The following is a 57,671-nucleotide window of genomic DNA, read 5'->3' as shown; positions in this document are numbered from 1 at the left end:
AGCTTACAGATACCGGTGCACTAATTCGCCAATGGGTTGAAGAAGCACCTTTTCCAGAAGAACTTCAAAACTCAATAGTTGCTAGTTATGAACTATTAACAGAGCAGTATGGATCAGCAGCGACTTTTGCAGTTCGTTCATCAGCTACTGCAGAGGACTTGCCAGAGGCTTCTTTTGCTGGCCAACAAGAAACCTATCTAAATGTATGCGGTATTGAGGATATCTTATTCTCAATTAAAAAAGTATATGCATCTTTATATAATGATAGGGCTATTTCTTATAGGGTTCACCAGGGTTTTGCACATGAAATGGTTTCTCTTTCAGCTGGAATTCAGCAAATGGTTAGAAGTGATATTGGTTCAAGTGGTGTTATGTTTACTCTTGATACTGAGTCTGGTTTTAATGATGTAGTATTTATTACTTCTGCCTATGGTTTAGGAGAAACTGTTGTTCAAGGCTCTGTTAATCCTGATGAATTTTATGTTCATAAAGCTACTCTTAAATCTAAAAAACCTGCAATCTTATCTAGAAGCCTTGGCTCTAAGTCTATAAAAATGGTTTATGCAGATTCCAAATCAAATTCTACAGTCAATACTATCGCTGTAGATAAAGAAGAATCTCTAAAGTTTAGTCTAAATGATAGCCAAATTGAAGAACTTGCCCAATATGCTATCAAGATTGAAGAACATTATGGACGAGCAATGGATATAGAGTGGGCTCTGGATGGCTCTGATGGAAAAATCTATATTGTCCAGGCTAGGCCTGAAACAGTTAAAAGTCGACAAAATTCTCAGCAAATTGAGCGTTATAAACTTACTGAAACCTCTCAAATTCTTATAGAAGGTAGGGCAATAGGTCAGAAAATTGGTGCTGGTAAAACTAGAATAATTAATGATTTATCTGAAATGAGTCTTGTCAACAAAGGTGATGTCCTGGTTACTGATATGACAGATCCTGATTGGGAGCCAGTAATGAAGTTAGCTTCGGCGATAATAACTAATCGAGGTGGTAGAACATGTCATGCTGCGATTATTGCTAGAGAACTTGGTGTTCCTGCTATCGTAGGAACGGGTAATGCAACTGAAGCTCTTAAAAGTATTGATGTTGTTACCGCTTCTTGTGCTGAAGGTGATACTGGCGTTGTCTATAATGGTGCCTTGGAATTTGAACATACATTTTCTGAGGTTAGTGCTCTACCTGAAATACCTGTAAAAATTATGATGAATGTTGGTAATCCATCAAGAGCTTATGATTTTGCTAGTATTCCTAATGCAGGAGTTGGTCTAGCAAGACTTGAGTTTATTATTAACAATACTATTGGAATTCATCCTAAAGCATTGCTAGAGTTAGATGATTTACCAAAAGAACTCAAAGATAATATTTTAAAACGCACCTCTTGCTATAAATCCCCAGTTGATTTTTATGTCGAAAAACTAACTGAAGGTATTTCAACTATTGCCGCTAGTTTTTCTCATTCCCCAGTTATTATTAGAATGTCTGATTTCAAATCTAATGAGTATTCTAACCTTTTTGCTGGAGATATTTACGAACCAGTAGAGGAGAATCCCATGATTGGATTTCGAGGGGCATCTCGATATATTTCTTCTGAGTTTAGAGAATGCTTTGAGCTGGAGTGTAGAGCAATAAAAAAAGTTAGAAATGAAATGGGATTTTATAATGTTGAAATCATGATTCCTTTTGTACGGACTACTAAAGAGGCTTCAAAAGTTATAGAAATTCTTAAAGAGAATGGATTAGAAAGAGGCAAAGATGGGCTCAGAATTATAATGATGTGTGAGCTTCCATCAAATGCAATTATTGCTGATGATTTCTTAGAGTATTTTGATGGTTTTTCTATTGGTTCAAATGATCTTACTCAGCTTACACTTGGAATGGATAGAGATTCTGGCTTAATTGCAGATGGCTTTGATGAAAGAAATGATGCTGTTAAAACAATGATCACTTTGGCAATTGATGCATGTCATCGTCAAGGAAAGTATATTGGAATTTGTGGCCAGGGGCCTTCTGATCATATTGATTTTGCTGAGTGGCTACTTCAACAAAAAATCTCTAGTATTTCATTAAATCCTGATACAGTAGTTGAGACTTGGAATAAGCTTGGTGAACTCTAACAATAATAAATATTAATATGAGAACAGTTTTCTTTATTTCAGATAGAACTGGTATTACAGCTGAAGCATTGGGAAATAGTTTACTTACTCAATTCCCTGAAATAGAATTTAAACGCATCAATCTAGCATTTATTGATAATCTTAAAAAAGCTAAAGAGGCTGCCAAACTTATACAAAAAGCATCTGAAAATGATGGTTTACCAGCTCTGATTTTTAGCACCCAAGTATCAAATGAATATCGAGAATTACTTGAAAATAGTGGTGGTATCATTTTTGATTTCTTTGAAACTTTTATTTCAAAGTTGGAAAATACTCTTGCTACTAAATCTTCTCATGAAATGGGATTATCACATGGAGTTGGAAACAAAAATACTTACTCAGGAAGAATTGATAGTATAAATTTTGCACTAAATAATGATGATGGGCTTAATACAAAAAACTATGAGAATGCCGATATTATTCTAACGGGAGTATCTCGATCTGGAAAAACACCAACATGTTTATTCTTAGCTCTTCAGTATGGCATTTATGCTGCTAATTATCCCTTGATAGAAGAAGATCTTAGTTCTGTTAAACTTCCGAGTATCTTGCAAAAATGTAAGCACAAGCTTTATGGATTAAGTATTAATCCAGTTCGCCTGCAAAATATACGTGATGAACGTCGATCAAATAGTAACTATGCATCAATTGATCAATGTCGAAAAGAGGTCAGAAGAGCTGAAGATATGTTTATTCAAAATGATATTGCATTTATTGATACCAGTCATATTTCAATTGAAGAGATTGCAGGACGTATCCTTCAAAAAAGTAAGCTAGAAAGACGATATTAATTTTTGAAAAACTAAAAGCCTTCGAGAAATCTTCTAAGAAGCCTTCAATACATCAACTGCAACAATCTTGTATTCTGGACACTTTGTTTCCTCATCTGTAACGCCACTAGTAACTTCATTAATTAGCACTTCAGGAAAATGGAAAGTAGTCCTAACTACACCTTTTTTAACTCTATCTGTAACCTCTACATCGAGAGTAACCTCTCCACGGTCTGACTTCAAAGTTGCTCGATCACCAGAGGTGAGATCTTTTGCTTTGGCGTCCTTAGGATTTAGCATAATGACATCCTTAGTTAATATTTTAACGTTTGATGTTCGCCTAGTCATAGTTGCACAGTTATAGTGTTGCAGTTCACGGCTAGTTGTAAGAATAAAGGGGTATTCGTTCTTATGTTTAGTTAGCTCTTCACTTTCTTTCCAATCGTGATAATGAAACTTACCCTTACCTCTCTTGAACTCTCCAATATGAAGTATCTGAGTATCTTCACCTTTTTTATTTACAGGCCACTGCAATCCCATCGGACTAGCTCTCAAACCTTCCCACGTTACACCCTCGAAAAATGATACTACTTTAGATATTTCATTCAAAACAGTCTTAGCATCAAAATCAGGTTGATCAAGGCCTAATTTACGCATCATCTCAACAATTATTTGACCATCTGTTTTTGTTCCTGGAAGAGGATTTACTGCAGCATTAACCTGCTGTATTCGTCTCTCAGTATTCGTAAAGGTACCACTCTTTTCAAGAAAAGTTGTTCCTGGGAGAACTACATCTGCCATCTTAGCAGTTTCACTCATGAAGATTTCTTGAACAACAAGGAGATCAAGTCCTTGCATTGCCTTGACAACATGGTGTGTATTTGGATCTGTCTGAACAACATCCTCTGCAAAAATCCATAAAGCTTTAAGAGTCCCATCGACAGCACCGTCAAACATTTCAGGAATTTTTCTTCCAGGTGTCGTTGGTGTTGGAAGCCCAAGCTTATCTTCATAAAAATCTTGCACTTCTTTTTGATCCATCCATAAGTAACCTGGACCATGATGTGGCTGACAACCCATATCTGCTGCACCTTGAACATTATTTTGACCACGAAGTGGATTAACTCCAACGCCTGGTCGACCAAGATTTCCTGTCATCATTGCTAAATTAGAAATCAGCATAACAGTCTTTGTTCCTTGAGAATGCTCTGTAACTCCTAAGCCATGAAATTCCATAGCATTTTTTGCGGATCCATAAGCAAGAGCTGCAGCTTTTACATCTTCTCTATCTAAGCCACTTATCTCAGCCATTGCGTCAACATCCAGCTCTTTTATTTGTTCTATAAAATCCTCACCACCTTCACAACGTTCTTTAATAAACTCATGATCAACAAGTCCGGCCTCAACGATGAAGTACTGGAACATATTTAATACAGCAACATTAGTTCCTGGCTTAAGTTGCAAGTGATGATCAGCCATACGAGCCAGTTCTGTTCGAACTGGATCAATGACAATAAGTGTTGCCCCAGACATAGCTTGCTGTTTAATTTTCGCACCTGTTACAGGATGAGCAGAAGTTGGATTTGCACCAATAACCATCATTAAGTCAGCTAAAGGAATATCAGCAGTTGAGTTAGTTCCAGCTCCAGTTCCAAAACTCTGCTGCATACCCCAAGCAGTAGGAGAATGACAAACACGAGCACAACAATCAATATTATTTGTTCCAACTAATTGTCTAATCATCTTCTGAAACATGTAATTTTCTTCGTTTGTACATCTTGCAGAGGAAATACCAGCAATTGCATCTGGACCATGATCTTTCTTAATTGATTCAAATTTATCTTTAATAAAGTCTAGAGCTTCATCCCAAGAACAAGGTGTAAGCTCGCCATTTTTTCTGATAAGTGGAGAAGTCAGTCTGTCTTCATGATTATAGAATTTAAATGCATAGCGACCTTTTAAACAAGTATGTCCAGCATTTACACCATCTTGCGGTGCACGGATTGATAAAACCTCATCATTCTTTACCGCTACCTCCAAGTTACAGCCTACACCACAGTATGAACAGGTAGTTCTAACAGTTTTATCAGCCTCAACTGATTTGGATTGGAACACATCAGAGATTGCAGATGTTGGACAAGTTTGAGCACAAGCTCCACATGAAACACATGAAGAATCGCCAAATAACATATCATTATCAGTGGTAATTCTAGACTCAAAACCACGACCAGTCATAGTTAAGGTAAACTGACCTTGAACCTCATCACAAGCACGAACGCATCTTGAGCAGTTAATACATTTAGAAAGGTCCATGCGCATATAGGCATGTGATAAATCTTTTTCACGATCGATATGATTATCTCCTTTTGCATATCGTATTTTCCTAACACCAACACTAGCTGCTACATCTTGGAGTTGGCAATTGCCGTTTACTTCACATGTAAGACACTCAGGTGGGTGATCACTTAATACTAACTCTACAATGTTCTTACGAAGTTTTTTAACACTATCAGAATTTGTAAAAATACGCATACCTGGACTAATTGGAGTATGGCATGATGCAACTGTTCTTTTTGGCCCATCTTCGGACTGTTGAACTTCAACTGAACAAACTCGACAAGCACCGTATGGCTGCAAATTATCATCATTACAGAGTGTCGGAATAATCTTATCTCCTAAGGCCTTATCAGTAAATGCTAATATTGAACTTGAGTCATCAAAAGGGAACTCAACATTATCAATAAATACGCCTTGTGGCTTGTCTGCCATACTATTTCTCCATCAAAGGTTTAAACTCGTCAGAACAATATTCGAGTAAATTTTTAATTGCAAGGGGAAGTCCTCCACCTAAAGCACATAGCGAGCCAACTTCCATTGTTTGTAATAAATCATGAATAAGTTCTTCCGAAAACTTAATATCTTCCTCAAGTGCAGATTCTAACATTTCTTTGCCTCGAGTTGACCCTAATCGACATGGAAAGCACTTACCGCATGATTCATGAGCAGTGAATGCGAATAGATGTTTTGCGTATTCTACAGCCGAGAATGACTTAGGAATACACACAAAACTTGCATGCCCAAGAAGAAATCCTTTTTCAGAAAAATCTTCAAAGTCTAGTGTTAAGGTCTTCAGTATATTTACTGGAACAATCCCTCCCAATGGACCACCAATCTGAATAGCCTTAATATCATCATTAAATCCACCACCAATTTCATCAATAATATAACTTACTGGAGTACCTAAATCTACTTCATAAAGACCAGGATTATTGAAATAACCATCTAAAGAGACTAATTTAGTTCCTAAGGATCTGCCATTTCCAATATTCTTGTAGGACTCACTACCAAGTTTAAATATTGCTGCAACTGCCGCTAAGCTTTCAACATTATTAACTACAGTTGGTTTCTTGTATAAACCCTCAACTACAGGAAATGGAGGACGAACATCTACCTCAGCACGACGACCCTCAATGGAAGCTATTAACGCAGTTTCTTCTCCACAAATATATGCCCCTTGACCTTCAACAACATTCATATCAAAGTCAAAACCAGTTCCTAATATATTGTCACCCAAAAGGTTTAGTTCCCGTAATTTTTCTAAAGAATCATTTGTAATAGTAATTGATTCAGGATACTCACCCCTAATATATAAAAAACCCTGCCTTGAGCCAATAATATAGGCACAGATTACCATTCCAAATAAAACTTTTAATGGCTGCTCTTCTAAAAGATATCTATCTGAAAAAGCCCCAGGATCGCCTTCATCAGCATTACACACTACATATTTAGCAGAAGCCTCCTGAGCCTGACAAAACTCCCACTTCATTCCTGTAGGAAAGCCAGCACCGCCTCTGCCGCGTAGGCCAGAATCTTTTAATGAAGCAATCAAATCCTCTTTTTTTGTTTCAAAACATGTTTGAAGTAAGTCTTTAAAGTGATCATAGGTAGAAAGAACATCTTCTTCAACCAAAAAAGGTGTCTTTGAAAACGACTTCATTTCATAAGCTTGACTGGTATGTTTTCCAGCAATAATCTGATCTAATTTGTTTATATCATCGCCAGAATAGTTTTCACCATTATAGAAAAAAGCACTATTTTCATAACACCTTCCAAGGCAAATCATTTCCCCAACATTACCTTCACCAAATTTATTGTTTAGCTTATCTGAAACATCATCTTGGGTTCCCCTGCACATACAAGCACTTCCAGTACAAACGTAGGCTTTCTTACTTTTGAAATCTTCACTGAGAAAGTCATAGAAACTCTTGGCACTATGAACAGTAGAAACGCCCAAATTATATTCAGCCGCAAGCACGGAATCACTAGCCTCATTGGGACTAACTGAAATCTTTCCAAACAAGCTATTCTTATCGTCCTTTTTTCCAGACAATAAACTAATATTTCTAGACATTTACCCTCCTAAATGCTTTCTACTTAATGCGCCAAGCGCCAGTGTATATATTATATTTATTTTTTTTGATAAAACCTACTAATGTAATATCAAATTTTCTTGCTAAATCTAGTGCTAGTGAGGTTGGTGCTCCAATACCCACTATCATTCCTACCCTAGACATTAATGCTTTTTGGATAATATCAAAACCCAGACGACCTGAGCACATTATAAATTGCTCAAGAGGGTTCAACATATCATTACACCTTACATAACCAATTAATTTATCAAGCGCATTATGCCTTCCTACATCCTCAGCTAAATGAAAAACCTCTCCACTCATACCTACTAATGCACTTGCATGGACTCCACCAGTGTTTGCAAACTGTTCCTGTCTCTCTCTTAATAAATTTGGTAACTCCGTAATCAGCGCTCTATCAACCAATGGACCTTTTTTATCAATATCTGGCTCATAAGCAATTTCAATAGCATTTAAAGTTCCTTTTCCACAAACGCCACAACTTGAATTAACCATAAAATGCCGCTGCAGATTTTTTAGATCCAATTGATTACCTTTTTTTAGAGTAACAATTAAAGAGTTATTTACATCATATTTTCCTTTATTCTCACCATTTACTTCAATCTTATCAATTGCTTCCTTATCCTGAATAATTCCCTCAGAAAACAGGAGACCACTAACCAAAGATTCATCATCGCCAGGAGTTCTCATTGTTACCATAAGTGGCTCTAGTATCCATTCACGCCCCTTGTAATATCGAATAGCTATTTCAAGTGGCTCTTCAATTGCGATACAATCACTAGATTCTAGAAGGTTCAAATCTTCCACCTTATGAATCTCATAGTTAACTGTTTCGATAACTGACATATTTTAAAAAAGTCCTTGTACTAAGCCATTCTCATCCAACTTAATTTTATCTGCAGCAGGAACTCTTGGCAATCCAGGCATGGTCATAATTGCACCACATACAACAACTACAAATTCAGCGCCCGCCGAAAGCCTTACTTCTCTGATTGACATAGAGTGGCCAGAAGGTGCGCCTAATAATTGAGGATCCGTTGAAAAACTGTATTGAGTTTTAGCGATACAAACTGGAAGATGGCCGAAGCCATTATCTTGATACCAATTAAGTTGATCCCGAACTGTCTTATCCGCTAGAACTTCATCAGCGTGATAGAGGTTTTTGGCTACTGTTTCAACTTTTTCTAAAAGTGGCATCTCATCATCATACAACGTTTTAAATTGAGAAGCGCCTGAGTCAGCAAGTTTAACAACTTTCTCTGCAAGATCAATAGCGCCATCACCACCGTGTTCCCAGTGACTTGTAACACTTACTTCAACATTGAATTCTTCACAATAGTCTCTAATGACCTGGAATTCTGCATCAGTATCAGTAACAAATTTATTTATACCAACAACAAGTGGTACACCAAATTGACTAAGATTGCGAATGTGTCTGCCCAGGTTTATACAGCCTGCAGCAAGCGCTTTGGTATTTTCCTTATTTAAGTCAGCTTTGGCGACACCTCCTTGATGTTTAAGGGCTCGAACAGTGGCTACCAAAACAACTGCATCAGGAGCAAGGCCTGCTTTGCGACATTTAATATCAAAGAATTTTTCAGCACCTAAGTCAGCACCAAAACCAGCTTCTGTAACCACATAGTCTGATAGTTTAAGAGCAGTTTTAGTTGCAATTACAGAGTTACAACCATGGGCGATATTTGCAAAAGGTCCGCCATGAATTAAGGCAGGATTACCCTCTAAAGTTTGAACCAGATTGGGTCTAAAAGCATCTTTGAGGAGAACTGTCATTGCTTGGTGGGCATTGATTTGTTTTGCTCGAACTGGCGTCTTATCTCGAGTATAAGCAATAATGATATTGCCAAGTCTTTCCTCCAGCTCTTTCAAATCTTGAGATAAGCAAAATATAGCCATTACCTCTGAAGCAACTGTTATGTCGAATCCATCCTCACGAGGGTAGCCATTTGTGGAGCCACCAAGTGAGGAGGTAATTGTACGAAGTGACCTATCATTCATATCGACCACTCTTCGAAATGTAACTTTTCTACTATCAATATTAGTAGAATTGCCCCAATAAATATGATTATCAATCATCGCAGATAGCAGACTATGGGCAGATGTAATAGCATGAAAATCACCAGTGAAATGTAGATTAATGTCTTCCATTGGAATAACCTGAGCAAAACCGCCACCAGCAGCTCCACCCTTCATACCAAAACATGGCCCTAAACTTGGCTCACGCAAACAAACTGTAGTCTGCCTACCAATCTTATTCAGCCCATCAGTTAGCCCAACAGAGGTAGTTGTTTTACCTTCCCCAGCTGGCGTAGGAGTAACTGCAGTTACTAAAATAAGCTTTCCATCACTATTCTTTTGAACACCATCAATAGCATTCCAAGAGATCTTGGCCTTATCGTGACCAAAAGGAACTAAATCATCCTTATTAATTTTAAGCTTAGCTCCTATTTCATTGATATGCTCACCCGTAACACCTCTAGCAATATCAATATCTGTCTTATACTCACTCATTTTTTCTCCTAAATATGCATAAAATTATAAAAAGTGAATAGGTTTTCAACACTTGAAAACTGTTTATTCAAGTGGAGAAAAAACTATCAAATTCAATCTATAAATTATAGTCGGCAACATTATCTAACAAATTCAATTAAATATTGATAATTAAATTCGTTAAATCTTGAATTATACTAAATACCAAATTTAGTTTTTTTTAGATATTAGAATCTTCAAAACTATCTTTACGATCTTTGATATAAGCCAATAAAGCCTCATCTACAGCTGGATCAAGTGGAGGAAGCTCATATTCTGAAAGCATTTTTTTATATATTTCATTTGCAATCATTGCTGTATCCTTTGAGCCATCCTGAACCCATTTTTCAAAACTATTATCATCAAGAACATCTGACATGTAAAAAGCAGTCTTGAAATTCTTCTTAGTATGCTCACAGCCTAAAAAATGCTTAGGTGTATCGTCTGGAAAACTGCCAATTTCACGAATCGCGTCCATTGCTTGGCCATTTTCAGTCATATCAATGCCTTCTGCAGAAACTCTCATCATCCCTGCTTGATCAGCATCCATTATGAATTTCTCATAACTCATACAGAGCCCACCTTCTAACCATCCAGCAGTATGTAGATTAAAATTAACACTTGCATTTAAGGTTGCTTGCATAGTATTAGCAGCCTCATAGCCTGCTTGAGCATCAGGCATCTTTGCACCATTAAAACCACCACCACTTCTAAATGGAACACCCAATCTTCTTGCTAGTGCTCCAGAAATATTCATCATGTGTGCTGCCTCAGGGGTTCCAAATGTAGGAGCACCCGATTTCATAGACATTGCAGTTACAAAATTACCATAAATAACTGGTGTACCAGGCCTTAGAATTTGGGCAAATGCCATACCCGCCATACCCTCTGCAAGACTCTGCGCTGCAACACCTACAGCAGTTGTTGGTGCCATAGCGCCTGCTACAATAAAAGGCGTTACAATTGTTGCCTGGTTATTTCGTGCATACACTTTAAGGGCACCAAGCATTGTGGCATCAAATGACATTGGAGAGCTAGCATTAATCAAACTGATTAATACGCAATTTTTATCAACAAATTCATCACCAAATACTATTTTAACCATATCAACTGTATCCTGAGCTCTTTCAGCTGCTGTAACAGACCCCATGAAAGCTTTATCTGAGTATTTGATATGACTATAAACCATATCAAAATGGCGCTTATTTACTGGAATATCTACTGGTTCACAAATAGTTCCACCAGAATGATGGATATTATCTGACATATAAGCAAGTTTTATAAAATTCCTAAAGTCTTCTATAGTTGCATAACGTCGTCCCTCATCAAGATCATGAACAAATGGCGGGCCATAAGCAGGGACTAAAACCATATTGTCACCCCCAATTTCAACGTTTCTCTCAGGATTACGAGCATATTGAGTAAACTGTCTTGGGGCATTGTCTTGAATTAGTTTACGGCACATTCCTTTTGGAAATCTAACTCTCTCTCCATCAATACTAGCACCAGCTTTTTCAAGTATATCAAGAGCTTCTTGGTCTTCAGAAAAAATAATACCAATCTCTTCTAATATCGTATCGGCATTTTCTTCAATAATACTAAGATCTTCATCACTTAGAATACTATAGTGTGGTATTTTTCGTTTAATGTAAGCTGGCGCTTTAGGAACACCCTGCGCTTCAGATCCATCAGCTGATCCACCCCTACGTCTTCTTCTTTCTCTTGCCATTAAACTTCTCCTTAATAAACCTAAGACACTCTTTTTCGGCGTCTAACTTTTTTGGTTTCTTGTTGTTTGATAGGTGACACACTAAACTTCATAGCATCAACAAAATACTCTTGAAATTTTGGTTCAGTTGCAGTCTCAATTTTTACAACTTTATCAACTGCATCAATTATTATTTTACGTTTATTTACATCTAATAATGCTGCACTTGCTCCAACACCAGCAGCATTACCAACAGAAATAATTTTTTCTGCAGTTGAAGTTGGAATAATATCCAAAAGAGCGACATACCTAGCATCTAAATGAGCACCAAAAGCTCCAGCTAACAATACTTTATCAAACTCATTGCACTTTAGATAATCCATTAAGATTGATACGCCTGCAGACAAAGCGGCCTTTGCTAATTGAATGGAACGAATATCTACTTGCTCGACATAAATTGATTTCTCACCTTGATCAACTAATAAAAAGCGAGAGGTATTGCCTTTTTTTGAAAAAAGTTCTGGAGCAATTGATTCTACAAAAAGCCCAGTTTGATCAATAATCCCTGCCTCAGCAAAAGCAACAATTGCCTCTATAATCCCACTTCCACATATACCAACAGCATGCATTTTAAGCATTTCATAATCTGGCTCATCTGACCAAGCATCACAACCGATCACCTTAAATCTAACCTTTAGAGTATCTTTATCTATTCTTACTCGTTCGATAGCTCCATAAGTTGCTCTAACTCCTGAACTAATTTCAGCTCCTTCAAAAGCTGGACCTGTTGGAGAAGAGGTAGCATACACCTGACCTTCTTTTGCGAGCATAATTTCTGCATTTGTACCAATATCAACCAACAAAGTTGTTTCGGAATGCATTGTATCCATTTGACTAAGGTAAGCTGCAGCAGTATCTGCCCCAACATGCCCTGCAATAAGGGGTAAAAATGATAATCTAGTTTTAGGATGTAAATCAAAATCTAAATCTTTTGCATCAACATCAAGCCAGCTGCGTATTGATAATGTGAATGGAGCTTGACCAAGTTCAACAGGTGAAATACCAAAAAATATATGATGCATAATTGGGTTACCAACCAAAACAACCTCTAATAGTTTATCCCACTCAATTTCTAGATTTTCACAAGCCTCATGGAGCATCTCAGTGATTTTGGTTCTTACAGCAGTAGTTAGTTTTTCATCACCCCCCTTATTCATCATGACATAAGAAACTCTGCTCATTAAATCCTCACCAAAACGAATTTGTGGATTCATTGAGGAAGATTCAAATACTAATTCACCATCTTTTAAATCATATACATAGAGAGCTAAAGTTGTAGAGCCAATATCTATTGCACCACCAAATACCTTGTGATTCCCTGGAGGATAGGCCGCAACAATTTGATTTTTATCCCGAACGGCAACTGTGAGACTTCCCTTTGTTTCATGAATAAGTGGCTGCAGTCCCCTCAATAGATTAAAGTCAATTGTTGCATTAATACCCTGTTTTTCAAGCTGAGCCAATAGGTTTTCAGAGGCTGAAGGATTTTCATCTAGCGTTGATTCTTCAAGAGTGCAATCTATAAGAGTTATTGAGCTTGAAATAGAGTAATCTTGTTTCGAATTTTTTTTGCTTATATAAGCTTTGTGCTCTTGACTATCTTCAGGTACGTCAATTACTAAGTCACCTTGAATACATGTTTGGCAAGCTAATCGCTTACCTTTATAACTTGGATTATCAATGATTAATTGCCTTTCAAGACTCGTGATACCACTAACATTTTCAGGCTTGCAATCAACTCCAAATTTAGGGTGTGAGCCTTCTGAAACTTCAATCCAGCATTGATGGCACTGACCATAACCACCACACAATGAACGAATAGCAACGCCAGCATCTTGGGCAACTTGCAACAAAGTATCTCCAGCTTCGCCTTTATATTGGCGACCTGACGGGGTAAAACAAACTTGCTGGACATCTTCCATAATACTACTCCGAACTCCCTACCATATCATCATAGCCTTCACTTTGAGGCTCATCAGAGTTAATATTATAATAACATCCTTTTTCATCAGTAAATATATGGTGGCAGGTACCCAGTTCTTTAGAATCTTCGATACTTCCTGCTGTAACGCTTATAGTAGGCTTATTATCATTTTGCCAAAACATATTCGCTCCACAATTATCACAAAAACCGTGCCTTGAACCTTCATGAGTATAAAACCATTTTATCTTACCCTTGATTTTAATATTCTCTCTACTTACTTGAGATGCAGCCATGAAGTGTCCTGTCATCTTTCGACACTGCACACAATGGCAATATGATATGTCATTCAAATCAAAAGCTATATAAGAAGTCAATCCACAAACACAAGATCCCTTATACTCAATGCCAGACATAAGCTATGCGCGTCTTCTTCTGCGCCTTTCCTCTTTGGGATTACTTCCTTCGGCTGCAGGCTCTCTATAGGAACTTATCCAAGTAGTACATCCATCATCAACGCCAGTAAGCACATCTCCAGCTCGAATTGCTTGGACCAATTCTGGATGCAATGGATTTACAATAGCAGAAGTCATTCCTGCTGCAATAAGCATAGGTAAAAAAGCATTATTAATACCGTTTCGTTGCGGTAATCCAAAACTAACATTTGATGCTCCACAGGTTGTATTAACTTTTAACTCATTACGAAGTTTTCTTACAAGCTCAAAAACTTGGTTACCAGCTTGAGAAATCGCTCCAATTGGCATAACCAAAGGATCTACAACAACATCTTGTGGCTTGATGCCATAATCCGCAGCATGCTCAACGATTTTTTTTGCAACCTTAAATCTCTCATTAGGATCCTCACTAATTCCAGTTTCATCGTTGGAAATTGCTACAACAGCAGCATCATACTTTTTCACTAATGGCAGTACCCTTTCTAAAACTTCAGTTTCACCCGTGACAGAATTCACTAGCGCTCTTCCCTGATATGCAGCAAGTCCAGATGCAAGGGCCTCTATAATTGAAGAGTCGATTGAAATTGGCACATCAACGACTTCTTGAACTCGCCTTATAGATTCAGCTAATATCGCTGGCTCATCTGCTAAAGGGATTCCTGCATTAATATCTAACATTTGTGCACCAGCAGCAACTTGGGCAATAGCATCTGCTATAACTCTTGAATAATCGCCTTCTTTCATTTCTGCAGCCAAAATTTTTCTTCCAGTTGGATTTATTCTCTCACCAATCATTACGAAAGGATGGCCAAAACCAATTGTTACCTCTTTAGTTGCAGATGATAATGTTGTTGTTGCCAATTTACTTACTCCTATTGTTAATTATTTTTTGCATTATTAATCCAAGTCGCATTGGTATTTATTCCACCTAAAGGAAAAAAGTGAATATTAGTTATATTAAAGCTTGGATTTGTTTTTTTATGTAGCGCTAAAGTTTCTAAAAAGTCATTTGGTTCAAACGGTAATAATAATTTTTTTATATCTTTTGCTCTTTTTTGGAGAACTCTTAAAGAAGGGCCAACTCCACAAGCAATTGAAAACTTTATTAAAGTTTGCAGTTTTGCAGGTCCAGCTACTCCAATGTGTATAGGAATATTAATGCCATTTTCGATCAGCGAATTCGCCCACTGAATTACTGGATCTGCCTCAAAACAAAACTGTGTTGTTATTGCTAGATCAATATCAGAGCGCTCACTATAACTTTGTTTCCATATCAAAGCTTCATCAATATTTTTAGTTGAGCCGTCATAATCAATATCTTTATTACCCTCAGGATGACCAGCAAAGTGAAGGTTTTTAAAATTATATTTTTCAAAAAGTTCTGTTTCAACCAACTGCATCGAATTTTTAAAATCTCCATGAGGTGAGACTACTCCTCCTGCCAAAAGTAAAGCTTGATCAACTCCTGCCTCATCTTGATACATTTTTATCCACTGTTCTAGGATATTTTTATTTTTGATTATACGAGCTGGAAAATGAGGCATTACTGCAAATCCTTCACTACTTATTCGTTTCGCTGTTTGCACCATCTCTTCAATTGGTACACCCTCAATGTGGGCAATATATACTCTGGTATTTTTTGGAAGAATTTCTGTAAAGCTTTCAATTTTTGCAGAGGTGCGAGGCATAACTTCAATGGAAAAATCAGTCAGAAAATCCTTAAGTTCATTACTAACTTTTGTATCTTCTTTAGCTGCTGCAAATGGGTTTAGTAATGACATTTCTTTAGTTCCAATAAGTTGCTATTTTTTTAATAAATATTTTGAACATATTTTTACTTTTAATCTATTATTAAATTTATAAAGATTGAATATCTATTTCATCAAAAACTGAATTTAGATCCCCTGTTCCTACAAGTCTATATTCATAATCAAAACCAAAATCCTTGGCATACTGCTTAGCGTCTTTTTGCCATTGCTCATTTTCAGTTTGCGCTAAATATACCAGTTTTTTATAATGCTCAAAGTAAACTTCAAAAAGCTCAGGATGTTTATCAAGACCTAGACCTTTAATCATAATTCTATGAAAGTTTTTAACTAGATAATCTGTTAAATAAAAAGTCCCTAACTCTTCTTCTGATAACTGTTCAAAAACCTCAGAGCCAGCAAAAAATTCGTAGCAATGAGCTCCATCAATTCGCTTTGCGTCATATTTCTCTATCACTCTATCAAGAGCACCCCCTGTTCCACAATCAGCATAGGCGATATAAATATCCTCATAAAGATGTGCATTCTCAGATAAGTAATCTTCAACTCCTGGTGCTATTAATTGGGGTGAGTTATGCCAACTTGCTGGTAAACACTGCAAATTAACTTTTTCTGATAAAGTGGGGTTTTGTTTTATTAATCTAAGAAGGTCATATACTAGTGCACCGCAGCCTAAAACTAATCTTTTTTTAGCTTTATCTGAATTTTTCTTATCGATGACCACGCTTTTTATCCATACCACGTACGTACTCTTCAGCCATTTCAGCACTTCGAGCAGCGTCACGTCCATAGGCAGGAACACCAATTGAATCTGCAAATTCTTGATTCAGAGGAGCACCTCCACACATTATATGTGTATCTTTACGCATACCTCTTTTTTCCATCTCTTCAACAACAACACCCATATAAGGCATAGTTGTCGTTAAAAGTGCAGACATACCCACAATAACAGGTTCATGCTCATCAATAGCTTCAAGATAGTTTTCAACTGGATTATTAATACCTAAATTAATAACCTCAAAACCTGCACCTTCACACATCATTGCAACTAGGTTTTTACCAATATCATGAATGTCACCTTTAACAGTTCCAATTACAAACTTACCTAAAGAAGTGTCTTCAGCTGATTCAGCCAGAATAGGTCTTAAGATTTTCATACCACCCTTCATCGCGCCAGCACACTTCAAAACCTCTGGGACGAATAAAATACCATCACGGAAATCCACACCTACGATTTTCATACCACCAACTAGTGCCTCACCCAATACATCATTTGCATCCCAACCACGATTAAGGAGTATATTAGTGCCTTCAGTAACCTCTGCATCTAGACCATCATAAAGGTCATCTTGAATTTGTTCTACAAGCTCTTTATCATCTAAATCATTTAAATCAAAATCTTCTTCTTCACTCATGATAATTCCTTCAAAAAAATTTGTAATTTAGGCTACTAAAAACCCGAAAGATACCTTGATTTATTTTCGGTGTCAATCATTAAATTTACATTTGAAAAAATTTATACAATTTGTATGACTTTTTAGAACCGATTTCCCTTTAGAGTAATGGTGTTTAGAGCTATATATTTTTTAAAAAAATGGCATAAATAACAAAACCTTTATAGGCAATTAAACGAAAGAATGCATAAAGTTTTCATAAATTTGTTTGGCACAACTCAGACATTGATTCATATTTTTATCTGTATTTTTTTTAAGACCTAATAATGCATCATTTCCTAGTGTATTTGTAAGTGCCTCAGCATACTCGGGAATTGCCCCCCAATTATCTACTGTATCTGGCTCAATCTCAACATGATATTGCATTGACCAAGCATTTTCTCCAATTCTCATTGCCTGAACTGAGCATACATCTGACTTAGCTAAGATAACTGCTCCCTCTGGAGCCTGAGCAACTTTTACTGAGTGCCACTGAAGGCACTTCTGAGAATGGGCTGTTCCTTTAAGAAGTGGATCTTGTTTTCCTGCTTCAGTAAGTTCAATTTCAAGTACACCAATTTCTGGTATTTTCTGGGGTCCACATGTACCCCCAAGGGCATCTGCAAGTAACTGGTGGCCAAGACAAAGACCTAAGTATGGTTTTCTTAGATCACTTACCCATTCTCTAATTGCTGCTTTTTCATCAATAAGCCATGGATACTCCTCAACATCCCAAACATCCATTGGGCCTCCCATAACCCAGAGTGCATCATAATTATCGAAACTAGGAATCTTATCACCTCGATGCAAATAAATAGCATCCCACTCAACCCCATCATCAGCCAAGAACTTTCTGAGTGAGCCTGGATGTTCACAATCAACGTGTTGAAAAACAAGTATTCGCACCTCTTAACTCCTAACTTAATATTAACATTTATAAGGTTATATTAATACTAATATAGGAGCCCGTCAAATAATTATGGTTATACTGTCGATAGTTTTAAAGTTAATATAAAAATGCAACAATATAGAAAATTATTCAGTATTGCTATCATTCTAGCTTGCGTTCTTCTAGCTATTAATTTTGGATTTAGATCTTCACTTGGTCTATTCTTAAAACCTGTTTCAGAAACATTTGGATATGGACGGGAAATTTTTGCATTCTCTTTGGCACTTCAAAATCTATTGTGGGGATTATCTCAACCATTGGCTGGAGCCTTTGCAGATAAGTTTGGGACTACAAGAGTTATAGTTGTTGGTTCTATTCTCTATTCTCTAGGACTTTATGTTACAGCTACTGCTGATAGCTTCATCAGTCTTCACATAGGAGCTGGAATACTAATAGGGATGGGAATTGCAGGTACAGGATTAGGTGTTGTTCTTCCAGCTATGGCAAGAATGGTTAGGCCTGAAAGAAGAGCCTTTGCTCTTGGTGTTGGAACTGCTGCTGGTTCTGCTGGACAATTCTTTTTTATACCTGTAGCCAGGGAATTTCTTGTTGCTTATGGCTGGCAAATTGCACTTATAATTATGGCGGTTGGTGCTCTATCAATGATTCTTTTTGCTCCTGTATTTAGGGGTGACGCTAAAAGTAATATTAATATTGACAATGAACCAGCTCAAAACCTTAAAGAAGCACTAAGTGAAGCATCAAACCATATTCATTACTGGCTTCTAATTGCAGGATTCTTTGTTTGTGGATTTCAACTAGCATTTATTACTGTTCACATGCCCTCTTACCTAGCAGATAAAGGCTTTGATAGTTCTATTGCAGCGATAAGCTTATCAATTATTGGTCTATGTAATATTGTAGGATCTTTAGTTTCTGGTCATCTTTCTGGTATTTACTCAAAAAAATGGATACTTACGTTTATTTATGCAGCTAGGTCCATTGTTATAGTTTTATTTCTTATTATTCCAATCTCAACACTAACAATTTATGCATTCTCTTTTGCAACTGGATTACTCTGGCTTGCTACAGTTCCACCTACCTCAGGATTAGTAGCTCAGATGTTCGGCTTAAGGTTTATGGGGACCCTTTATGGTATTGTATTTCTTAATCATCAGATAGGATCATTTACTGGTGTATGGCTTGGAGGATACCTTTTTGATACAACCGGATCATATAATCAAGTATGGTGGTGGGCAGCTATTATTGCAGCTATTACTGCAATAATTCATGTCTTTATCGATGAGCGTCCAATAAAAAGATTAAGAATGGCCACTGAAGTGCATTAAAAGCTCAAAAAAAAATCTTAAGACAATAAAGCTACACTCTTTATTTGAGCATAAACTTTTGAACCAATTTTAATATTAAGCATTTCAGCTGACTTAAGAGTAATACAAGATAGAATAATACTGTCTTTTATTTTGAGTCTAATCATAACCTGAGATTTACCTTCAGGCACAACATCATCAACTACTGCCTTAAATATATTTAATATACTAGTATTACTTTGCCTTTCTTTTGTAAGACTTACATCACGAGCTGAAATCCTTAGTCGAATTGTTTGACCAATTTCAGAGCGGTTATCTGCAACTACAAATATCTCCCCTGAGAAATCAAGATGCATTAACTCGTAATTCTCATCTCGACCAACAATGTTAGCCTCAATGATTGAAGTAGCCCCTACTCCATGTGAAATTGGTAAATCAAATCTTGTTAATATATCTTCAATTTTGCCTGATCCAATAACCTTACCATTATCAATAAGAATAAGATAATCAGCTAATCTGGATACCTCATCAGGAGAGTGTGTTACATATATTAGTGGGATATCCAACTCATCATGAAGTGCATCAAGGTAAGGCAAGATTTCTTCTTTACGTTTTAAATCAAGTGAGGAAAGAGGTTCATCCATTAGTAGAATATTAGGTTTAATTAGAAGGGCTCTTGCAATTGAAACCCGTTGCTTCTCGCCACCTGAAAGTTCTTCAATAGCTCTATTAAATAAAGGTTTGATATCTAATAAATTTAATATTGAGTCTCTAAAAACATCATCAACAGCTGATGAACGTTTAATCCCATAATCAAGATTACCCCTTACATCAAGATGATTAAAAAGACCCTGCTCCTGAAAAACATAACCAACTGATCGTTGATGAGGAGGAACAAAGTCTACTCCATCTTGCCAGACTTCATCACCAATTTTAAGAAATCCACTTACAGTCTTCTCTAACCCAGCTATGGTCCTTAGAAGCGTTGTCTTTCCCGAACCTGATGCTCCAAAAATGACAGTAATGCCTTTATCTGGAATACTAAAATTAGTATCCAGCATAAAGTTACCTAATCTAATATTCAGATTACATTCAATCACTAATCACTATTCCTCATAATTGAAAAACGGCGATTAAAAATATAAACCATCATCAACATTAGAAAAGAAAGTATCAATAAACCACCTGCTAACCAATGTGCTTGACCATACTCCATAGCCTCTACATGATCATATATTGCTATAGAAATTACCCCTGTTTCTCCTGGAATATTTCCACCAATCATTAAAACAACGCCAAACTCTCCAACTGTATGAGCAAATCCTAAAACACCTGCAGTTATGAAACCAGAGCGAGCTAGTGGAACTGCAACAGTAAAAAAACGATCTATAGGGGATGCGCCTAAAGTGGCTGCAATCTCCAAAGGCCTTCTACCAATAGAACTAAAAGAATTTTGAAGTGGTTGAACTACAAAAGGCATCGAGTAAATTACTGATCCAATAACAAGGCCACTAAAAGTAAAAGCCAAGGAAGAGCCCCCGATAGATTCTAAAAACTTCCCAACAGGTCCATTTGAACCGAGAGTAATTAAAAGATAAAAACCTAAAACTGTTGGAGGCAAAACCAATGGTAGAGCTATTATTGCCTCAAATACTGCTTTAAATTTAAACTTAGTTTTTGACAGCCACCAGGCAATTGGCGTACCTATCAGTAAGAGAATTAGGGTACTTATAGTTGCCAATTTAATGGTAACTAAAATAGCATTTAGATCAACTTCATTTAACATTATGGTAAAGCATAACCTGATTTTAAAATAATACTTAAAGATTCATCACTTTGAATAAATGATAAAAAATCTTTACCAGCATTGCTCGCTTTTAGTAAGACTGCTTGCTGATTGATTGGAGTATAAATAGACTCCGGGATCTCCCAAAATGAACCATCAATAATATTATCAGATCCTATAATCTGCGAATAGGCAACAAAGCCTAGTTGGGCGTTACCACTTCTAACAAACTGAAAAGTCTGACCAATATTTTCACCTCTTACTATCTTTTTTTGCATTTTTTTCCAAAGCTTTAGCGATTTCAAAGTTTCTTCTGCAGATTTTCCATAAGGTGCAATTTTTGGATTAGCAATAGCCAAAAATTTAAAATCATCTTGCTTAAGAATCTCACCACTTGAATCGACAAAGTCATTCCTTGGACTCCAAAGTACTAACTTGCCTTTTGCATATGTAAATCTTGAATCAGGCTCTACCTTTCCTTGTTTTTCTAGCAATCTTGGTTTCTCTTCATCAGCAGAAAAAAATATATCAAAAGGGGCGCCATTTATAATCTGTGCAAAATGTTTACCTGATGACCCAGAAATAAGTATGACTTTATGAGAATTGTTTGAATTAGTTTTTTTTAACTCATAAAGATCTATAATTTTTTTCATTGTTGGATAAAAGTTACTAGCTACTGCAACTCGAAGTTCCTCTGCAAAAACTTGAGTCGATCCAAATCCAGAAAAACCAAATAAGATAATTAATAGAGTAAGAATTTTGTTTTTTATTTCTAACATGGCATATAAAAAATAAAAAAATAAAAAAAATTTACATTAAATTTATTAAATCTATTCTATAGTGAATCAAGCTAATAATTAATAAATCAAGGTCTTTTCAAACCTGCATATTTAACACCAAGTATGTTAATATATCGCATAAATATAACTCTAATATTGTTATACAAAATAATTAAAGGAAAAATATGTCAAAAAATAAAATTCTTGTTGCTTTTCTTCTATCAATATCATTATTTACTTCTGCCTTTGCTGATTACATAGATGGGCAGAGAGCATATGCTAGTGGTGACTATGAAAATGCTGTTCTTGAATGGACTTTAGTGGCTGGAGATGGAAATGCCAGAGCACAATATAACCTTGGATGGATGCATGCAAATGGTAAAGGAACAGCCCAAGATTTTAAGATGGCAATTGAGTGGTATAAAAAATCTGCTGAACAGGACAATGTTAATGCTCAATATAACCTAGCCAATCTTTATCTCAGGGGGCAAGGTGCTGCACAAAATGATAAGCTTGCTTTCAGTTGGTTTATGAAAGCTGCAGAGCAGGGTGATGCCCCGTCTCAGTATAACCTTGGAAGGATGTACTTACTTGGCAAAGGGGATGCTAAAAATACCTTAGAGGCTAGGTTTTGGATTAAACAGGCTCTAGAGAATTCTGATGAATATATTGGTGCGCTTGCACAACAAGTTTGGGATGAGTACAAACTGGGAACTTACTAGCCTAAGTATTGAGTTAGTTTTTTACAGGTTCAATTGAGCATTTCTCAATACTTTTTCTCTCAGCCTCAATAATAGCAATTGTTTTTGCAGCTTGCTGCAACAAGCCAAAGTTTGTCTTATTTCCAGCTAAAATCTCAGTGATAAAGGTACGAATTTCAAACTCATATCCCATCCCTTCTTTTAAATTTATAACTTCAGGATCAGACCCTGCAACAAATAGTTTTAATGTTTCACCTTCATCTAAAAGATAGCTAAGAGTTCCGTTTTCGAAATTAGCAGTATATGACATATTAAATCCGTAACCCTCCTGCATTGTCCACGAACCCTCAGAACTCACCAGGGGTGAATTATTATTAAAAATATAATTTGTAACAACATGATCAAAATCACCACTGGGGCCCTTATAACCTTGGCTAAAGACCGCATCTGGTGATCCTAAACAATAATTAATGAAATCAGTATCATGAACATGAAGATCTAAAAGTGCGCCTCCACACTGATTACCATCAGAATAAAAAGCACCGCCAGGAAAACTTGTCTGTCTCTTAAAATTAAGAGACAAACATTTTCCATAAGTATTATTTTCGATTGCTTCTTTAAGAAAAACCCATGCTGGCCAATACCTTAAACACATAGCTGACATGACATGGCATGAAGATTGCTGTTTAGCCAATTGAATGATTTTTTTTGCATCATCATAAGTTCTAGCTAATGGTTTTTCAACGAGAACATGTTTATTCTTTGCAAGTGCTGCCTCAACAAAAATAAAATGAAGATCTGTTCCAACACATATATCAACTGCATCAATATCTGGGTTATTGATAAGATCCATACCATCAAGATATTTTTTTACATTAAGACCAACAACTCCCCCTTCAGCCTGACCGCTAATATTCCCCTCAGCTTTGCTTGATCCATCCAGTCTACTCTGGATTGAATCGGCAATAGCAATTACTTCAACATCATTTAATTTGGAATAAATATCTAGGTGTGTTGACCCCATACTTCCTAAGCCAATTAAGCCAATTTTTACTTTTTTTGTCATATTAATAACTATTTAAAATCAAATAATTGATCCATTGCTGCAGATGTACGAGACAAAATAGTTTCATCCCAAGGAAGCATTTCTGCAATTATTGTATTTTGATAATTAATTACTTTAAGTGCATCTATTGTCTCTTTCCAAGGAACATCACCAGCTCCGAGATCACAAAAACTAAAACTACCAGTCCAGTCAAAATTTTCTTGGAAGTCCTTTACTTGAACTCTTTTTATTCTAGAATTAAGCAACTCAATCCAATGGGGAGGATACTGCTGATAACCAATAAGATTACCTATATCTAAATAAATACCTAATTTATCTGAAGTAAAAGAGTCTACAAAATCCCTAAGCTCAATGGGTGAATAAAAGAAACCATTCCACACATTCTCCATACATAAATCAACATCTAGATCTTCAGCAATTGGCAGCAGATGATTGAGCGCATCTCTTAGGCGATCAAGAGCTCTATCATAACGAACGATATCACTAGAAATTGGGCTTTTAACGACTCCAGGTACAATTAATAATGCCTTACATCCAAGATTGCCAGCAACTTTCAGTGCATCCTCATGAAGCTTTATTGAGTTTTTTCGAATAGCCTCATCATTACTGGTTGGACTAATACCCCAACTTATTCCTGTACCCATACTATCTACAAAAACACCTGAGTCATCAATAGTTTGTCGTATCTTTAAACATTCAGCTTTTGAGGTATTGGTGGTTAAGATACCCTCTGTGGATATACCAAGCTCAAGTGCATCGAAACCAAATTTTTTTGTTTGCGCTAATGCAGATTCTATTGACTCAGTATTTGCTAGTCCATTTTCAAAAGAAAGATAACTTATGCCTTTAATCAAAACCCTACTCCTTTAATACAATGAATCTAATTCTTTCCAAGTTTCAGTCATATCAACAACTTGTCCCGATACCATACTTTCATCAATTGCCAAAGCAACAAGACCCGCAGTAATAGCTTCTTTAGGTCCAACAGGAAGGGACTTTAAATCACCCTTCAGAAAACTTGCAATATCTTCACACATTAATTTATCTGCACCATAATGGGCTGGGTAATTTACCTCACCAGGGGCTATAGAAACTGTAAAGTCATGATCCTCTAGGCACTCTCCCGTTCGCGCATCTGTAATCTTAAGCCCACCTCTTCCAAAATCTCCCTCAGCCATTCCTCGACTGCCAATAATACAAAAACGTCTTTGTTCATCAGGGACATTAATACTCGTATGAAACGAAAAGCTTACATTTCCAGGGTATTCTAATAATGCATTCTGATGATCAATTATGTCAGCGTCACTTCTGAATGGATCATCCGCACTCTCCCAATAGGATTTTTTAATTTGGTAAACATCATCATGCTCATCTCCAGCAGGTGCCTCTGAAGGAATAAAATTATTTCGCCCACCAAAGCTAATAACTCTCGATGGCCTATCACCAACAATACTATTATATAAATCAATATCATGGCAACATTTTTCTAACATAAAACCACCTGAATATTTTTCCAGTCGGCGCCAATCTCTCATAAAAAATGATCCATGAAATGGTGCTATATGCTCATTAGCTTCAAGTGAAGTAATATTTCCTAGGGTTCCTGCATCTAGAATTCGCCTTAGTTCTCGCATATGGACTGAGTAACGCAAAACAAGACCCACAATTAATTGGCTTTCGCCATATTTTTTTATTAGTTTTGCTAAGCTAAAACTGTCTTCTTTTGTCGTCACAATTGGCTTCTCTGAGAATACCTTTAAGCCAGCCTCAAGACCAGATTTTATATGCTCAAGATGAAGATGGTTTGGAGATGCAACCCACAGAAGATCAAGATTGCATTTTTCAATCATCTCCTCAAGGCTATTAAATCTTATTAAATTATGTGGGACATTATCAAGTAAAGATAAACCACATGGATCAGGATCAACATAGCCAACTAAATCTAACTCTGGTAAATCCTCTATAAGCATTTTTAGAACGTTTGCAGCTCTTAAACCTAAACCAACAATTCCAGTTTTCATGATTACTCTCTTATTTCTTTTTATATGTTTTCTTAAGCGCTTGCCCTGCTGAATTAAAAGCGTGACACTTGGAAGAATCAAAAACTAGGTTAACAGTTTCACCTGGTTTAATGATTGAGTCACTTGGAAGAACAGCACAGAAATTACTATTACCCAAAACAGACCCATACAAGATAACTGTTGCTCCAATATGTTCAACAACTTCAACACTCATTGGGATACCTCCTTTTGATGAAGAAACTACCAAATCCTCTGGTCTTATTCCAATATCTATTTCATCACCTGCTTTTGCACTTGAGACATCAACATCCAAGTCCAAAGTCAAGTCACCAATATTTACAGATAGTTTTTTATTTTTAATATCTGTATCAGTTGTTTTAAGGAAATTCATGTTTGGCTGACCAATAAAACCTGCAACAAACTTTGTTTTAGGATTATGATATAAATCCATTGGAGAGCCTACTTGCTCAATAACGCCATCACGCAAAACCACAATCTTATCAGCCATAGTCATAGCTTCAATCTGATCATGCGTCACATAAATCATTGTAGTCTTTAAATTTTGATGGAGCTTTGCCAGTTCAACCCTCATATCTCCTCTAAGAGCAGCATCTAGATTGGATAGAGGCTCATCAAAAAGAAATACTTTTGGATCCCTTACAATAGAGCGGCCAATTGCAACCCTTTGGCGCTGACCTCCTGATAACTGACCTGGCTTAAAATCTAAACGATCTCTTAACTGAAGAATATCAGCAGCCTTAAATACTTTTTCTTCCAGTTCCTTCTCATTAATTTTTGCGACTCTAAGCGGAAACGCTATATTTTCAAAAACTGACAGATGTGGATAGAGGGCATAAGATTGAAAAACCATTGCAATTCCTCTCTCAACTGGAGGTTCATTAGAGACATCTTTGTCATCAATAATGACACTTCCTGTGGAAGCTTCTTCTAACCCTGAAATGATTCTTAATAAAGTTGTTTTTCCACAACCTGATGGTCCTACAAAAACAACAAATTCTTTGTCCTTTATTTCTAAATTAATATCAAACAAAACTTCTGTTTCATCAAAACTTTTATAAATATTTTCAAGTTTTACTGTTGCCATTCTTTCTTCCTTAAAAAAAAGCGCATGCTTAGTGCGCATTTAAATTATCTATTTCATCTTCTAAAAGCAATCTTCAAAAGGGGGTTTTGGTAAGCCTCTTTTTGAAGTAAGCCTTAAAAAAAATTCAGGGGTAACAATTAGCTACCCCTGAAATAGTCAACTGATTGACTTAATTACCTTCTGCTAGAATTTCAGCAGCTTCTGCAACTAGATCAGCAGCAGAACCTTCACCCAAGATCATGCCTTGGATAGCACCATTGATGCCAGCTTGCAATGCTTTAAAGTCTTCAAACATTGGCTCTGGACCACCACTACCAATTGGCGCAACAAATGTCTGCCAGTAGTCAGTAGTATAGTAAACATCATCCATCATCTTCTCATACTGCATGATTGGTGTTAAACCCCAGCTCTTATCTAGGTCATACTGTGCTTCACCAGATGAAAGCATAGAAGCTAACTCCATTGCTAAAGCTTCGTTAGCAGAACCCTTAAACACTGCAATTGAGTCAGTAATTAATAATGTTCCACTTGAACCACTAGGACCAGCAGGAATAGGGACAACTATTTCAGCAATATTGTCATTATGCTGACCAGCACCCCATGGACCATTAATGTACATTCCAATAAGGCCATCGTTATACAACTGGGTCAACTGTCCACGCTCATAGCCCATTGGGCCTTCCTGTGCAACACCAGCTAACTTACCATAGAACTCAAGAGTCTCGATAGTCTCAGGACTATTAAAAGTTATCTCTCCAGTATCTGCATCATTTACAGTTCCGCCATTACTGTATAAGTAATTTAAGAATTGGTGCATAGTGTTATCAAAGTCTTTTCCAGTTATGCCAATACCTGCAGCTGAAGTATTATCATTGATAGCTTTAGCCATTGCATACATACCTGTCCATGTCTTTGGAGCAACACAAGCCATACCCGCTTCTTCAACTAAACCACAGTTAATGAATAGAGCTTTAGTAGAGAAAGCGTGAGGGAAGCCCCAAGTTTTTCCACCATCAGATACGGTATTAAGAATACCTGGCTGATACATTTCCTTCTGATCATCAGCAATATCTACTGGGATAATCAGACCACTACGAGCAAGTTGCTTAAGAGTACGTGAGCCCATATAAGCCAAACCAGCTGGGTCACCAGCTGCTGCTAGTGTCATTGATTTGTCCTGGCATGTTCCCCAAGGAACTGCTTCAGCGTTAACAGTAACGCCTGAGTATTTAGCTTCAAAAGCAGAAATTACTACTTGATCAGCTTCACGGATTTCACCGCCACACATAATCATATGTACTTCTTCAGCTTGTACTGGAGCCATTAAACCGGCGCTCATTACAGCCAAGAAGAGTGCTTTTTGTATATTTTTCATTTACTTCTCCTTTTCTATTTACATCAAATTACTAAAATTAAATTATCCTAGTAACACTTTATGTGAGACTTTTAACTCTCACTCCTTTACCGCCCCTGAAGTTAATCCTGATATGAGATGTTTCTGCATAAACAGGAAAATTAACAACACGGGCAGAACTCCAACAAGACTTGCTGCCATCATTTCATTCCAAAGTACAGTCTGGTAGCCAATAAACTCAAAAATACCAGCCGGTAGTGGCATGTAATCTCTATTTTGATTAAAGGTAATTGCAAATAAAAATTGTTGTGCATAAGCACCAATAAACATTGCAACACCTACAACAATTAAACCTGGGACCGCTAGGGGAAGGATAACACGTCTTAGAGTATAAAGGCGAGATGCGCCATCAACAAATGCTGCCTCCTCTAGCTCATAAGGAATCTTTTCTAAAAAAGATTTAAGTAGCCATATTCCAGTTGGTATAAGGAATGCCACACCAGGGATAATCATTGCCCAATAAGTATTTAATAAACCATAAGAGCGTAATAATTTATATAAAGGTATTAAAAGAACCGCTCCAGAAAACATATTTACTGCTAAAAAGAGGGTAAGACTGGTTGTTTTTCCTCGAAAGTTAAAACGTGCATAGGCATAAGCAGCCGGAACAATAAAGCACATTGATAAAAGAGTAACCGCTGATGCTATGAATACGCTATTAAATATATAGCGTGGTAATTGAGGGACGGTAACCCACATATCTCTATAAGCCTGAAAACTCATAGTATCCGACCAGAATCGACTCATAAAATCACCAAAACTCATAGTTTCTCCTAGTGCTATATCCGGACGCGTAAACAAATGAGTTATTGGTCTAAGGGATGCTATGAACATTTCAACAAATGGCAATAGCATAAACAATATGAATAATGCCAAAGAGGCATAAATTCCAATTTTATGCAGTAATGAGTATTTATCCATCATTTCTGAACACCCCCATAGTCATACCTTTTGCTTAATCTGCTTAAAACACTTAAATATATTACTGAAAATACACCTAATATTAAAACAACAAGAACGGCTCTAGTTGCTCCAGCACCAAATTTATAACTGAAAATTGCCGTCTTAAAAGTGTCAATAATTAATGTAGTAGTTGCACCACGAGGGCCACCCTCTGTCAGAATCCATATAATTTCAAATGAGTTAAAAGTCCAGATTGCAGATAATAATGCCATAGAAACAATAGTAGGCATAATTTGTGGCAAAGTAATTCTTCTAAAACGATACCACCTTGATGCGCCGTCAACATAGGCAGCCTCATATAAATCTTTTGGAACCCCTTGCATTGCCGCTAGGAAGAATAAGGTTACCATTGGTGTTCCAATCCAGACGTCTGTTACAACTGCTGAATAAAAAGCGCTCTGCTTATAGGCTAAGAAACTAAAGGGCCCATTAGTGATACCGACCATCTCAATAAAGTTTGAGAGTAAGCCAAAATGACCATTATAAAGCCATACCCAACCAAAACAACCAATAGCTATTGGTACAATCCATGGTGGCATTACCAGAGCGCGCATAATACCACGACCCTTTATATTACTTGCTAAGAGCGTAGCACCAATCAAACCTAAAATCATCTTAAAACCAACTGAAAGAAACATCCAGTAAAAGGTTCGCGTGACAATGGCAGGAAATTTCCTACCACCTATGGCTTTTTCATAATTCTCCCAGCCAATAAAATCAGCACCCCCCATAAGAGTTCCAAGATTTGAGTTAGTGAAAGAAAGGCGGAAGGTTTCGTAAAGAGGCCAAAGGACAATCCAAAACATAACCAGTGCAGCAGGCGCAATCAAAGCCCAAGCAAACATTGTTGTTGTTTGTGATTTAGTTTTTGGTTTAAGCATTTGTATAAAACTACTCACTTACCAAAGCCTCCTTATTCGTTAATGGATCGGACATGATATCAAAATTTTGACTCTGATAGCAACTCCATCCAATATGATTGAATAAATCTTTAAAACTATTAAGAATTAAAGTACTTAACTCACTGCCATTTCTTTTACTAGCCGCACTCGACCAGGCACCCTCTGCTAAACCAATAATTCTAGGACAAAGCATAGCCTCCATATCGCTGTCCTCAAGAATAGTTTCAGACCATAAATGGCCTTGAATACCCTCAATATTTGTCTCAAGTTCTGGTTCATCTTCAGGAATAATTTGCCAGTCAACGGTATCTTCAAATTCTACAATTGCAGCCCAATTAAGACCTCGATCACTATAATTGTTGCTTTGAGCCATATCAAAATAAATATGCTCTGCTGGACATAAAACAACCTTGAATCCATCTCTAGCTAATTTATAACCAGACTCAAGATTTTGCCAAGAAAATAATAGTTTTTCTGTCTTTGTATCTTTATGATTACCATCTTCGGCCTCCTGCCAAGAAGCCGTTTTTTTGTTATTCTGCTCTACTCTTTGAGAAAGCTTGTTAATAAACCAAGAAGCAATATCTTTACCATTATCGAGCTCATGCTTTAATTTCAATTCATCAATTGCAGGAGATTTTGTCCACGATTCTGGAGCAACTTCATCACCGCCCAAATGAATATAATCACCTGGAAAAGCGTCACACAAATCATCAATTAAAGACTCAATGAGAGTAAATGTTTCTGGCATTGCTGGGTTAAGTGTATTTTCTGAGTAGCCTTGGACTGAAACCTCATTACTTTTATCTTGTGAATCTCGAACAGAAGGGCAGAAGTTAATTAGAGCCATATTATGGCCTGGTAGATCGAATTCAGGCATAACATCAATATAATTTGCTGCAGCCCGTTCTGTAACTTTCTGGATATCAACTTTATCATAACTCCCTCCAGTAGGATTTGGGCCAGAGCCAAAAACAGGTGGTACAAGAAGATTATTACCTCTTTGTGCTGTTGCATTAGCAAGCTCATAGTTATTATCAAGATTGAAACGAAATGCCTCATCATCAGTTCCATGCCAATGAAACTTATTAAGTTTAAATAAGCTCATTAAGTCCAGTAATCTTAAAAGACTTTTAACGGAATAAAAATGTCTGACTGTATCAAGATGCTGACCTCTCCAACTAAAACGAGGCTTATCATTAATCAAGCCGCAAGGAATTAACTTATGATACGTTTGATGCAACTGGAGGAGTGATACAAGGCCATAGTAGAAACCACTTTCATCTCCAGCAGTTAGCTCAATAACATCACTAGTGATAGTTAAATTATAGGCAGAAGCATCTGAGAATTTTTGAAATTTCACCAGTAATGATGTAGAAGTATCATTTAAATTTTGATTTGTTTTTGATGGGAGTATATCAATATTAATTCTTTTTCCAAGATCTGAGGCAGCTTTATAACTCTTAATAATGACCTCAGATTGATCTAAAACAACATTCAAAAATCCACTTGAATTACAAACACCGGCACTAGGATTCCAAAGATAAGGTTGTGGCACCAACCTTAATGACTCAGAGGGAATAATATGATCACCCATTACTTTGAGGGTTGGTGCCACGGAGGAGATATGTTGCAATTCTATATCTGTCATACTTAGATTAATTATGTTACCGTTTTGAAGTTTTAAAAAACCCCCTTGTGGTCCCCAAGTATAATTCAGTGGTGAATGTCTATCTAATGCATAGCCATATTTAAAACTCCACTCTTCGCCTGCGTGTAAAGTTGGCTTGGAGGGATGAGAAAGCTCAGAATAACCACCGATACTTTTAGTAACAACACAATTTTGTTGGGACTTAACTGGAGAAAGTAGACTAAAACAAAAAGAAAAACTATCAATCTTACGCCCACTGTTATTTATCAATTTTGAGCAAAAAAAGCCATCAGAATCAATTTCAGTAGTCATAACAAATTCGGCTAAACTCAATTCCTTCTCCTCTTCAACTAAATATTAATTAGAACAAAAAGCCTTCGTACAGCTATCTATGCTGATCAGTTCTAACAAATAATTGGTAATGAAATGGTATTATATAACAGGTATTTAATAAAAAGTAGATAAGTTTTATGATTTTCTTAGTGAGAATATATTAAATTTCTTTGAATTCTATAAATACCTATTCAGGGATTGATTCTATTGTTATAAATAGATGAAAAATTTAGTTATTTTCAATCGCAATTGAATAGATTATAAAAATTTACTCTTTTAATTTAGAATAGATTATAATAATACCAATTTAATACCAATATTTTATTATTTATTCAACTTAATGGATGATACTAACAATCTAATTAATTTTTTAATGCCGTCTAATGATCGCCCAGACTCGCTTTATAAACAATTATCTAAGTCACTTAATAGAGCAATTCAACAAGGTCTTTTAACTCCAGGTGATGCTTTAATGCCAGAAAGGGAGTTAGCATCCAGGCTAAATATGTCTAGAATTACTGTTCGTAAGGCCATTGATCAACTAGTTGAAATAGGACTATTAACAAAACGTCAAGGTGCTGGCACTATTGTTGCTGAAAGTGTTGATCTAGTTCTTCACAAAAGCCTTTCATCGCTCAATAGCTTTACTGCTGACATGAAAAAGAGGGGACTAGAATCTTATTCTAGAACTATATTGCGCGAGGAAGGTAAAGCTAGCTCTAAAGAGGCATTAATTTTAAATTTAGGTGAGGATGATTATGTGCACCGTCTTAATAGAGTAAGGTATTTGGTAAATGAGCCACTACTTTATGAAATTGCTGTAATCCCTGCAGCCATAATATCTATTACATCAGCGATTGATGATTCACTTTATGAGCTTCTTGAATCTAAGAATATGAACCCAGTAATTGCAAAACAAAATATTCATGCCATCACTGCAGATGATAACTTGGCTGATAAACTTGAAGTAAAACCAGGCAGCGCAGTATTATTTGTTGAAAGAAGGGGTAAAGACTCTAATGGCAGAGTCGTTGAATATACTCAGTCTTATTATCGTGGTGATCGCTATGACTATGTGGTGGAATTAGGATGAAACAAGCAATCACTGGTGCCAAAATATTTTCAGATCACAAATTGCTTGATAACAAGGCTCTCTTAATTGATGGTGAAAATATTATTGGTATTGTTGCTAAAAATGATATTCCAGATAATATTAAAATTAAACAATTAAACGGTGGCATTCTCTCTCCTGGCTTTATTGATCTTCAAGTAAATGGTGGGGGTGGAAAATTATTTAACAACTCACCTGATAAAGAGAGTTTGGATGAAATAATAAAATCTCATCAACACTTTGGTACGACAAGCATAATGCCAACTGTTATCAGTGATTCCTTGAATGTTCTTCAAAGATGTACTTCAACAATATCTAATGAAATCAATAATAACAAATCCCTTCTAGGCGTTCATATTGAAGGCCCCTTCTTTAATGTTAAGTATCGAGGTGTGCATCAAAAGCAATATATCAATACGATAAACAATGATTACTTAAACTTGTTTGAAAGCCTTCAAGGCTTCCCAGTGATGCTAACTTTAGCTCCAGAATGTATTTCTATCAAGCAGTTAAAACATCTTAAATCACTTGGTTTTAAAATTCTAGCAGGACACACTGACGCTAGTTATGACCAGCTAGAGGAGGCAATTAAATATGGCCTTGATGGCTTCACGCATCTTTTTAATGCGATGGGACAAATTTCAGCACGTGAGCCAGGCGTGGTTGGCTCAGCATTAAATTTTAATAATACTTCGGCAAGTATTATTGTTGACCTGCACCACGTCCATCCATCATTGATCGAGATGTCCTATAAGCAAAAACCCAAAGGCAAACTTTTTTTTGTTTCAGACTCTATGGCAACAATTAATCATGGTGAACCTTCTTTTGAGTTATATGATGAGGTCGTTAGTGAATCAAATGGTCGACTTATCAACTCTGAAGGAAAGTTAGCTGGATCCTCAATAACTCAAATTGATGCCATTAAGAATGCCTATTCTACTTGTAATATTCCACTTTGTGATGCGATTGCAATGGCAACGAGCTACCCTGCAGAATACCTTGGAGTAAGTGATTATCTAGGTTCATTAAAAGCAAATTATCGAGCTGACCTTGCTCACTTTGATAGTGACTTTAATGTCAAAAATGTTTGGGTTGCTGGCAAACATCTAAAACAAGAAGCGTCATGAGAGTCGTTATTCTTCCAAATGAAAAAGAGGCGAGTAGTTTCGCTGCAGAATTTATTGAAAACTTTATTGCTCAAAAAGAAAATTTAGTTCTTGGTCTAGCAACTGGTAGCTCTGTTCTTTTAACATACGAGGAGTTAATTAAAAAGCATGCGTCTAATGGCTTAAGCTTTAAAAAAGTTACTACTTTTAATTTAGATGAATATATTGGTTTAAAACCTGGGCATAGTCAAAGCTATCGTCATTATATGAACCATAAGTTATTTAATCACATTGATATTGATAAGAAAAATACATACATTCCTGAATGTTTTAATGAGGATTATGAGTTATGTTGTGCAAATTATGAGTCAAAGATTAAATCAACTGGTGGGATAGACCTTCAAGTATTAGGCATAGGGGCCAATGGTCATATTGGATTTAATGAACCTACTTCTAGCCTTCGTTCAAGGACCAGAGTAAAGACACTTACTGAAAATACAATTAAAAATAATGCTCGATTCTTTAATGATAATGAGCTGCAACCGTCCATTGCAGTGACTATGGGTATTGGAACAATTATGGATGCTGAAAGTATCCTTCTAATTGGTCTGGGTAAACATAAAAGTAAGTCAGTTGCAGATTTAATTGAGGGGCCGATATCATCTTTCTGTCCTGGTAGTGTTCTTCAAAACCACCAAAATGTTGTTATTGTTTTAGATAGTCTTGCAGCATCAGATCTAAAGTTGTATGATTACTATATTCACACCGAAAAAATGTACCTTGAATTTATGGGTTGAATGTTAATATTTATTTAACAATCTATTTCTAATATATTGGGACTGATAAGATGAGTTTAATCTTCAAACAACTATTTGAAAAAGAAAGTTGCACATATACTTACCTTTTAGCTGATAGTAATTCAAGAGAGGCTGCAATAATTGATGCTGTCGATATTATGATTGAGCGAGATACGACTTTACTTAAAGAATTAAATCTCGATTTAAAATTTATTATTGAGACTCACATTCATGCCGATCATATAACAAGTGCGTTAAGCCTTAAAAACTATTTTCCAGAAGCAAAAATTGTCATGAGCATAGAGAATACTGATGCACAAGATTGCTCAGATATTATGGCGAGTGAAGGCCATATACTTACTCTAGGTGATTATGAAATTAATACAATAGAAACGCCTGGTCATACCTCAGGTTGTATGTCTTATCATATTGAAAATAAAGTTTTTACTGGTGATGCTTTATTCATTAGAACTACTGGGCGCTGTGATTTTCAAGGTGGTTCAGCGACAGCACTTTATAAATCAATTCACAAGCTGTTTGCATTACCAGACTCAACTGAAGTATATCCTGCTCATGATTACAATGGTCTATCAGCAAGCACCATTGGTGAAGAGAAGAAATTTAACTCAATGATAAGGGAAGAATTTGACGAACAAACATTTATTAAAAATGTAAATAATTTAAAACTTGATATGCCGAAAAAAATTAAAGTTGCTGTCCCTGCTAATAATAGCTGCGGCTTAATTCCAGCACAAAGTTAATATATTGACTACCCCTGAGCTTCCATTGGTAACTCTGCTCTAGAAAAGTTTTGTTTTAAAACAACCGTGGACTCAATACTGGCAATACAAGTCAAACTACCAAGAGATTTTTTAACGAAACTTTCATAATCAAGTAAGTTATTAGCAATAATTTTTAGAAGATAATCATGAGAACCTGTAATAACAGAGCACTCCAATACTTGAGGTAATTTTTTCATGGCATTTTCAAATTGATCTGCACTCGTATTTGAATTTTCAGTTAGCCTTATAAAAACATAAACCATTGCATTTAGTCCAAGTGCTTCAGGGTTTATTTGCGCAGAATATCCTGAGATAACTCCAGCTTTTTCAAGTTTTTTAACTCTTCTTAAGCAGGGTGTATCTGACATATTTAATCGAGTTGCTAACTCAGAAATAGCTATCCTCCCCTTACTTTGTAGTATTGATAATATTTTTAAATCCTTACTGTCAATATTAATATTCATTATTAAAATGTAAAATTGTGGTATTTTTATATAATAATATACCTTTTTTTAGTTATATTCACTAATTTTTCTAATAATAAGTGGTAATTTTGTTGATTTAAACTGGATAAATACTGATATTATTGCTTTTTTTATATTACTTAAATAGACAGTTGACTCCTAACTCCCGTACCTTTGATCATTGGATCAGAAATCGTTTTGTAGAATTAAATACTGAACTTGAAGTTCTTTACTCCAATCAAACAGAGAGGACTAATGTTGAATCTATTGGTAATGATCTAAAAATTGCACTGGAGAATGAAGGTAGGGAAATAATTAAAACACTCTTATCTGAAGGTAATACCGATGAAGGGTTTGATAATGCATTTGATTTATTAGGTAATGTAGGTCTTTACATGGCAGCTTGCAGAAGACATGAAATAACCGACCCCTCAAAACAGTCGACTTCTCCATTAAAAGAGGCGTCTGGTCTTGCTATGAATATTGGTGCATCAATTGGTGTTACCCCTCGTTTTGCTACCGCTCATCTTTCAACTCACAATAAGGCAGTTGATGGTGTCTACAAGAGTTTCACCAGTCTACCTGCTGAAAAACTTTTTCTTGATTACAATACTAAAGCAATTCTGGCCTATAAAAGGGCTGCTGATGCGCTTCTTAAAATGCATCCACTTGGAATTTCACATCCAATGTGTCCAGAATTATTAGTTGTTGTTAAAGATGCTCTAGAAGAAGTTATTGAATCCAATGCTGCACTATTTAATGAGCTTGATGTTAATGATTTTTTTTACTGCGTTCGTCCTTACTACAAGCCATATCATGTTGGATTTCAGGTCTACCGTGGTGCAAATGCCGGAGACTTTGCTGGCATAAATGTAATTGATATCTTACTTGGTCTATGCTTTGCCAATGAGCCAGCTTATTCTCAAATGCTTGTTGATAAATTTCTATATATGGTCCCAGAAGATCAAAGCATCTTAAGAGATTGCATGAGAAGAACAAGCATTATGGATGAATTTTTAGATTCTTCAATATCTACTAAGAGCTGGTATAAAGAAAATCTCACCTTATTTCTTGAAATTTGTCAGCTTCATGGTGAGGCAGCAACCCAGCATCATAATCAATTGGTTGAAAAATATATTGCAAAGCCATCAACAGACCTAAAAGAGTCTCAACTTGATAATATTACAGCGAGTGGACCTCCTCTAAGTGTGTTACTTGATTCGCTTGAAAAACTTAGGGATCGAAGAGCTGCAGCAAATCGTGATGATATAAGAACGCGCTTTAATGATATTAAGCTTCTAAAAAAACGCTTGAAGAAGACTACTAAATTACAGAAAAATAACTTTAAGGATGACTTTATCCTAACACCTTCAAATTATCTGCTCAATCATTCCGTAGGCAGGCCCTTGAAGACTTCTGAAAATGATTTTACTGAAAGATTTTATGAGCCTTGGAAAAATTCTAATGGTGAGCCATGGGACCAGTGGCTTAAAACCATTAATGATTTTACATCCTCTTTAGCTAAAATCTTTAATGGTAAACAAGCTGAATTCTGTCCTCAAGTTAACTTATCCAGTGGACTCACTAAAATCCTAATGTCTTTGGTGCAAATTCAAAAGAAGAAAAGTATTGTCTTAGTTAGTGAAATTGATTTTCCTGGAATGGGTTTTGCTTTAAAGAAATCATTGCCTGATGATTGTGAAATTAGATATATACCTGCCAATCAAGACATAACTGATTCAAATATATGGAATCAATATATGACCCCTGACATAGATTTAGTATTTGTCAGTCATGCCTACTCTAATACTGGTCAACTGTCGCCAATCAAAGATATTCTTGCAATGGCAAGGTCGAGAGATATTATTTCAATTCTTGATATTGCTCAATCGGCAGGAATTGTGCCAATAGATTTAAAAGCTTTAAAACCAGACTTTATGCTTGGCTCAAGTGTTAAATGGTTATGCGGTGGCCCAGGAGCTGCTTATTTATGGGTCAATTCAAAGCGCTTGTCGTCGTGTAATCCAAAAGATGTTGGCTGGTTTAGCCATGAAAATCCCTTTGAATTTGATATACATAATTTTCGTTACCATGATACTGCTCTTAAGTTCTGGGGAGGCACCCCAGTAGTTGCACCATTCATTATTGCCACAAATAGTATTAATTATTTTACAAAGATTGGTATTAAAAATATCAGAAAGCATAACCAAGCTTTAATTTCAATGACTGCGAATGAACTGGATGTTGAATTTGTTTCCCCAAGAGATGAGGCAATTAGAGGTGGCACTATGATATTAGATTTTGGTAAAAATCAACAAACAATGCTTGGCCATCTTAAGGAAAATAATATAAGTGTTGACTTAAGGAGTCATGGTATTCGAATGTCCCCTCATATTTTCAATGATGAACAGGACATTGATCAGCTAATAAGTGTTATAAAATCCGCAAAGCCTTAAAACAGAGATAAATTTCTAATTAAAATAGAGCACTATGGATATGACCACACCCGCTCTACTTTTCCCTGCAATCTCTTTACTATTTGTTGCCTATACAAATCGTCTTCACTCTCTAAGTGTCCTTATTAGAGCTATGACAACTGAGGGTAGTGAAGAATCCAAGACTAAGCACACAGAGGAACAGCTTAATATTCTTCAAAAGCGCGTTAACTATATTAAACGGATGCAAGTCTTTGGAATTGTCAGTTTTATTTTTAACTTACTGACGATTATTTGTATCTACGTAAATTATGACACACTTGCAAATTATGTTTTTGGTTTTGGACTATTAATGCTTTCAGCATCTTTATTTTTTGCATTGCTCGAGACACTGATCTCTACCAAAGCTCTCGACATTCACCTCAAAAATTACAAGAACTAAAATCTAATAGTTTAAGGCTTGGTGCCTATATTATCTGCAATTAGACAGACCATTTCAAACATAATAGCATTGGCAACATGAGCGGTTATTTGGTTAGGCGCGTCAACCGTTGGCATGAGGCAAACCACATCACCACCAATTACATTCTTACCCCGAAGGCCTTGTAACATTTGCAGCACATCTGGCATTTTAAAGCCCTCAATTGCTGGCTCAAGATTTGACACTCCAGGTGCCACAGTAACATCTAGACAATCCAAATCAAAGGTCACATAGATTGGGGAGTCGCCAACTCGCTCCTGAATCATCTCAATACATTTTTCAACACCGTACTCGTCATACTGATCTTTGGTAATAATCTCATAGCCTAGCTCATAGCTTGAATTAAGCCAGTCTAGGGTTCTCGTATTACCCCTAATTCCAACCTGAATACTTTTTGATGCATCAACAAAACCGTCCCTAACAAGATAGCTTGCCCAGTGAGCGGCAGACTTTACAGCACCCAGGAAATGATCAAGTTGATGGAAGGCATCGGTATGCGCATCAAAGTGAACAAGCACTGCTTTTTCACCACCGGTTAGTTTTGACTTAGGACCTGCTATCGCTTGCAAAATTCCACCGGTAATGGAGTGGTCACCACCAATTGAAATTGGTCGAACACCAGACTCAGCAATAATTTCATAAAAATCAGTTATGCGCTCGATACACTGCTCGTTATTATTAGCTTCAGGCAAAGGAACGTCCCCAAAATCTCTGATCTCACACATCTCCCAAGGCGAAATACCAAACTTAAGGTGGCCACGTCGACCCTGCGCTGAAATATTTCGAACAGCCCTTGGACCGAGATGTTGGTCACGCTGCGTGGTTCCATTTCCAGTACTATGAGGGACACCAACAAGAGCAATATCGCAGCCCTCAGTCTCAGGATTATGAGGACAACGAAAAAGCGTTGGCACGCCCCACCAATAGAGGCCATTCATCATCGCTGCATTGTCTCTGGTTTTCTTATCCATAATTTAAATCCCTTTACTACTCAAACTTTTCGCTAACCTTAACTAGAATTGCCTCTTTATAGGGCACCTTTAATTCCTGTGATGCCCATGCAGCAAAACCTAAATCAACTTGCTGCTCCCAAGTTTTTATAGGATTTTTAAAGATTGTAACAGAGGATTCCTTTGGCGCTGATAAAAACAATGCCATCTCTTCAGCCTGTACTTCTTTATTTTTATTGTCTTCAGAAACGTATTCACTTATATTTATATATTTTGCAATATCCGTCATCCAGAAAATACAATGTCGGTATTCTTCTGCAAGATTGACACCTTGAATATATTCTTGCGTTAAGGTCGTTATCGCTTCTGTTTGTGCCGCCGTAATTTGACCATTAGTGATTTCCATGTCAGTACCATCAATTAAGTGGTACGCATAGATTCTATTCATTAGAGCCTCACCAGCAGTAAGCCCTGCCATCTCAGGCCTAGTAAGTTCAATATATATTAAAGCTGAACATCTAATGGCTCTATCAGCAACTTCTGAATCAGCCTGAACTGGAGACAATAGTCCAATCGATAGGAGTGCAATCGTTAGTAATTTTTTCATCAGGTAATTAATAAATTTATTTAAATAATAAATAAAGTATAAACAAATTAGATAACTAAATAATATCTTTAATATTTATTAGTTGTAAAATAGTTAATTCAATTTTTCATCAATTTAAAAAATCATATGTCAGATAAATATTTAGTTTTTGGTGCCACAGGTGCAATTGGGTCTAGTCTTGCAAAGCAGCTTCATGAATCAAACCATGGGGTTCATCTCGTTGCCAGAAATGAAGACGAAGTCAAAGTGATTGCAAATGAGCTAGATTGCAGCTACTCTATTGCAGATGTCTTAGAGGAAAACTTTATTGAAAAAATTAAAGTGGATACCACTGACTTTAATATTAAGGGTGTTGCTTACTGTGTTGGCTCAATAGACCTAAAACCAATTAAAAGAGTCTCTGAAGGTGACATGCACGCTTGCATGAAATTGAATCTATACTCTGCTATTGAAGTAATTAAGGGTTTTCAAGAAGACCTTAAAAAGAACAGTGGATCAATTGTCTTATTCTCATCAGTTGCCGCCCAGAAAGGTTTTACCAACCACACTATTATTGCTACTGCCAAGGCAGCAATTGAAGGGTTAACGGTTACACTTGCTGCTGAATTTGCACCTAACATCAGAGTTAACTGTATTGCACCAAGCCTTACAAATTCTAAGATTGCTCAGCCAATGCTCAAAAATCCAATTGTTGCTGAGGCACTTGCTAAAGCACATCCGCTTAAGAGAGTTGGTGAGGGAAAAGACTCTGCCTCGATTGCAAAATTCCTTCTGAGCGAAGAGAGTTCGTGGGTTACAGGACAGATTATTGGTGTTGATGGTGGTCGATCAAGACTATCTTAATTTATCTTGAACAACCACTAAATGATTAATCAGTAACAGTTAGATACAACTGAACTGGGTCAGCACCCATTTTAATAATATTATTATTGTTTTCATCACCATCAAAATCAATTGATACTGAATCAGTTGTTCTCATATTCAGTTGCCAAGTTGATTCTGTTGTCACCACATAAGGCGTTGTCAGCGTTGTAGTCCAAAGAATTTTTGCAGCATCTGTACAAGCTGTTGCAAAAACATCTGTTGATTTAAGTAGAGAAACTTCTGCTGAACCATTACCAACAGTTCCAAAACTAGCATAATCTCCATTAGCCACCCAACTATCAGAGCACTCTTCTCCTGTTAACTTATTGATAACCTCATAAGAGAAAGCAGGTGCTGAATCAGCCAGAGCTCCACATGATATTAATTGCGCACCATCAGCAGTGGTAGCACCATGAGGCGAAGTAAATTGTTCGTTTGTATAGGAGCTAGGGCCTGCAACAGAGGTCCAACAGGTCGTTCCAGCACTAGAACTTACACCAGTAACACTATTGCTAGCTGTAAACGAGTGCTTGATACCAAGCTTATTACTTAAAACTACAACCATGTATGGATATGTCCCAGGGTCAATTGCAAACTCAGGAATGGCCATTGCACCAGAAGTTCCTGCAACAATAACATGTTTTACACCAGCGGCATTATCAACAATATACTGACATGAACTCAAATCATTTGCAGCAGTTGAAGCAGTACAAAGTCCTAACTTATAAAACGTTATCTCGTATTCATCTGGCGTATCTGAACACTGGTCACCTCGCGCACTTCGAGAAGTTTCATAAACTGGCGCATCAGTATTACCTGATACAACGTCGAGCAATCCAGCATCTGTATACCTACAGCTTGCTTCAGCTGCTGTTGAGAAAACAGCTGATATTAAAAATAAGCTAATTAATAGTATTATTTTATTTAAATTAAATGTTTTCATATTAGTATCCTGCCACCGTTAATACACCAGTTTTTTTCTTAATAATTCGATTTTCACGCTGAACAAGATCATACCTTTCAGCACCGAGCTTCTTAAACTCGTAAGCCTTATCAGATAAAGTAAATAGTGTTGGCCTTACGTGTTTTTCTTGGCCAAAGGCCCAAGTATAGTTAAGAGAGATAGTATCAGTATCCTTCTTAGCAGCATCCTTATAATCAGTGCGGATGTAGTTCAGTGAAAGATTATCTGAGAGGTGACCGCCTAAGGTGTACTTCCTGTCTTTTTGATCTTTCATACCATCAACTCCTTTCCACTGGACTGCATTCATTCCAAACATCATTCCAGGTAGGTAAGGAAGGGCTACCTTAAAGCCCATGTCCCTTCCATCAAGCGCTTTAGAGTCCGTGCCACTCTTATCTTTGATGTAACCTGTTGTTCCGTTATATGAGTTCACTCTTGTCTCAAAGACTGAGCTAATAAGCTCAAAGCCAATACCGTTACGTTTGTGATCATTTGGAAATTCATGGTCATAAAATGCATTAACACCTGTCATCCATGTCTCATCTTGATTAAGTCTTCTGTAACCAAGACCAACATTAACAGTTGTTCTATTATCAAATCGATTAAGGTTGAATTGGTTAAATAAGAAAGAATTACGGTTATCACCATAAGCCTTAAGGACCCCAATATCAACTGAGGAGTCACCTTCTTTTAGGTTTGTACTCACCTCAACCGTATCAAAGGTTGGACTGAGAAGAGCACCTATTCCAGTTGACACAAAAGAACTGGCAGAACTAGTCATTCTGCTCATCAGCGATGATTTAATTTGCTCAGAATCATCAGCACTTACGCTCAAAGAAAAACCAAGCAACATTGTCAAAACTGCACTAAGCGAAGTCTTTGTTATACTTGAACTTGATATTTTCATATCATATATCCCCGATAAATAAATAATTTAAAACAGGATGTATTATATAGGGGTACTTACTATATGTATATATCTCAAAATGGACTATTTTTTTCCATAATTTGTTGAAAATTCTAAGTTAATAATTCTATTTTTTCATATAAGTCTTTGGAGATAGTTATCATTTCTGACTTCTCACGGACCTTCCTTTTTTCAATTCGCTTATCACCTGGAAGTCTTGTACCAGGTTGCTCAAGAATTGCACCGACCAAAGTTTCAGTCCTCTCACCAAAGCTTTCTCCAGAGAAAAAACTAGGATCAATGGCAATAATTAGCTGACCAACACCTGGGGCATCGCCCTCAGCGTTAAGAAAAGAACTTGCCTCAAAGCCAAAGTTTGAACCAGTCAGTCCTGCTGAAAGAACCTCCACCATCAGTGCTAGAGCACTCCCTTTAGCATCTCCAATTGGAAGCATTGCTCCTTCAAGAGCTTTTTTAGCATCCGTTGTCGGCTTACCATCTTTATCTATTGCCCAGTCCTCTGGGATTTTTTCATTAAGTTGATTAGCCACCATCACTTTCCCACGAGCCACTTTGCTAAGGCTCATATCGATTACTAAGGGTACTGCTGAATCTCTGGGCGATGCAAATGCAATTGGATTGGTGCCAAATAAGGCTTGAGTGCCTCCCCAAGGTGGGATAGCTTTAGGCGTATTACCAAACATCAAGCCAATTAGGCCTTCTTCTGCAAGTCTTTCAACGTGCCTTCCCGCCTGACCAAAATGATGAGAACGAGAAATACTGGCAGCTGCAATGCCAAAACTTTTACAAGTTTTTGTTATCTCACTAAGGGCTAATGAAATTGCAGGGAAAGCAAAACCATGATTTGCATCAACACGAATCACACTCCCCTTTGAACTTAAGATTGAAGGAGATACACTGCCAGCAACCTTACCAGCAATGACTTGCTCAACGTAAGAAGGAATTCGTGATAAGCCGTGCCCAGCTTGACCATCAAACTCAGCATTGATTAGAGCATCAGCAACTTCTTTTGCATTTACATCTGAAGTTTGGTTATTTATTAAAGCATTAAAGGCTAAATCCCAAGCCTCCTTTTCACTTATTTGCAATGTTTTTATCATCAAAAAGTCCCTATAAATTTACAAATTAAATTATAGTTATATTAATGGCTGCAAAGTTTATTTTCAAATGATAAATTTCTCTTTAAAAACTAGGGTTGCTCTTTATTGCAGTGTCCTTTGGATGCTTTTTGCTTTTTTTATTGCAACTACATACTCAAAGCTCAATGATCAAATAATAATTAGTTGGTTTGATTTTTATAATGTTTATTGGCATATATTCTATATAGTAGGAATTCCAGTTTGGCTATATTGGTTTGCTATACGGCCTTATAAATGGATAAAAAAAATTCGTAACTCTGGTCAAAAAAAATGAAACTAAATATTGGTATATTTCAATACAAAATGCGTAATGAAACCCCTCATGCAAGAATCAAAAGGCTTGATGCTCATTTAAAGAAAAATAGAGCCTTAGATTTAATGATATGCCCTGAGCTCTTTCTTTCAGGATACGGTAGTGAAGATAAAATTAAGGAATTTTGTGAGTCAAGTAAGGGTGATTATGCAAAAAAAATTAGTCTGCTTGCAAAAACATACGCAACTGCAATCCTCTATGGTTATCCTGAAAAAAATAGCAACAAGCTCTTTAATGCTGCCCAGCTTTTTGATAAAAATGGGAAGTCACTAGCCAATCATAGAAAAAAAATGTTGCCACCAACTGCCAGCGAATCCAAAATATTTACACCTGGTGATGGGGACTCTATCGTCTGGATCAATGGCATCAAAACGGCAATTGTTATATGCTACGAATTGGAGTTTCCAGAACTAATAAGGAAATTATCTTTGGCTGGCGTGCAATTAATTCTTGCTCCAACTGGACAGTCTTCTCATTGGCCAGCTGCTGCAAAATACATATGCCGCAGTAGAGCATTTGAGAATGGTATTTTTGTGGCGTATGCCAACTCTACAGGAGATCTCAATGGTATTAATTTTATGGGTGAGAGTAAGGTTATTGGCCCTGATGGATTAGATATTATTAATGCCAAGAAAGGAGAAAAGACTATTATTGGGGAAATAGATACCAAACAAATTTCATTAGTGCAGGAAAAGATGCCTTATCTAGAAGACTCTAGAACACTTAATTAAAACGTCAGAAAGTAACTCTAAATTCTACTTATCTAAATCGCATGAAGAATTGTCTATGCCCCATGGAGTCTTAGTATTGCAAAAAATTGCACCATTGAGAATAGCGCCCATAAGGTTTGCACCTGTAAGATTGGCGTCAGTAAGATTAGCTTTAGTAAGGTCAGCTTTTGCCAAGTCTGCCTGTCTCAAATCAGCCCCAATCATCCACGCCTCTTTAAGCTTTACACCAAATAAATTTGCTGCAAAAAATGATGTGTTCTCTAAGTTAGCACCTTCCAGATTAGAGCCATATAAACTTGAACCTTCAAAGTTTGATCCAAAGAAATTTGTGCCACTAAGGTTTGCTTCTATAAAGTTTGCTCCACTGAGACTAGCTCCAATGAAGTTTAAGCCGTTAAAATCTGAGTCTCTTAAATTACAGCTATTACACTGATTTAATTGATTTAACGAATCAATATTGAAATCAACATTTTGCCACTCATCAGCACTATTAGCCCCTACTGAAGTAATAATAGTTATAGAAAAAAGAAAAAAGAACAATAAATTTTTCATAGTTTTTAATATTTGTAGAATTTAATTAATTGATATAGAATACCTGTGAAGGCTAAATAAGTAAATTTTTTTATAACATTTAGGAGAAGTATAATGGCTAATTTAGTAAAAAAATCTTTTGATAATCCAGATGATTCAGTAACACCTGATAAAACTAGCGTAGCAACCCTAGAGTTTGGCTCAGTAAAAGCCAACAGAATTACCCTGCAACCGGGATGGATGTGGTCTGAATGCATCAAGCCCCATGTTGGTGGTGAGAGCTGTCAAGCAGGTCATCTAGGCACATGTATCCAAGGCACTATGCGTGTCACTCATGATGACGGCACAGAGATGATTGTAAGTGCCGGAGATGCCTACTCTATTTCTCCAGGCCATGATGGCGAGATAATCAGTGATGAGCCTTTTATTGGCTATGAATTTAATAATCAAGGCAAATCTTTTGCAGTTTGGGATAGTTAAAAGACGGTTTTTATTTAAAAAAAACCCTATTAAATAGGGTTTTTTTTAGTCACATTTTTTTATATGGAAACTAAAATCTATCAGAATCATCACTCTAACGCATCGCTTGATAGCGTAGTAAAGATGCTTAATGAATCAGCTAAAAAATCATTTGAAGATGCAACACCCATTCCAGCAGCAGTAAATCATTCTGTCGAATTTTATAATCATGAACAAGATCGTATTTTTAATCAAGAATGGATTTGTATAGGTCGGACCGATGAAATTCCCAATACTGGAGATTATCTTACTCATGATATAGCAGGTACGCCGATCCTAATTGTTCGCCAAGAATCTAGTGAGATTATGGGATTTGTAAATGTTTGTGCCCACCGATTTACCTATCTTGTATCAAAGCAAACTGGTAATGCATTTGCTTTTACCTGCCCCAACCATGCCTGGACATATGCACTAGATGGTACTTTAAAGCATGCGCCCTTTATGGAGATGAAAAATGATTTTGATATTGAAAGTCATCGCTTGAAAACTCTTAGTACTGAGGTTTGGGAGGGGTTTATTTACATAACGCTTGCAAAAGATCCTAGCAAAAAAGTTGCTCCTTCACTTGAAGAGTTACGTAAAAAAATCGTTGGCCAATATGACATGGCTAGTTATAAGACCTTAATACGTGAGAGCATGTCATGGGATGCGAACTGGAAAAATTTAATTGAAAACTTTACTGAAAGTTATCATGTTCCCATTGCCCACCATAAAACATTTGCTAATCATAAAAAAGCTATTGAAGACTATGTATGTGGTGAAGATAATGACCATTATTGCTATCATTATGCACCTCAAGAAGCAGAAAGTGGTCCTGGCGCTGCTCATCCAAATAATACCAAACTAGAAGGGCCATGGAGAAGGACAATGGTTGATTTTTGTATTTTTCCTAATCATTTAATTACGCTCATGCCAGATTATCTTTGGTGGATTTCTGTGATGCCTGAGGGAATCAATCGCTTCAAAGCAACATGGGGTGTGGCAGTCCCACCAGAAATACTTAAAGAAATTCCCGAAGCAGAATACGATGAGTGGGTGCAACAAATGACCAACTATATGGAGACCGCTAATAATGAAGATAAACTTCTTGTGCAGGGTCTTAATCGAGGCACCGGCTCTCGCATATTACCAGAGGGCACACTCCATCCAATTGAAAAAAATCTTTGGCAGTTTACTAAGTATCTTGCAAGAATATCTGGCTAATTAATAGAAAAAAATTTAAATTCTATCCGGTATATCATAGTTATATTCATCTGAGGAGGACTCATCATGTGAATAGGTTTTTTTCTTCCACTGACCAACAAGAGGGTGCTCACCTAGCTCGTTATATACTTTTCTAAGGCCAACAAAAGGCTGAATAACTTCTGGTGGAATATCATCAAGTACTCCTTGGGCAATCCAACCTAGAAAACTCCATACTGCAATATCAGCAACTGTCACTGTGTCTCCCACAAACCAATGGGAACTATTTGCATCGATAATCTCTTCTAAGTAACCAAAGTATCTGGGCAAGTCTGTGTTTGTTAAATCGGCTCTCATTTGCTTTTTTATTATTGGATCATTTTCTCGCATTGAGAGATTCAACATTACATTCATATCGGTCACCGTGTCAATAATTTGATCGACTTTTCCTGCCTCAACCATATCCTCAGGATACATGCCACTGAGCTTACCACAGATTCGAGCAATACCGCCAGACTGAGCAACACTCTGACCATCAATAACTAATACAGGAAGTTGTCTGAAAGGAATTGATGTACCGTCTTTAAGCTTACCATGCTCCTTTAAAAACTTATTGTCATCACCAGTAATCCTAACATCATCAAAATCAATATTAGCCATGAATAAAGATAACCTAGCAACCTCAGCCCTCCAGAAAGGCATATCAAAATATATAATTTTTAAATCCATTTGATTTACTCCCAGAATATCGTAAAATATACATACATTTTAGATAAAAAAAATATTTGATGTTATTGGATTATAGGTAAATATATAGTTCATAAAAAACCATTATTGTTTCATGTCTAATTTGTATTAAAAAAGGGTATATTTTCATCCTTACAGGCCTCTGAGGCTGTATGGTTTTTTAAAAAAATATCAAGGAGTTAGTATGGACGGTATGTTACAAGCTGGAGATTTTGTTGGCGTCTCATTTTGGTTAGTATCTGTTGCTATGGTTGCCTCAACAGTATTCTTCTTTTACGAGGGTATGAACGTAAATAAAGAATGGAAACTTTCAATGACAGTTGCTGGATTAGTTACATTAGTTGCTGCTATTCACTATTACTATATGAGAGATCACTGGGTTGCAACTCAAAGTTCTCCAGTAGTCTATAGATACATTGACTGGTTAATTACTGTGCCTTTATTAATGATTGAATTCTTCATCATTCTTAAAGCGGTAGGTGCAACAATTTCAACAAACTCTTTTTGGAGATTGTTGGGTGGTACACTAGTTATGCTTATCGGTGGTTTTGCAGGTGAAGCAATGCTAATCTCTGCTTCCCTAGGATTTATCATAGGTATGGTAGGTTGGGCAATTATCATCTGGGAAATCTTTGGTGGTGAAGCTAGTAAAGCAGCTGAAGCGAATGAAGGTGTAAAAACTGCATTCAATGCACTAAGAATAATTGTATTAGTAGGCTGGGCTATTTATCCACTAGGCTATATCTTCGGATATATGATGGGTAGTGTAGATGCAGGCTCTCTAAATATTCTTTATAACCTTGCAGATTTTGTTAACAAAATCTTATTTGGTTTAATTATTTGGAACGTAGCAGTAAAAGAATCTGCTTAATTTTAGATAATAGAATAATAAAAAGCCCTCTTTATGAGGGCTTTTTTTAACTCTATTTTTTTTTAAAAAATATCTTAATAAGAAATTTCAACAGAAAGATGATAAATACAGCACTCTCAAGATTCAATGAAGACATGCGTTTCACAATCTCTGAAAAGCTAACTCAGAGAACAATTAGTGAGCTTAAAAAAGAGCTAGATATAGTTGAGCAGTCTTTAAATGATTGGAAGAAAAAATTAGATAGCAGGGCTTTTGGGAAAATTAAAGATAATAATATTACTTATGAAGAATGGAGAGAGATTTATATTAGTCATGGATGGGTGGAAATCTCTGCTCACAATTGCTGTTATGATCCCCAAGGCATAACATTTGAAAATGGTCTTGGAAAGCTCAAATCAAATAAAGAAAATGATAATGCAGACGAACAATATTTTGCCTCCTATGAGCTTGATATCTCCTACTTAGACATCTGGAAAGCTTGGAGTAGGTACCATCAAAAATGGCGTCTTAGAATTGATAAACTAGCATTGGAAACTTTTAACATGGGTAGAGTCACTCAAACAAATTTTACTCGACTAGAGGATGCTCTCCTTGTCACTCTTGGCCTAAGTCCCTCAGTTGTAGGCACAAAAGGTTTTGAAAACTTTAGCCTTGAAGAAAAGCTATTCAAAACTAACAAAGTTAATTACAAAAATTACAATGGATTTGCTTTTGAAATAAGTAGTAACTTATATAGCAATGATGGTTATGGGCACATAGAGTGGTATCTTAAATCAAGAAAAGAATACACGTTGATCGAGAGAATAGGAACTAGAGGACAGCCATCACAATTTAACGACAGGCTGTCTTCTCAAAAATTCCTAAAATGGGCTTATGAAAATAAATATATAGAACAAATAATTAAAGCCGTAAACCCAGATGGAAATAACATCAGAATTAACTGAGTTACTTCACCATTCAAACAAGATACGTTACTAATGCTTTTTAAATAACTACGAAACTATAAGCTATTATTTATCTTCAGCTTCAATATTTTTAAATTCTTTCACCGTCAATACAGCTCCAATTATTGCAAGCACAAAACAAAATAAACCGGTAAAGAATAATAATGAATCTTCCATATTTAGTCCTTCCTTGCTATTATTTTAAAATAAATAGCAAACGTTAAAATTGATGGAATCCAAGTTGAAGTAAACAATGCTTCTTGCTTAGTATCAACACCTTGAAACCAAAGAAAAGCAGTTGTTACAAATGCAACTGCAACAGAAATTAAAATACAAATATCTGACGTTTTAATCATAATTACACCCTCTTTTAAAAATTAATCTTCATTCCAAAAAGCCCAAGAACCTATTAATAAGAAAATGACTGCCAATGAGGCATGCGCTCTTATACTAGTTTCCTGGGGCAACTCTATTAAGAATGGGACAATATTAACCATACCAAGCAAAAGCCAAATGACCGCTAATGTTGCTAGAAAAAGCGCTATTTTCCCAATTTTAATTTTCATACAATTCTTTTTTTAAATAAATTTAGTTCACGTATTATCAACTAGATAATACAATTAATTTAGAAGTTTTTTGCTTCAAGTGAAGTTCTTATGTGGATATTAGTCTCTTGGATTCACCATATGTTTAATTTCTAGAACATTAAGATTTGGATCTTCAACAAAGAAAGTTTCCTGCTGATAATCTGTACCTTCAAATCGAATATATGGATCGTCTAGAAATCCATTGTGATCAAGAACATTTTGTCGAACTTGCTTATATTGGTCCATCTCTAAATGCACCCCAAAGTGAGGAACTACTACATTCCCCATGTCAACATCATGTCGAATCCTATCTGATGATAGCCTAGGTTTTGAGCTATGGAGCGTTAATTCATTACCCCAAAAATCAATATCCTGCCATAGGCCATCCTCAGCCATATCTAATTTACAGCCAAGTACCTCTTGATACCAAGGAACAGTGATTGATAAATCTCCAGCCTCTACTGCTAAATGAAATCTATTACTCATTCTAAGTTTCTCCGCAGACAAGATTATTTTAAAAAAGCATTATATCCGTTAATTATTTGAAAGTAAATATCTCAAAAAGACCCATACAATATTATTAATTCTCAAAAAAAACTATTCCCGTACACAGGTTTGAAATTAATGTATATTATTTTTTACATTACGTAATTTATATCTTACTTTATATCTGTTATAATATACATTAAGTAACTTATAACATACATAATGAATATTAAAATTAGAAATACCTTGGGAGAAATAATAGGAGCATTAATCGCGATGATTTGGATGTTGCTCCACTTAACTGAAAGTGCAATAATGACTATAGATTCTGTGTCTAAAGTGCTTGCTCAGGGCATTGGAATCAGCATTATTTTAATTATTGCCCTTAATGTAGTTATGAACATGCTCTTTTCAATGGTTACTGGCAAACTTGAGAAAGATATTGATGATGAAAGGGATAAAATTTTTGAACTCTACGCCTTGCAAGTTAGTAGCGCAATATTTGGTATTACTCTTGTAATAACTCTTGTTTTATTAGGCTGGTTTAATCTCACTATTAATGCAGGCCTAATTGCTATTACTTTTTCGGGATTTACAGCAAGCATTGTTAGTCTTTTTTTAAAGGTTTACCTCTACAAGTAGTAATGATTAAGAAAAAGATTAATATTGAAAATACTGTCAGGAAACTCAGATTTAATAATGATGAGATGACACAACAGCAATTAGCAGAACTTGTAGGCATCTCAAGACAGACCGTCGTTGCCATTGAAAAATACAAATACACTCCATCATTAGATCTTGCATTTAAGATTGCCCTGGCATTTGATATGGAGATACAGGAAGTTTTTTTTGTAAATAAATAAATATTTATTAGGAGGAAGTAATGGAAATATCTGAACTAGAGCCAAAAATAAAAGATACTCAAGTCGAACTCATAAAGCACCAGGAAAAAACTCAAAGATTTAAGGAATATGTGCAGGGATTACTTATTGGGCTCTACACACAAGATGAATTTAATAGAAGAGTCGAGGCTATTTTTAATGAAACCTTTAAGAGAGATACAAATGACTCATGAAAATCATAAGTTAATTGATCATATTGATAGTATCAATGACAACTTAAATAAAATTGAGCAAAGCTCTAAAAGAAATACTGATAATGTGGGGGTTATATGGCTAACACTTTTAAGTTATATCATCTATATAGAGTTTTTTAAATAAAGTAATATTAAAACATAGGGAATAAGCATGACAGACTATCCAGTTAAATTAAAGATTGATTACTTGGGATCATCGAATCGATTAACTGCTTTATTTAGGTTCATTCTTGTTATCCCAATTGTTTTTATTTTGGGCTTAATTTCAACTTATGCCGAGGCTTTATCATTTGCTATTGCAATGATGTTACTCTTTCAAGAAAAGTACCCAAAGTTTTGGTTTGAATGGAATATTGGTATCACTAAATTTGCCTATAGAATCGCAGCTTATTTTTTTCTCATGCAAGATGAATACCCTTCTACAGATCAAGCTCAATCAGTTCAGATTACAGTGCCATATCCGGAAGTTAAAAATGATTTAAAAAGATGGATGCCACTTGTTAAATGGATTCTTGTTATCCCTCATATCATAGTCCTTGTCTTTCTTTTTATCGGAGTTATATTTTCAACAATTTTTGCATTACTAGCTATCCTATTGACAGGTATATATCCACAAGAAATCTTTAACTTTGTTGAGGGTTTTTTGAGATGGACACTTAGAGTTAGCGCCTATGCTCTTCTATTAACAACTGATGAGTATCCGCCGTTTCGTTTAAAAGATTAAATAATAAAACATTATAATAGACTGCTGAATATTTATAGAGTGAGATGAAATGAGTTACTTTATCCCTCATGCCAAAAGAGAAGACCTAAAACGAAAGACAGTTTATGACTTTGAAACTCAATTCCTTTTAATTAGTGCAATTGAAAAAAGATTTACATCTGAAATTATTAAAACCATACCCCTTTGTGACGATTTATTCAGCATCGGCTTTAAAAATGGAAAAAATGATTGGGAATTCGACCAATGGCGAGATGTTTATGTAAAACATAGATGGAAAGAAGTCAAAGGAAAACTAACATTAAAAAATAATTTCAAGATAGAAGAATCAGATCAAGCCAACTGGATTAAAAAAGACCTACTTCCTGACAAAAGCTCAGAAAAATGGACTGAATTCACTAAAGAGATTGATGGTGCTTCTTGCAGACGAAGTTTTCCAGAAGACAAACAAAAATTCTGGACTTGGCATATAGTGAATCATGACAAAACCGCATTTAAAAAAAGACATTATCTAATTCGGGATGCTTCCTTTGACCTAAATTGCCTAGAGTTATATTCAGATATTTACCTACATGAAGCATTTCTGATAATGCTAGGAATTTCTCCTGATGATATGGATAGAAATGAGTTTTTTTGTTGGATGCTAAGTATGGATTTGCTATCAATGATAGTTGACTCTATTCCTAACAAATTAAAAACAAAATTCGAGGATTTTCAGGAATGGAATATTCTTAAAGGGCATTTTGGTAAGAGCAAGAAGGTTGAGAAGGTTAGCATTGAAAATGGAAAAGTAATTATTGACACTATTAAAATCGATACCAAGGAGTTCATTGAATGGGCCCTAAAGAATGGCATCATTGAAGAAGATACCACCTACTTAAGAGATGGTTGAAAATTGATAACCAAAAAAAGTAAAATTTGGTTTATCTCAATAGTACTTTTACTTTCAGTGATTGAGGTTAATACTTTCGCAAATGAAGTTAACAATACAACAAAACGTGTTCCAGCTGAATGGGAACCTCAAGAAGCAATTTGGATGCAATGGCCTGGTTATTGGGAAAAAGAATATGAACCAACCTTTGCAAAGATATCTGCGATTATTTCTCGTTATGAAAAACTACACATTTTATATAATTCTGAAAAAATTTATCTAGACGCGCGTAAAGCGTTAAATAACATAGGAGCAGACCCTCAAAATAATAATATCCAATGGCATGCAGTGCCTAACAATAATGCTTGGATGAGAGATAATGGTCCTATTTTTGTTTTAGAAGATAATGAGTTAAGAATTCAAAATTGGGATTTTAATGCATGGGGTGGTGCTTTTGGCTCAGACATTCCTTTTAGTTTGGACAACATGGTCCCGGACAAAGTTGGAGCGATACTTGATATGCCTGTTGATTACATAAACATAGTACATGAACGTGGCAACTTAGAGTTTAACGGATTAGATACAGTTATTACAAGTTGGAGCACCTTAGGTGATCCAAGTCGCAATTTGAACTACAATAAACAACAGGCAGAAAGTGACCTGAAGAAGCACTTTGGTGTAACAAATGTTATTTTCATTGAGGGTATTCCGGATGGAGACCTTACCAAAGGACATATTGATGGCATCGCCCGCTTTATAGGAGTAGGAACTGTTGTTGTAGTTCAATGTACATCTCGCTCTTTATGTCAACCAAATAGTAAAGATGCTGAGATTTATGATAATGCAGCAAAAGTAATTAAGAAGGCAGGGCTTAATGTAATAAGAGAGCCTATTGAGGGTTTTGTAAAATATAATAATCAAAAATTTGATACAAATTACATGAACTGGTTAGTTGGTAACGGATTTGTAATTGTGCCTGGCTTTGGGAATACTGAAACTGATATCTCAGCTAAATCTCGTATTGAAAATTACTTTCCAAATCGTGACGTATATTTAATTGAAATGTTAAGTTCTTGGGCGGCTGGTGGGGGAGTTCACTGCCATACAAATGATCAGCCTGCTAATCCAATCAAAAATAGTCTTTAACTTTATATAGTATGATTTTTTTAGGGAATTCTTGTATATTAAGTTTGCTCTTCACTTAATGTATTAATCTTAGTTTTATATTCAAGTTCCATTAGAAGATTAGTAATACTCTTTTCCCTTTCTTCAGGAGTTTCTTCAGCCAGTTTACAAACAACTCTTATAAATCTATAAATTCCTCTGTCTGGTGCTACATATAGCCACCCCTCATCTGGTTTAGTTGAAGTCAAATCTGCAGCACCCATTGGTTCATCATAAGAATCTAGTTGTAAAACATTTATAGCTTTAGTTTCACAATCAGTTTGTATATAAGCCTTTTGACTTGATGATGAATCAGATGCCATCATCCACCAATAAACATACCCGTCAGCTCTCAACTGAAGATTATCAAAATCAATGTATGTATTAGCTTTTTCATTAGTAGGTACTTGAATCCACTCACCATAAGAATTAAAGGAGAGCAATAAAGAGAAGATTAGTAGGAGTAGTTTTTTTTTCATATAATTATTAATTCATTCTTACTTCACCATCTCCTGTTTCCCAAACAACAGATGGCTCATTACCTTCATCTATTTCACCATCTTCAGTTAAGGTAAATTGGAAAATCTTTATGGGTTTCCAAGCATCAAATTCAAGCTCCCCATAATTCTGACTTGCAAAATCCTCTAGTTCAATTTGAATTTCCATATCTTCTTGAAGTGTATGGAATAATTCTTTTAGGTCAAGTGCGTCAATAATGATAGGCACATCTGCTTCTTCAATAGATTTTCCTTTACTACTTAATTTTAAAATAACTCCATACTTTGCCATAATTAATAACTCCACCAATATTATAAGTCCAACTTGATATCCACCGCCTCAAACACATCATAGTCAAGCTGCAACAACATATCGATAAGATCGACAAACACCCAATTCTCAACTAGCAGATCACCATCGCGGCGCCACCAGTCGGCAACACGAACTGCGAACAACTGTCCCGAAGCCTTCACTCCCAACCAGTCCTTTGTCAAATAACTTCCATGAGAAGGCCATCCACCGGATGCCACATAATTTCCTTCTGCAAATCTGGTGAAATGTCCTTTGACAGCTTTGTCTAGATCTGAGCCAGGTTCACCAGTTAAACCAGTTTCCCCTTTTCGGCGAGGATCAAAAACACTTTCGTAAGGCATTTGGAACCGAGCAAACCCATCAATACCGATATAACTTCCATAGCCAGCCGGTCCGTACCACATCATATTTTCATGCCAGTAGGGACGCCAAGCCTCATCTTTTGTGTAAAGGCACTTCAACATATCAAAGACCATATTGACGCTTTTTTTACTGTCAGCATCATCTTGTGGTGCCATCACCAGCCCATCACAAGTAATGGGGCCAGGAATAAAAAACTCTTCACCAATGCTTGGAACAGGCAGTGGCCAGCGATCAATCTGACGCATCAGGTCAATAATGTCAAAAAATAGATAGGATTCTAATGCCCGGCCATCTTCCATACGGTGAAATTCGCCAAATCGTATAAACACAATTTGTCCAGTTGCGGGAATCCCCATCCAGTCTTTCTTAAAGGTTCCAACAAGATGCCCATGGCCCGTCACCCAGTCACCGCCCTTAGCGTTGCCGGAAAAAAGTAATTCAGTACGGCGATAAAGATCAGGCATGGCATATAGCAAAGGTTCATATAATGACTCATACAAGCCAGAAAAACCATTGACAAAATTTATTGGTGCAGTGACATGAATGGCTGCATTATCACTATGGAATTCCTTACAGGCGTTGAATAGACCTCCACTTGCGTTGCTGCGAAATGTGTCACAATACTTCTTGTATGCCGCCTTATTGGCTTGGCGCGGATCAATCATAAGAATCCAAATTGATATATACTTTAAATTACCAATTATACAAATTTTATTATCACTTCATTAGAAACATATTTATTAGGTTAGAATAGTTGAAAGTCCAAATTTCGTTTGATGTGTGAGGGAGGGATTATTTATAGTTAACCGAGTTCAATGAGCCTCTCCCCATAACTTCAAAGTCAGTATATATATGCTAGGGATCTAATCTCATATTAAAAGAGTTTATTAAGTATTATGGATTTTTCT

General features: G+C 36.2%; 60 protein-coding genes and 1 pseudogene (2 of these 61 cut by a window edge). 23 read left to right on the top strand and 38 right to left on the bottom strand.

What is annotated here, in order from left to right; translation table 11 throughout:
• Nucleotides 1-2,132, top strand: the 3' portion of a protein-coding gene (gene ppsA / locus CRN91_RS02095; protein WP_114114804.1) for a phosphoenolpyruvate synthase. 232 nt of this gene lie to the left of the window's left edge; only the last 2,132 of its 2,364 coding nucleotides appear in the window; the start codon falls outside the window, past its left edge; it ends in the stop codon at nt 2,130-2,132.
• Between the two features lie 17 nt (nt 2,133-2,149).
• Complete coding sequence (locus tag CRN91_RS02090) at nt 2,150-2,962, top strand: posphoenolpyruvate synthetase regulatory kinase/phosphorylase PpsR (protein WP_114114803.1); 813 nt, start codon at nt 2,150-2,152, stop codon at nt 2,960-2,962.
• Nucleotides 2,963-2,995: 33 nt separating this feature from the next.
• Here CRN91_RS02090 and fdhF read toward each other — a convergent pair whose 3' ends face one another.
• The 12 genes from fdhF to CRN91_RS02030 all read right to left on the bottom strand — a co-directional run bounded on the left by fdhF (nt 2,996) and on the right by CRN91_RS02030 (nt 18,167).
• Nucleotides 2,996-5,710, bottom strand: coding sequence for a formate dehydrogenase subunit alpha (fdhF, locus tag CRN91_RS02085; protein ID WP_114114802.1), 2,715 nt, complete (start codon nt 5,708-5,710; stop codon nt 2,996-2,998).
• Between the two features lies 1 nt (nt 5,711).
• Nucleotides 5,712-7,352 (bottom strand): NADH-ubiquinone oxidoreductase-F iron-sulfur binding region domain-containing protein, encoded by a 1,641-nt coding sequence (locus CRN91_RS02080; protein WP_114114801.1) that lies wholly within the window; start codon nt 7,350-7,352, stop codon nt 5,712-5,714.
• Nucleotides 7,353-7,371: 19 nt separating this feature from the next.
• On the bottom strand, nt 7,372-8,217 hold the full coding sequence (gene fdhD, locus CRN91_RS02075; RefSeq protein ID WP_114114800.1) for a formate dehydrogenase accessory sulfurtransferase FdhD: 846 nt from the start codon (nt 8,215-8,217) through the stop codon (nt 7,372-7,374).
• Nucleotides 8,218-8,220: 3 nt separating this feature from the next.
• Entirely contained in the window at nt 8,221-9,900 is a 1,680-nt protein-coding gene (locus CRN91_RS02070) for a formate--tetrahydrofolate ligase (protein ID WP_114114799.1), read from the bottom strand.
• Between the two features lie 199 nt (nt 9,901-10,099).
• Nucleotides 10,100-11,647, bottom strand: a complete 1,548-nt coding sequence (locus CRN91_RS02065) for a trimethylamine methyltransferase family protein (RefSeq protein WP_114114798.1) — start codon at nt 11,645-11,647, stop codon at nt 10,100-10,102.
• Nucleotides 11,648-11,667: 20 nt separating this feature from the next.
• On the bottom strand, nt 11,668-13,608 hold the full coding sequence (locus CRN91_RS02060; RefSeq protein WP_114114797.1) for an ASKHA domain-containing protein: 1,941 nt from the start codon (nt 13,606-13,608) through the stop codon (nt 11,668-11,670).
• Nucleotides 13,609-13,612: 4 nt separating this feature from the next.
• On the bottom strand, nt 13,613-14,023 hold the full coding sequence (locus tag CRN91_RS02055; protein WP_114114796.1) for a GFA family protein: 411 nt from the start codon (nt 14,021-14,023) through the stop codon (nt 13,613-13,615).
• A gap of 3 nt (nt 14,024-14,026) precedes the next feature.
• Nucleotides 14,027-14,923: a dihydropteroate synthase gene (locus CRN91_RS02050; RefSeq protein WP_114114795.1), complete on the bottom strand. Its 897-nt coding sequence runs from the start codon at nt 14,921-14,923 to the stop codon at nt 14,027-14,029.
• A gap of 17 nt (nt 14,924-14,940) precedes the next feature.
• Complete coding sequence (locus tag CRN91_RS02045) at nt 14,941-15,843, bottom strand: methylenetetrahydrofolate reductase (protein WP_114114794.1); 903 nt, start codon at nt 15,841-15,843, stop codon at nt 14,941-14,943.
• Between the two features lie 76 nt (nt 15,844-15,919).
• A complete protein-coding gene (locus CRN91_RS02040) occupies nt 15,920-16,552 on the bottom strand; it encodes a DUF1638 domain-containing protein (protein WP_114114793.1) in 633 nt (210 codons plus the stop codon).
• Nucleotides 16,539-17,243 (bottom strand): cobalamin B12-binding domain-containing protein, encoded by a 705-nt coding sequence (locus tag CRN91_RS02035; RefSeq protein WP_114114792.1) that lies wholly within the window; start codon nt 17,241-17,243, stop codon nt 16,539-16,541. Before CRN91_RS02035 ends, CRN91_RS02040 begins: the two co-directional genes overlap by 14 nt.
• 210 nt (nt 17,244-17,453) lie before the next feature.
• Nucleotides 17,454-18,167 (bottom strand): type 1 glutamine amidotransferase, encoded by a 714-nt coding sequence (locus tag CRN91_RS02030; RefSeq protein ID WP_114114791.1) that lies wholly within the window; start codon nt 18,165-18,167, stop codon nt 17,454-17,456.
• A 111-nt stretch (nt 18,168-18,278) separates the two neighbouring features.
• Between CRN91_RS02030 and CRN91_RS02025 the strand changes: the two genes are divergently transcribed.
• Complete coding sequence (locus CRN91_RS02025; RefSeq protein ID WP_114114790.1) at nt 18,279-19,499, top strand: MFS transporter; 1,221 nt, start codon at nt 18,279-18,281, stop codon at nt 19,497-19,499.
• Nucleotides 19,500-19,516: 17 nt separating this feature from the next.
• Here the strand turns inward: CRN91_RS02025 and modC are convergent, their stop codons facing one another.
• The 3 genes from modC to modA are packed head-to-tail and all read right to left on the bottom strand — an operon-like array spanning nt 19,517 to nt 22,043.
• The gene (gene modC, locus CRN91_RS02020; protein WP_114114789.1) at nt 19,517-20,578 is read right to left on the bottom strand and encodes a molybdenum ABC transporter ATP-binding protein; all 1,062 of its coding nucleotides are present in this window, start codon (nt 20,576-20,578) and stop codon (nt 19,517-19,519) included.
• Complete coding sequence (gene modB / locus CRN91_RS02015) at nt 20,578-21,264, bottom strand: molybdate ABC transporter permease subunit (RefSeq protein ID WP_114114788.1); 687 nt, start codon at nt 21,262-21,264, stop codon at nt 20,578-20,580. Before modB ends, modC begins: the two co-directional genes overlap by 1 nt.
• Entirely contained in the window at nt 21,264-22,043 is a 780-nt protein-coding gene (gene modA, locus CRN91_RS02010; protein ID WP_114114787.1) for a molybdate ABC transporter substrate-binding protein, read from the bottom strand. Before modA ends, modB begins: the two co-directional genes overlap by 1 nt.
• A 185-nt stretch (nt 22,044-22,228) precedes the next feature.
• Here modA and CRN91_RS02005 point away from each other — a divergent pair, with 185 nt between their 5' ends.
• Complete coding sequence (locus CRN91_RS02005) at nt 22,229-22,765, top strand: tetratricopeptide repeat protein (RefSeq protein ID WP_114114786.1); 537 nt, start codon at nt 22,229-22,231, stop codon at nt 22,763-22,765.
• Nucleotides 22,766-22,778: 13 nt separating this feature from the next.
• Here CRN91_RS02005 and CRN91_RS02000 read toward each other — a convergent pair whose 3' ends face one another.
• From CRN91_RS02000 to CRN91_RS01965, 8 genes are all read right to left on the bottom strand, one after another.
• Nucleotides 22,779-23,810, bottom strand: a complete 1,032-nt coding sequence (locus CRN91_RS02000; protein ID WP_114114785.1) for a Gfo/Idh/MocA family protein — start codon at nt 23,808-23,810, stop codon at nt 22,779-22,781.
• An 8-nt stretch (nt 23,811-23,818) separates the two neighbouring features.
• Nucleotides 23,819-24,664, bottom strand: coding sequence for a sugar phosphate isomerase/epimerase family protein (locus CRN91_RS01995; RefSeq protein WP_114114784.1), 846 nt, complete (start codon nt 24,662-24,664; stop codon nt 23,819-23,821).
• Nucleotides 24,665-24,676: 12 nt separating this feature from the next.
• Nucleotides 24,677-25,831 carry a Gfo/Idh/MocA family protein gene (locus CRN91_RS01990; RefSeq protein ID WP_114114783.1) on the bottom strand — a complete coding sequence of 385 codons (1,155 nt, stop codon included), beginning with the start codon at nt 25,829-25,831 and terminating at the stop codon, nt 24,677-24,679.
• Nucleotides 25,832-25,841: 10 nt separating this feature from the next.
• A complete protein-coding gene (locus tag CRN91_RS01985) occupies nt 25,842-26,936 on the bottom strand; it encodes an ABC transporter ATP-binding protein (protein WP_114116048.1) in 1,095 nt (364 codons plus the stop codon).
• 169 nt (nt 26,937-27,105) lie between these two features.
• Nucleotides 27,106-28,311: an ABC transporter substrate-binding protein gene (locus tag CRN91_RS01980; RefSeq protein ID WP_114114782.1), complete on the bottom strand. Its 1,206-nt coding sequence runs from the start codon at nt 28,309-28,311 to the stop codon at nt 27,106-27,108.
• 78 nt (nt 28,312-28,389) lie between these two features.
• Nucleotides 28,390-29,274: a carbohydrate ABC transporter permease gene (locus tag CRN91_RS01975; RefSeq protein ID WP_114114781.1), complete on the bottom strand. Its 885-nt coding sequence runs from the start codon at nt 29,272-29,274 to the stop codon at nt 28,390-28,392.
• Nucleotides 29,271-30,194 (bottom strand): carbohydrate ABC transporter permease, encoded by a 924-nt coding sequence (locus CRN91_RS01970; RefSeq protein ID WP_114114780.1) that lies wholly within the window; start codon nt 30,192-30,194, stop codon nt 29,271-29,273. The genes CRN91_RS01975 and CRN91_RS01970 overlap by 4 nt, the downstream gene beginning before the upstream one ends.
• A gap of 10 nt (nt 30,195-30,204) precedes the next feature.
• Nucleotides 30,205-32,199 (bottom strand): beta-N-acetylhexosaminidase, encoded by a 1,995-nt coding sequence (locus tag CRN91_RS01965; RefSeq protein ID WP_114114779.1) that lies wholly within the window; start codon nt 32,197-32,199, stop codon nt 30,205-30,207.
• A 340-nt stretch (nt 32,200-32,539) separates the two neighbouring features.
• On the opposite strand from CRN91_RS01965, the gene CRN91_RS01960 reads away from it, so the two are divergent.
• The 4 genes from CRN91_RS01960 to CRN91_RS01945 are packed head-to-tail and all read left to right on the top strand — an operon-like array spanning nt 32,540 to nt 35,974.
• Nucleotides 32,540-33,292, top strand: a complete 753-nt coding sequence (locus CRN91_RS01960) for a GntR family transcriptional regulator (RefSeq protein ID WP_114114778.1) — start codon at nt 32,540-32,542, stop codon at nt 33,290-33,292.
• Nucleotides 33,289-34,437 (top strand): N-acetylglucosamine-6-phosphate deacetylase, encoded by a 1,149-nt coding sequence (nagA, locus tag CRN91_RS01955; RefSeq protein ID WP_114114777.1) that lies wholly within the window; start codon nt 33,289-33,291, stop codon nt 34,435-34,437. Before CRN91_RS01960 ends, nagA begins: the two co-directional genes overlap by 4 nt.
• On the top strand, nt 34,434-35,213 hold the full coding sequence (nagB, locus tag CRN91_RS01950) for a glucosamine-6-phosphate deaminase (RefSeq protein WP_114114776.1): 780 nt from the start codon (nt 34,434-34,436) through the stop codon (nt 35,211-35,213). Before nagA ends, nagB begins: the two co-directional genes overlap by 4 nt.
• A gap of 50 nt (nt 35,214-35,263) precedes the next feature.
• Entirely contained in the window at nt 35,264-35,974 is a 711-nt protein-coding gene (locus tag CRN91_RS01945; protein WP_114114775.1) for an MBL fold metallo-hydrolase, read from the top strand.
• Between the two features lie 8 nt (nt 35,975-35,982).
• On the opposite strand, the gene CRN91_RS01940 is transcribed toward CRN91_RS01945, so the two are convergent.
• Nucleotides 35,983-36,459, bottom strand: a complete 477-nt coding sequence (locus CRN91_RS01940) for an Lrp/AsnC family transcriptional regulator (protein ID WP_174688434.1) — start codon at nt 36,457-36,459, stop codon at nt 35,983-35,985.
• 152 nt (nt 36,460-36,611) lie between these two features.
• On the opposite strand from CRN91_RS01940, the pseudogene CRN91_RS08735 reads away from it, so the two are divergent.
• The 3 genes and pseudogenes from CRN91_RS08735 to CRN91_RS01930 form a co-directional block, all read left to right on the top strand.
• A pseudogene (locus CRN91_RS08735) lies at nt 36,612-37,775 on the top strand (monodechloroaminopyrrolnitrin synthase PrnB family protein); the annotation flags it as partial.
• Nucleotides 37,776-38,054: 279 nt separating this feature from the next.
• Entirely contained in the window at nt 38,055-38,915 is an 861-nt protein-coding gene (locus CRN91_RS08730) for an aminotransferase class V-fold PLP-dependent enzyme (RefSeq protein ID WP_371412779.1), read from the top strand.
• Nucleotides 38,916-38,949: 34 nt separating this feature from the next.
• Entirely contained in the window at nt 38,950-39,336 is a 387-nt protein-coding gene (locus CRN91_RS01930; protein ID WP_114114773.1) for a DUF2721 domain-containing protein, read from the top strand.
• 11 nt (nt 39,337-39,347) lie between these two features.
• Here the strand turns inward: CRN91_RS01930 and CRN91_RS01925 are convergent, their stop codons facing one another.
• Both CRN91_RS01925 and CRN91_RS01920 read right to left on the bottom strand, forming a co-directional pair.
• Complete coding sequence (locus CRN91_RS01925; RefSeq protein WP_114114772.1) at nt 39,348-40,346, bottom strand: arginase family protein; 999 nt, start codon at nt 40,344-40,346, stop codon at nt 39,348-39,350.
• 16 nt (nt 40,347-40,362) lie between these two features.
• Nucleotides 40,363-40,932 carry a hypothetical protein gene (locus CRN91_RS01920; protein WP_114114771.1) on the bottom strand — a complete coding sequence of 190 codons (570 nt, stop codon included), beginning with the start codon at nt 40,930-40,932 and terminating at the stop codon, nt 40,363-40,365.
• 126 nt (nt 40,933-41,058) lie between these two features.
• Here CRN91_RS01920 and CRN91_RS01915 point away from each other — a divergent pair, with 126 nt between their 5' ends.
• A complete protein-coding gene (locus tag CRN91_RS01915) occupies nt 41,059-41,775 on the top strand; it encodes an SDR family NAD(P)-dependent oxidoreductase (RefSeq protein ID WP_114114770.1) in 717 nt (238 codons plus the stop codon).
• A 25-nt stretch (nt 41,776-41,800) separates the two neighbouring features.
• Here CRN91_RS01915 and CRN91_RS01910 read toward each other — a convergent pair whose 3' ends face one another.
• The 3 genes from CRN91_RS01910 to CRN91_RS01900 all read right to left on the bottom strand — a co-directional run bounded on the left by CRN91_RS01910 (nt 41,801) and on the right by CRN91_RS01900 (nt 44,788).
• Nucleotides 41,801-42,739 (bottom strand): hypothetical protein, encoded by a 939-nt coding sequence (locus CRN91_RS01910; RefSeq protein WP_114114769.1) that lies wholly within the window; start codon nt 42,737-42,739, stop codon nt 41,801-41,803.
• Between the two features lies 1 nt (nt 42,740).
• Nucleotides 42,741-43,667 carry an inverse autotransporter beta domain-containing protein gene (locus CRN91_RS01905; RefSeq protein ID WP_114114768.1) on the bottom strand — a complete coding sequence of 309 codons (927 nt, stop codon included), beginning with the start codon at nt 43,665-43,667 and terminating at the stop codon, nt 42,741-42,743.
• Between the two features lie 113 nt (nt 43,668-43,780).
• Nucleotides 43,781-44,788 carry an Ldh family oxidoreductase gene (locus tag CRN91_RS01900; RefSeq protein ID WP_114114767.1) on the bottom strand — a complete coding sequence of 336 codons (1,008 nt, stop codon included), beginning with the start codon at nt 44,786-44,788 and terminating at the stop codon, nt 43,781-43,783.
• Between the two features lie 342 nt (nt 44,789-45,130).
• Here CRN91_RS01900 and CRN91_RS01890 point away from each other — a divergent pair, with 342 nt between their 5' ends.
• Entirely contained in the window at nt 45,131-45,871 is a 741-nt protein-coding gene (locus tag CRN91_RS01890; RefSeq protein WP_254424957.1) for a carbon-nitrogen hydrolase family protein, read from the top strand.
• Nucleotides 45,872-45,895: 24 nt separating this feature from the next.
• On the opposite strand, the gene CRN91_RS01885 is transcribed toward CRN91_RS01890, so the two are convergent.
• Nucleotides 45,896-46,423 carry a pentapeptide repeat-containing protein gene (locus CRN91_RS01885; RefSeq protein ID WP_114114764.1) on the bottom strand — a complete coding sequence of 176 codons (528 nt, stop codon included), beginning with the start codon at nt 46,421-46,423 and terminating at the stop codon, nt 45,896-45,898.
• Between the two features lie 93 nt (nt 46,424-46,516).
• Between CRN91_RS01885 and CRN91_RS01880 the strand changes: the two genes are divergently transcribed.
• Both CRN91_RS01880 and CRN91_RS01875 read left to right on the top strand, forming a co-directional pair.
• Nucleotides 46,517-46,882 (top strand): cupin domain-containing protein, encoded by a 366-nt coding sequence (locus tag CRN91_RS01880; protein WP_114114763.1) that lies wholly within the window; start codon nt 46,517-46,519, stop codon nt 46,880-46,882.
• Between the two features lie 63 nt (nt 46,883-46,945).
• Nucleotides 46,946-48,124 carry an SRPBCC family protein gene (locus CRN91_RS01875; RefSeq protein ID WP_114114762.1) on the top strand — a complete coding sequence of 393 codons (1,179 nt, stop codon included), beginning with the start codon at nt 46,946-46,948 and terminating at the stop codon, nt 48,122-48,124.
• Between the two features lie 15 nt (nt 48,125-48,139).
• Here CRN91_RS01875 and CRN91_RS01870 read toward each other — a convergent pair whose 3' ends face one another.
• On the bottom strand, nt 48,140-48,832 hold the full coding sequence (locus CRN91_RS01870; protein WP_114114761.1) for a glutathione S-transferase family protein: 693 nt from the start codon (nt 48,830-48,832) through the stop codon (nt 48,140-48,142).
• Between the two features lie 202 nt (nt 48,833-49,034).
• Here CRN91_RS01870 and CRN91_RS01865 point away from each other — a divergent pair, with 202 nt between their 5' ends.
• Both CRN91_RS01865 and CRN91_RS01860 read left to right on the top strand, forming a co-directional pair.
• Nucleotides 49,035-49,721, top strand: coding sequence for a bacteriorhodopsin-like (locus tag CRN91_RS01865; protein ID WP_114114760.1), 687 nt, complete (start codon nt 49,035-49,037; stop codon nt 49,719-49,721).
• A 98-nt stretch (nt 49,722-49,819) separates the two neighbouring features.
• Complete coding sequence (locus CRN91_RS01860; RefSeq protein WP_114114759.1) at nt 49,820-50,665, top strand: hypothetical protein; 846 nt, start codon at nt 49,820-49,822, stop codon at nt 50,663-50,665.
• Between the two features lie 179 nt (nt 50,666-50,844).
• Here the strand turns inward: CRN91_RS01860 and CRN91_RS08650 are convergent, their stop codons facing one another.
• From CRN91_RS08650 to CRN91_RS01850, 3 genes are all read right to left on the bottom strand, one after another.
• Entirely contained in the window at nt 50,845-51,021 is a 177-nt protein-coding gene (locus tag CRN91_RS08650; protein ID WP_168177004.1) for a hypothetical protein, read from the bottom strand.
• 21 nt (nt 51,022-51,042) lie between these two features.
• Nucleotides 51,043-51,231 carry a hypothetical protein gene (locus tag CRN91_RS01855; RefSeq protein ID WP_114114758.1) on the bottom strand — a complete coding sequence of 63 codons (189 nt, stop codon included), beginning with the start codon at nt 51,229-51,231 and terminating at the stop codon, nt 51,043-51,045.
• A 99-nt stretch (nt 51,232-51,330) separates the two neighbouring features.
• Nucleotides 51,331-51,738, bottom strand: coding sequence for a VOC family protein (locus tag CRN91_RS01850; protein WP_114114757.1), 408 nt, complete (start codon nt 51,736-51,738; stop codon nt 51,331-51,333).
• Between the two features lie 222 nt (nt 51,739-51,960).
• Here CRN91_RS01850 and CRN91_RS01845 point away from each other — a divergent pair, with 222 nt between their 5' ends.
• From CRN91_RS01845 to CRN91_RS01820, 6 genes are all read left to right on the top strand, one after another.
• Nucleotides 51,961-52,380, top strand: a complete 420-nt coding sequence (locus tag CRN91_RS01845; protein ID WP_114114756.1) for a hypothetical protein — start codon at nt 51,961-51,963, stop codon at nt 52,378-52,380.
• Between the two features lie 2 nt (nt 52,381-52,382).
• On the top strand, nt 52,383-52,601 hold the full coding sequence (locus CRN91_RS01840; RefSeq protein WP_114114755.1) for a helix-turn-helix transcriptional regulator: 219 nt from the start codon (nt 52,383-52,385) through the stop codon (nt 52,599-52,601).
• 20 nt (nt 52,602-52,621) lie between these two features.
• Entirely contained in the window at nt 52,622-52,813 is a 192-nt protein-coding gene (locus tag CRN91_RS01835) for a hypothetical protein (protein WP_114114754.1), read from the top strand.
• 172 nt (nt 52,814-52,985) lie between these two features.
• The gene (locus CRN91_RS01830) at nt 52,986-53,558 is read left to right on the top strand and encodes a DUF4389 domain-containing protein (protein ID WP_114114753.1); all 573 of its coding nucleotides are present in this window, start codon (nt 52,986-52,988) and stop codon (nt 53,556-53,558) included.
• Between the two features lie 49 nt (nt 53,559-53,607).
• The gene (locus CRN91_RS01825) at nt 53,608-54,447 is read left to right on the top strand and encodes a hypothetical protein (protein WP_114114752.1); all 840 of its coding nucleotides are present in this window, start codon (nt 53,608-53,610) and stop codon (nt 54,445-54,447) included.
• A gap of 57 nt (nt 54,448-54,504) precedes the next feature.
• A complete protein-coding gene (locus CRN91_RS01820) occupies nt 54,505-55,572 on the top strand; it encodes an agmatine deiminase family protein (RefSeq protein ID WP_254424956.1) in 1,068 nt (355 codons plus the stop codon).
• A 38-nt stretch (nt 55,573-55,610) separates the two neighbouring features.
• Here the strand turns inward: CRN91_RS01820 and CRN91_RS01815 are convergent, their stop codons facing one another.
• From CRN91_RS01815 to CRN91_RS01800, 4 genes are all read right to left on the bottom strand, one after another.
• Nucleotides 55,611-56,069, bottom strand: a complete 459-nt coding sequence (locus CRN91_RS01815; protein WP_114114750.1) for a surface-adhesin E family protein — start codon at nt 56,067-56,069, stop codon at nt 55,611-55,613.
• A 7-nt stretch (nt 56,070-56,076) separates the two neighbouring features.
• Nucleotides 56,077-56,379 (bottom strand): hypothetical protein, encoded by a 303-nt coding sequence (locus CRN91_RS01810; RefSeq protein ID WP_114114749.1) that lies wholly within the window; start codon nt 56,377-56,379, stop codon nt 56,077-56,079.
• 20 nt (nt 56,380-56,399) lie between these two features.
• The gene (locus tag CRN91_RS01805; RefSeq protein WP_114114748.1) at nt 56,400-57,428 is read right to left on the bottom strand and encodes a nuclear transport factor 2 family protein; all 1,029 of its coding nucleotides are present in this window, start codon (nt 57,426-57,428) and stop codon (nt 56,400-56,402) included.
• Between the two features lie 209 nt (nt 57,429-57,637).
• On the bottom strand, nt 57,638-57,671 hold the final stretch of the coding sequence (locus CRN91_RS01800; RefSeq protein WP_114114747.1) for a hypothetical protein. 320 nt of this gene lie beyond the right edge of the window; the window shows 34 of its 354 coding nt (coding positions 321-354); the start codon falls outside the window, past its right edge; its stop codon occupies nt 57,638-57,640.

It is taken from the genome of Candidatus Thioglobus sp. NP1, from assembly GCF_003326015.1.
Lineage (GTDB): Bacteria > Pseudomonadota > Gammaproteobacteria > PS1 > Pseudothioglobaceae > Pseudothioglobus > Pseudothioglobus singularis_A.
The sequence above is the reverse complement of the archived record's forward strand: the minus strand, read 5'-3'. Positions and strand labels throughout refer to the sequence as shown.

Coding starts and splice junctions, on each gene's coding strand:
- CRN91_RS01865 (WP_114114760.1), top strand. CDS start 49,035: ATGGACGGTATGTTACAAGCTGGAGATTTTGTTGGCGTCTCATTTTGG.
- CRN91_RS01815 (WP_114114750.1), bottom strand. CDS start 56,069: ATGAAAAAAAAACTACTCCTACTAATCTTCTCTTTATTGCTCTCCTTT.
- CRN91_RS01910 (WP_114114769.1), bottom strand. CDS start 42,739: ATGAAAACATTTAATTTAAATAAAATAATACTATTAATTAGCTTATTT.
- CRN91_RS02055 (WP_114114796.1), bottom strand. CDS start 14,023: ATGTCTGGCATTGAGTATAAGGGATCTTGTGTTTGTGGATTGACTTCT.
- CRN91_RS01805 (WP_114114748.1), bottom strand. CDS start 57,428: ATGATTGATCCGCGCCAAGCCAATAAGGCGGCATACAAGAAGTATTGT.
- CRN91_RS01875 (WP_114114762.1), top strand. CDS start 46,946: ATGGAAACTAAAATCTATCAGAATCATCACTCTAACGCATCGCTTGAT.
- CRN91_RS02090 (WP_114114803.1), top strand. CDS start 2,150: ATGAGAACAGTTTTCTTTATTTCAGATAGAACTGGTATTACAGCTGAA.
- CRN91_RS01905 (WP_114114768.1), bottom strand. CDS start 43,667: ATGAAAATATCAAGTTCAAGTATAACAAAGACTTCGCTTAGTGCAGTT.
- CRN91_RS01810 (WP_114114749.1), bottom strand. CDS start 56,379: ATGGCAAAGTATGGAGTTATTTTAAAATTAAGTAGTAAAGGAAAATCT.
- CRN91_RS01925 (WP_114114772.1), bottom strand. CDS start 40,346: ATGGATAAGAAAACCAGAGACAATGCAGCGATGATGAATGGCCTCTAT.
- CRN91_RS01835 (WP_114114754.1), top strand. CDS start 52,622: ATGGAAATATCTGAACTAGAGCCAAAAATAAAAGATACTCAAGTCGAA.
- CRN91_RS01850 (WP_114114757.1), bottom strand. CDS start 51,738: ATGAGTAATAGATTTCATTTAGCAGTAGAGGCTGGAGATTTATCAATC.
- CRN91_RS08650 (WP_168177004.1), bottom strand. CDS start 51,021: ATGATTAAAACGTCAGATATTTGTATTTTAATTTCTGTTGCAGTTGCA.
- CRN91_RS02080 (WP_114114801.1), bottom strand. CDS start 7,352: ATGTCTAGAAATATTAGTTTATTGTCTGGAAAAAAGGACGATAAGAAT.
- nagB (WP_114114776.1), top strand. CDS start 34,434: ATGAGAGTCGTTATTCTTCCAAATGAAAAAGAGGCGAGTAGTTTCGCT.
- CRN91_RS02005 (WP_114114786.1), top strand. CDS start 22,229: ATGTCAAAAAATAAAATTCTTGTTGCTTTTCTTCTATCAATATCATTA.
- CRN91_RS01970 (WP_114114780.1), bottom strand. CDS start 30,194: ATGCTTAAACCAAAAACTAAATCACAAACAACAACAATGTTTGCTTGG.
- CRN91_RS01855 (WP_114114758.1), bottom strand. CDS start 51,231: ATGAAAATTAAAATTGGGAAAATAGCGCTTTTTCTAGCAACATTAGCG.
- CRN91_RS02025 (WP_114114790.1), top strand. CDS start 18,279: ATGCAACAATATAGAAAATTATTCAGTATTGCTATCATTCTAGCTTGC.
- CRN91_RS01985 (WP_114116048.1), bottom strand. CDS start 26,936: ATGGCAACAGTAAAACTTGAAAATATTTATAAAAGTTTTGATGAAACA.
- CRN91_RS01980 (WP_114114782.1), bottom strand. CDS start 28,311: ATGAAAAATATACAAAAAGCACTCTTCTTGGCTGTAATGAGCGCCGGT.
- nagA (WP_114114777.1), top strand. CDS start 33,289: ATGAAACAAGCAATCACTGGTGCCAAAATATTTTCAGATCACAAATTG.
- CRN91_RS01990 (WP_114114783.1), bottom strand. CDS start 25,831: ATGAAAACTGGAATTGTTGGTTTAGGTTTAAGAGCTGCAAACGTTCTA.
- CRN91_RS02000 (WP_114114785.1), bottom strand. CDS start 23,810: ATGACAAAAAAAGTAAAAATTGGCTTAATTGGCTTAGGAAGTATGGGG.
- CRN91_RS01860 (WP_114114759.1), top strand. CDS start 49,820: ATGATAAATACAGCACTCTCAAGATTCAATGAAGACATGCGTTTCACA.
- CRN91_RS02070 (WP_114114799.1), bottom strand. CDS start 9,900: ATGAGTGAGTATAAGACAGATATTGATATTGCTAGAGGTGTTACGGGT.
- CRN91_RS01880 (WP_114114763.1), top strand. CDS start 46,517: ATGGCTAATTTAGTAAAAAAATCTTTTGATAATCCAGATGATTCAGTA.
- CRN91_RS01945 (WP_114114775.1), top strand. CDS start 35,264: ATGAGTTTAATCTTCAAACAACTATTTGAAAAAGAAAGTTGCACATAT.
- CRN91_RS02065 (WP_114114798.1), bottom strand. CDS start 11,647: ATGGCAAGAGAAAGAAGAAGACGTAGGGGTGGATCAGCTGATGGATCT.
- CRN91_RS01890 (WP_254424957.1), top strand. CDS start 45,131: ATGCGTAATGAAACCCCTCATGCAAGAATCAAAAGGCTTGATGCTCAT.
- CRN91_RS01915 (WP_114114770.1), top strand. CDS start 41,059: ATGTCAGATAAATATTTAGTTTTTGGTGCCACAGGTGCAATTGGGTCT.
- CRN91_RS01900 (WP_114114767.1), bottom strand. CDS start 44,788: ATGATAAAAACATTGCAAATAAGTGAAAAGGAGGCTTGGGATTTAGCC.
- modB (WP_114114788.1), bottom strand. CDS start 21,264: ATGTTAAATGAAGTTGATCTAAATGCTATTTTAGTTACCATTAAATTG.
- modA (WP_114114787.1), bottom strand. CDS start 22,043: ATGTTAGAAATAAAAAACAAAATTCTTACTCTATTAATTATCTTATTT.
- CRN91_RS01975 (WP_114114781.1), bottom strand. CDS start 29,274: ATGATGGATAAATACTCATTACTGCATAAAATTGGAATTTATGCCTCT.
- CRN91_RS01930 (WP_114114773.1), top strand. CDS start 38,950: ATGGATATGACCACACCCGCTCTACTTTTCCCTGCAATCTCTTTACTA.
- CRN91_RS01845 (WP_114114756.1), top strand. CDS start 51,961: ATGAATATTAAAATTAGAAATACCTTGGGAGAAATAATAGGAGCATTA.
- CRN91_RS01920 (WP_114114771.1), bottom strand. CDS start 40,932: ATGAAAAAATTACTAACGATTGCACTCCTATCGATTGGACTATTGTCT.
- CRN91_RS01825 (WP_114114752.1), top strand. CDS start 53,608: ATGAGTTACTTTATCCCTCATGCCAAAAGAGAAGACCTAAAACGAAAG.
- CRN91_RS01840 (WP_114114755.1), top strand. CDS start 52,383: ATGATTAAGAAAAAGATTAATATTGAAAATACTGTCAGGAAACTCAGA.
- fdhD (WP_114114800.1), bottom strand. CDS start 8,217: ATGTCAGTTATCGAAACAGTTAACTATGAGATTCATAAGGTGGAAGAT.
- fdhF (WP_114114802.1), bottom strand. CDS start 5,710: ATGGCAGACAAGCCACAAGGCGTATTTATTGATAATGTTGAGTTCCCT.
- CRN91_RS08730 (WP_371412779.1), top strand. CDS start 38,055: ATGTCTTTGGTGCAAATTCAAAAGAAGAAAAGTATTGTCTTAGTTAGT.
- CRN91_RS01870 (WP_114114761.1), bottom strand. CDS start 48,832: ATGGATTTAAAAATTATATATTTTGATATGCCTTTCTGGAGGGCTGAG.
- CRN91_RS01960 (WP_114114778.1), top strand. CDS start 32,540: ATGGATGATACTAACAATCTAATTAATTTTTTAATGCCGTCTAATGAT.
- CRN91_RS02035 (WP_114114792.1), bottom strand. CDS start 17,243: ATGAGTGAAGAAGAAGATTTTGATTTAAATGATTTAGATGATAAAGAG.
- CRN91_RS01940 (WP_174688434.1), bottom strand. CDS start 36,459: ATGAATATTAATATTGACAGTAAGGATTTAAAAATATTATCAATACTA.
- CRN91_RS02060 (WP_114114797.1), bottom strand. CDS start 13,608: ATGGAAGATGTCCAGCAAGTTTGTTTTACCCCGTCAGGTCGCCAATAT.
- CRN91_RS01830 (WP_114114753.1), top strand. CDS start 52,986: ATGACAGACTATCCAGTTAAATTAAAGATTGATTACTTGGGATCATCG.
- CRN91_RS02045 (WP_114114794.1), bottom strand. CDS start 15,843: ATGTCATTACTAAACCCATTTGCAGCAGCTAAAGAAGATACAAAAGTT.
- CRN91_RS01885 (WP_114114764.1), bottom strand. CDS start 46,423: ATGAAAAATTTATTGTTCTTTTTTCTTTTTTCTATAACTATTATTACT.